Source organism: Salinivibrio sp. MA351, assembly GCF_001996065.1.
Taxonomy (GTDB): Bacteria; Pseudomonadota; Gammaproteobacteria; order Enterobacterales; family Vibrionaceae; genus Salinivibrio; species Salinivibrio costicola.
On sequence record NZ_MUFG01000009.1, the window covers coordinates 1 to 57671 of the forward strand.

General features: G+C 50.0%; 59 protein-coding genes and 2 tRNA genes (1 of these 61 running past the window's edge). 20 read left to right on the forward strand and 41 right to left on the reverse strand.

What is annotated here, in order from left to right; translation table 11 throughout:
* The first annotated feature begins 575 nt into the window (after window positions 1-575).
* The 6 genes from BZG78_RS06620 to BZG78_RS06645 all read left to right on the forward strand — a co-directional run bounded on the left by BZG78_RS06620 (window position 576) and on the right by BZG78_RS06645 (window position 6856).
* Entirely contained in the window at window positions 576-1868 is a 1293-nt protein-coding gene (locus tag BZG78_RS06620; protein WP_021024131.1) for an NCS2 family permease, read from the forward strand.
* 57 nt (window positions 1869-1925) lie between these two features.
* Window positions 1926-2381: a xanthine phosphoribosyltransferase gene (gpt, locus tag BZG78_RS06625; RefSeq protein WP_025744451.1), complete on the forward strand. Its 456-nt coding sequence runs from the start codon at window positions 1926-1928 to the stop codon at window positions 2379-2381.
* A gap of 156 nt (window positions 2382-2537) precedes the next feature.
* Window positions 2538-3791, forward strand: coding sequence for an esterase FrsA (gene frsA / locus BZG78_RS06630; RefSeq protein WP_025744452.1), 1254 nt, complete (start codon window positions 2538-2540; stop codon window positions 3789-3791).
* Window positions 3792-3923: 132 nt separating this feature from the next.
* Window positions 3924-4325: a sigma factor-binding protein Crl gene (gene crl / locus BZG78_RS06635; RefSeq protein ID WP_077461623.1), complete on the forward strand. Its 402-nt coding sequence runs from the start codon at window positions 3924-3926 to the stop codon at window positions 4323-4325.
* An 85-nt stretch (window positions 4326-4410) separates the two neighbouring features.
* Complete coding sequence (gene proB / locus BZG78_RS06640; RefSeq protein WP_077461622.1) at window positions 4411-5565, forward strand: glutamate 5-kinase; 1155 nt, start codon at window positions 4411-4413, stop codon at window positions 5563-5565.
* Between the two features lie 37 nt (window positions 5566-5602).
* Entirely contained in the window at window positions 5603-6856 is a 1254-nt protein-coding gene (locus tag BZG78_RS06645; protein ID WP_077660737.1) for a glutamate-5-semialdehyde dehydrogenase, read from the forward strand.
* Window positions 6857-6971: 115 nt separating this feature from the next.
* Here the strand turns inward: BZG78_RS06645 and lipA are convergent, their stop codons facing one another.
* The 12 genes from lipA to leuS all read right to left on the reverse strand — a co-directional run bounded on the left by lipA (window position 6972) and on the right by leuS (window position 19256).
* Entirely contained in the window at window positions 6972-7937 is a 966-nt protein-coding gene (gene lipA, locus BZG78_RS06650; protein WP_077461620.1) for a lipoyl synthase, read from the reverse strand.
* Complete coding sequence (gene lipB / locus BZG78_RS06655) at window positions 7934-8590, reverse strand: lipoyl(octanoyl) transferase LipB (RefSeq protein ID WP_037367580.1); 657 nt, start codon at window positions 8588-8590, stop codon at window positions 7934-7936. Before lipB ends, lipA begins: the two co-directional genes overlap by 4 nt.
* A 78-nt stretch (window positions 8591-8668) precedes the next feature.
* Window positions 8669-8938, reverse strand: coding sequence for a DUF493 family protein YbeD (gene ybeD, locus BZG78_RS06660; RefSeq protein WP_025744456.1), 270 nt, complete (start codon window positions 8936-8938; stop codon window positions 8669-8671).
* A 130-nt stretch (window positions 8939-9068) separates the two neighbouring features.
* On the reverse strand, window positions 9069-10241 hold the full coding sequence (locus tag BZG78_RS06665; protein WP_077660772.1) for a serine hydrolase: 1173 nt from the start codon (window positions 10239-10241) through the stop codon (window positions 9069-9071).
* 92 nt (window positions 10242-10333) lie between these two features.
* A complete protein-coding gene (locus BZG78_RS06670) occupies window positions 10334-11155 on the reverse strand; it encodes a septal ring lytic transglycosylase RlpA family protein (RefSeq protein WP_077660738.1) in 822 nt (273 codons plus the stop codon).
* A gap of 2 nt (window positions 11156-11157) precedes the next feature.
* Window positions 11158-12276 (reverse strand): rod shape-determining protein RodA, encoded by a 1119-nt coding sequence (gene rodA / locus BZG78_RS06675; protein WP_077660739.1) that lies wholly within the window; start codon window positions 12274-12276, stop codon window positions 11158-11160.
* Entirely contained in the window at window positions 12276-14153 is a 1878-nt protein-coding gene (gene mrdA, locus BZG78_RS06680; RefSeq protein ID WP_077660740.1) for a penicillin-binding protein 2, read from the reverse strand. Before mrdA ends, rodA begins: the two co-directional genes overlap by 1 nt.
* Before the next feature lie 6 nt (window positions 14154-14159).
* Window positions 14160-14630, reverse strand: a complete 471-nt coding sequence (gene rlmH / locus BZG78_RS06685) for a 23S rRNA (pseudouridine(1915)-N(3))-methyltransferase RlmH (protein WP_025744459.1) — start codon at window positions 14628-14630, stop codon at window positions 14160-14162.
* Window positions 14631-14633: 3 nt separating this feature from the next.
* On the reverse strand, window positions 14634-14951 hold the full coding sequence (gene rsfS, locus BZG78_RS06690) for a ribosome silencing factor (RefSeq protein ID WP_077660741.1): 318 nt from the start codon (window positions 14949-14951) through the stop codon (window positions 14634-14636).
* Between the two features lie 68 nt (window positions 14952-15019).
* On the reverse strand, window positions 15020-16042 hold the full coding sequence (gene holA / locus BZG78_RS06695; protein ID WP_077660773.1) for a DNA polymerase III subunit delta: 1023 nt from the start codon (window positions 16040-16042) through the stop codon (window positions 15020-15022).
* A complete protein-coding gene (lptE, locus tag BZG78_RS06700; protein ID WP_077575950.1) occupies window positions 16042-16665 on the reverse strand; it encodes an LPS assembly lipoprotein LptE in 624 nt (207 codons plus the stop codon). Before lptE ends, holA begins: the two co-directional genes overlap by 1 nt.
* A 14-nt stretch (window positions 16666-16679) precedes the next feature.
* Complete coding sequence (gene leuS, locus BZG78_RS06705) at window positions 16680-19256, reverse strand: leucine--tRNA ligase (protein ID WP_077660742.1); 2577 nt, start codon at window positions 19254-19256, stop codon at window positions 16680-16682.
* A gap of 106 nt (window positions 19257-19362) precedes the next feature.
* On the opposite strand from leuS, the gene BZG78_RS06710 reads away from it, so the two are divergent.
* Window positions 19363-19848 carry a zinc ribbon-containing protein gene (locus tag BZG78_RS06710; RefSeq protein WP_077461613.1) on the forward strand — a complete coding sequence of 162 codons (486 nt, stop codon included), beginning with the start codon at window positions 19363-19365 and terminating at the stop codon, window positions 19846-19848.
* 71 nt (window positions 19849-19919) lie between these two features.
* Here BZG78_RS06710 and BZG78_RS06715 read toward each other — a convergent pair whose 3' ends face one another.
* From BZG78_RS06715 to BZG78_RS06730, 4 genes are read right to left on the reverse strand one after another with little or no spacing between them, the layout of a single operon-like run.
* A complete protein-coding gene (locus BZG78_RS06715) occupies window positions 19920-20327 on the reverse strand; it encodes a DUF2069 domain-containing protein (RefSeq protein ID WP_051503281.1) in 408 nt (135 codons plus the stop codon).
* Window positions 20328-20363: 36 nt separating this feature from the next.
* Window positions 20364-20954, reverse strand: a complete 591-nt coding sequence (gene wrbA, locus BZG78_RS06720) for an NAD(P)H:quinone oxidoreductase (RefSeq protein ID WP_077660743.1) — start codon at window positions 20952-20954, stop codon at window positions 20364-20366.
* Window positions 20951-21307, reverse strand: coding sequence for an arsenate reductase (glutaredoxin) (gene arsC, locus BZG78_RS06725; protein WP_077461612.1), 357 nt, complete (start codon window positions 21305-21307; stop codon window positions 20951-20953). Before arsC ends, wrbA begins: the two co-directional genes overlap by 4 nt.
* A 24-nt stretch (window positions 21308-21331) precedes the next feature.
* A complete protein-coding gene (locus tag BZG78_RS06730) occupies window positions 21332-22831 on the reverse strand; it encodes a M48 family metalloprotease (RefSeq protein WP_025744466.1) in 1500 nt (499 codons plus the stop codon).
* A gap of 128 nt (window positions 22832-22959) precedes the next feature.
* On the opposite strand from BZG78_RS06730, the gene BZG78_RS06735 reads away from it, so the two are divergent.
* From BZG78_RS06735 to BZG78_RS06745, 3 genes are all read left to right on the forward strand, one after another.
* On the forward strand, window positions 22960-23178 hold the full coding sequence (locus tag BZG78_RS06735; protein WP_025744467.1) for a sulfurtransferase TusA family protein: 219 nt from the start codon (window positions 22960-22962) through the stop codon (window positions 23176-23178).
* A 10-nt stretch (window positions 23179-23188) separates the two neighbouring features.
* Window positions 23189-24268, forward strand: coding sequence for an AI-2E family transporter (locus BZG78_RS06740; protein ID WP_077660744.1), 1080 nt, complete (start codon window positions 23189-23191; stop codon window positions 24266-24268).
* A gap of 88 nt (window positions 24269-24356) precedes the next feature.
* Window positions 24357-25811 (forward strand): FAD-dependent oxidoreductase, encoded by a 1455-nt coding sequence (locus BZG78_RS06745; protein ID WP_025744468.1) that lies wholly within the window; start codon window positions 24357-24359, stop codon window positions 25809-25811.
* 80 nt (window positions 25812-25891) lie between these two features.
* Here BZG78_RS06745 and bcp read toward each other — a convergent pair whose 3' ends face one another.
* Window positions 25892-26362: a thioredoxin-dependent thiol peroxidase gene (gene bcp, locus BZG78_RS06750; RefSeq protein ID WP_077575946.1), complete on the reverse strand. Its 471-nt coding sequence runs from the start codon at window positions 26360-26362 to the stop codon at window positions 25892-25894.
* 267 nt (window positions 26363-26629) lie between these two features.
* Between bcp and dapA the strand changes: the two genes are divergently transcribed.
* The 3 genes from dapA to purC are packed head-to-tail and all read left to right on the forward strand — an operon-like array spanning window position 26630 to window position 29329.
* Window positions 26630-27508: a 4-hydroxy-tetrahydrodipicolinate synthase gene (gene dapA / locus BZG78_RS06755; protein ID WP_025744469.1), complete on the forward strand. Its 879-nt coding sequence runs from the start codon at window positions 26630-26632 to the stop codon at window positions 27506-27508.
* Window positions 27509-27523: 15 nt separating this feature from the next.
* Entirely contained in the window at window positions 27524-28555 is a 1032-nt protein-coding gene (gene bamC / locus BZG78_RS06760) for an outer membrane protein assembly factor BamC (protein WP_077660745.1), read from the forward strand.
* Window positions 28556-28615: 60 nt separating this feature from the next.
* Window positions 28616-29329 carry a phosphoribosylaminoimidazolesuccinocarboxamide synthase gene (purC, locus tag BZG78_RS06765; protein WP_077660746.1) on the forward strand — a complete coding sequence of 238 codons (714 nt, stop codon included), beginning with the start codon at window positions 28616-28618 and terminating at the stop codon, window positions 29327-29329.
* A gap of 83 nt (window positions 29330-29412) precedes the next feature.
* Here purC and BZG78_RS06770 read toward each other — a convergent pair whose 3' ends face one another.
* Genes BZG78_RS06770 through BZG78_RS06785 form a run of 4 tightly spaced genes read right to left on the reverse strand, consistent with a single transcriptional unit; the run spans window position 29413 to window position 31818 of the window.
* Window positions 29413-29619, reverse strand: coding sequence for a DUF2897 family protein (locus BZG78_RS06770; RefSeq protein WP_025744471.1), 207 nt, complete (start codon window positions 29617-29619; stop codon window positions 29413-29415).
* Window positions 29607-30305: a M15 family metallopeptidase gene (locus tag BZG78_RS06775; RefSeq protein WP_242412994.1), complete on the reverse strand. Its 699-nt coding sequence runs from the start codon at window positions 30303-30305 to the stop codon at window positions 29607-29609. Before BZG78_RS06775 ends, BZG78_RS06770 begins: the two co-directional genes overlap by 13 nt.
* Window positions 30302-31435 (reverse strand): succinyl-diaminopimelate desuccinylase, encoded by a 1134-nt coding sequence (gene dapE, locus BZG78_RS06780; RefSeq protein ID WP_077575942.1) that lies wholly within the window; start codon window positions 31433-31435, stop codon window positions 30302-30304. Before dapE ends, BZG78_RS06775 begins: the two co-directional genes overlap by 4 nt.
* Before the next feature lie 38 nt (window positions 31436-31473).
* Window positions 31474-31818, reverse strand: coding sequence for an ArsC family reductase (locus BZG78_RS06785; protein ID WP_077575941.1), 345 nt, complete (start codon window positions 31816-31818; stop codon window positions 31474-31476).
* Between the two features lie 224 nt (window positions 31819-32042).
* On the opposite strand from BZG78_RS06785, the gene BZG78_RS06790 reads away from it, so the two are divergent.
* The gene (locus BZG78_RS06790; RefSeq protein ID WP_077461603.1) at window positions 32043-32321 is read left to right on the forward strand and encodes a helix-turn-helix domain-containing protein; all 279 of its coding nucleotides are present in this window, start codon (window positions 32043-32045) and stop codon (window positions 32319-32321) included.
* A gap of 8 nt (window positions 32322-32329) precedes the next feature.
* On the opposite strand, the gene BZG78_RS06795 is transcribed toward BZG78_RS06790, so the two are convergent.
* Both BZG78_RS06795 and BZG78_RS06800 read right to left on the reverse strand, forming a co-directional pair.
* Window positions 32330-32698 carry a DUF1499 domain-containing protein gene (locus BZG78_RS06795; RefSeq protein ID WP_158011788.1) on the reverse strand — a complete coding sequence of 123 codons (369 nt, stop codon included), beginning with the start codon at window positions 32696-32698 and terminating at the stop codon, window positions 32330-32332.
* A gap of 65 nt (window positions 32699-32763) precedes the next feature.
* Entirely contained in the window at window positions 32764-33129 is a 366-nt protein-coding gene (locus BZG78_RS06800) for a DUF2956 domain-containing protein (RefSeq protein WP_077660748.1), read from the reverse strand.
* Window positions 33130-33250: 121 nt separating this feature from the next.
* On the opposite strand from BZG78_RS06800, the gene BZG78_RS06805 reads away from it, so the two are divergent.
* Complete coding sequence (locus tag BZG78_RS06805) at window positions 33251-33721, forward strand: DUF2919 family protein (protein WP_077660749.1); 471 nt, start codon at window positions 33251-33253, stop codon at window positions 33719-33721.
* Window positions 33722-33769: 48 nt separating this feature from the next.
* On the opposite strand, the gene crr is transcribed toward BZG78_RS06805, so the two are convergent.
* From crr to cysZ, 5 genes are all read right to left on the reverse strand, one after another.
* Window positions 33770-34279 carry a PTS glucose transporter subunit IIA gene (gene crr, locus BZG78_RS06810; RefSeq protein ID WP_025744475.1) on the reverse strand — a complete coding sequence of 170 codons (510 nt, stop codon included), beginning with the start codon at window positions 34277-34279 and terminating at the stop codon, window positions 33770-33772.
* 39 nt (window positions 34280-34318) lie between these two features.
* The gene (ptsI, locus tag BZG78_RS06815; protein WP_077575939.1) at window positions 34319-36046 is read right to left on the reverse strand and encodes a phosphoenolpyruvate-protein phosphotransferase PtsI; all 1728 of its coding nucleotides are present in this window, start codon (window positions 36044-36046) and stop codon (window positions 34319-34321) included.
* Between the two features lie 50 nt (window positions 36047-36096).
* Entirely contained in the window at window positions 36097-36354 is a 258-nt protein-coding gene (locus BZG78_RS06820) for an HPr family phosphocarrier protein (RefSeq protein WP_025673281.1), read from the reverse strand.
* Between the two features lie 316 nt (window positions 36355-36670).
* Complete coding sequence (gene cysK / locus BZG78_RS06825) at window positions 36671-37639, reverse strand: cysteine synthase A (RefSeq protein WP_077461598.1); 969 nt, start codon at window positions 37637-37639, stop codon at window positions 36671-36673.
* A gap of 116 nt (window positions 37640-37755) precedes the next feature.
* Window positions 37756-38514, reverse strand: coding sequence for a sulfate transporter CysZ (gene cysZ, locus BZG78_RS06830; protein ID WP_025744477.1), 759 nt, complete (start codon window positions 38512-38514; stop codon window positions 37756-37758).
* 278 nt (window positions 38515-38792) lie between these two features.
* On the opposite strand from cysZ, the gene zipA reads away from it, so the two are divergent.
* The 3 genes from zipA (at window position 38793) to gltX (ending at window position 43405) form a co-directional block, all read left to right on the forward strand.
* Window positions 38793-39752 carry a cell division protein ZipA gene (zipA, locus tag BZG78_RS06835; RefSeq protein ID WP_077660750.1) on the forward strand — a complete coding sequence of 320 codons (960 nt, stop codon included), beginning with the start codon at window positions 38793-38795 and terminating at the stop codon, window positions 39750-39752.
* A 112-nt stretch (window positions 39753-39864) separates the two neighbouring features.
* Complete coding sequence (ligA, locus tag BZG78_RS06840) at window positions 39865-41874, forward strand: NAD-dependent DNA ligase LigA (RefSeq protein ID WP_077660751.1); 2010 nt, start codon at window positions 39865-39867, stop codon at window positions 41872-41874.
* Window positions 41875-41980: 106 nt separating this feature from the next.
* Complete coding sequence (gene gltX / locus BZG78_RS06845; protein WP_077575935.1) at window positions 41981-43405, forward strand: glutamate--tRNA ligase; 1425 nt, start codon at window positions 41981-41983, stop codon at window positions 43403-43405.
* Window positions 43406-43500: 95 nt separating this feature from the next.
* Here gltX and BZG78_RS06850 read toward each other — a convergent pair whose 3' ends face one another.
* Complete coding sequence (locus tag BZG78_RS06850; protein WP_077647135.1) at window positions 43501-44751, reverse strand: uracil-xanthine permease family protein; 1251 nt, start codon at window positions 44749-44751, stop codon at window positions 43501-43503.
* Between the two features lie 293 nt (window positions 44752-45044).
* Here BZG78_RS06850 and BZG78_RS06855 point away from each other — a divergent pair, with 293 nt between their 5' ends.
* Entirely contained in the window at window positions 45045-46226 is a 1182-nt protein-coding gene (locus tag BZG78_RS06855; protein WP_077660752.1) for a DUF2066 domain-containing protein, read from the forward strand.
* 46 nt (window positions 46227-46272) lie between these two features.
* Here BZG78_RS06855 and lnt read toward each other — a convergent pair whose 3' ends face one another.
* From lnt to miaB, 5 genes are read right to left on the reverse strand one after another with little or no spacing between them, the layout of a single operon-like run.
* Complete coding sequence (gene lnt, locus BZG78_RS06860; RefSeq protein WP_077660753.1) at window positions 46273-47826, reverse strand: apolipoprotein N-acyltransferase; 1554 nt, start codon at window positions 47824-47826, stop codon at window positions 46273-46275.
* Window positions 47813-48685: a CNNM family magnesium/cobalt transport protein CorC gene (corC, locus tag BZG78_RS06865; protein ID WP_025744481.1), complete on the reverse strand. Its 873-nt coding sequence runs from the start codon at window positions 48683-48685 to the stop codon at window positions 47813-47815. The genes lnt and corC overlap by 14 nt, the downstream gene beginning before the upstream one ends.
* Before the next feature lie 18 nt (window positions 48686-48703).
* Window positions 48704-49174 (reverse strand): rRNA maturation RNase YbeY, encoded by a 471-nt coding sequence (ybeY, locus tag BZG78_RS06870; protein WP_025744482.1) that lies wholly within the window; start codon window positions 49172-49174, stop codon window positions 48704-48706.
* Window positions 49171-50259, reverse strand: a complete 1089-nt coding sequence (locus BZG78_RS06875; protein ID WP_101494535.1) for a PhoH family protein — start codon at window positions 50257-50259, stop codon at window positions 49171-49173. Before BZG78_RS06875 ends, ybeY begins: the two co-directional genes overlap by 4 nt.
* Before the next feature lie 51 nt (window positions 50260-50310).
* A complete protein-coding gene (gene miaB / locus BZG78_RS06880) occupies window positions 50311-51735 on the reverse strand; it encodes a tRNA (N6-isopentenyl adenosine(37)-C2)-methylthiotransferase MiaB (protein ID WP_077461589.1) in 1425 nt (474 codons plus the stop codon).
* Window positions 51736-52017: 282 nt separating this feature from the next.
* Here miaB and BZG78_RS06885 point away from each other — a divergent pair, with 282 nt between their 5' ends.
* Window positions 52018-53178: a 2-octaprenyl-3-methyl-6-methoxy-1,4-benzoquinol hydroxylase gene (locus tag BZG78_RS06885; protein WP_077660754.1), complete on the forward strand. Its 1161-nt coding sequence runs from the start codon at window positions 52018-52020 to the stop codon at window positions 53176-53178.
* Between the two features lie 40 nt (window positions 53179-53218).
* Here BZG78_RS06885 and BZG78_RS06890 read toward each other — a convergent pair.
* The 7 genes from BZG78_RS06890 to lolB all read right to left on the reverse strand — a co-directional run.
* Window positions 53219-53293, reverse strand: a tRNA-Gln gene (locus tag BZG78_RS06890).
* Window positions 53294-53347: 54 nt separating this feature from the next.
* A tRNA-Met gene (locus BZG78_RS06895) sits at window positions 53348-53424 on the reverse strand.
* A 264-nt stretch (window positions 53425-53688) separates the two neighbouring features.
* Complete coding sequence (ychF, locus tag BZG78_RS06900; RefSeq protein ID WP_077660755.1) at window positions 53689-54780, reverse strand: redox-regulated ATPase YchF; 1092 nt, start codon at window positions 54778-54780, stop codon at window positions 53689-53691.
* Window positions 54781-54804: 24 nt separating this feature from the next.
* Window positions 54805-55395 carry an aminoacyl-tRNA hydrolase gene (gene pth / locus BZG78_RS06905; protein WP_077460058.1) on the reverse strand — a complete coding sequence of 197 codons (591 nt, stop codon included), beginning with the start codon at window positions 55393-55395 and terminating at the stop codon, window positions 54805-54807.
* A 174-nt stretch (window positions 55396-55569) separates the two neighbouring features.
* Window positions 55570-56517, reverse strand: a complete 948-nt coding sequence (locus BZG78_RS06910) for a ribose-phosphate pyrophosphokinase (RefSeq protein WP_025673291.1) — start codon at window positions 56515-56517, stop codon at window positions 55570-55572.
* 32 nt (window positions 56518-56549) lie between these two features.
* Window positions 56550-57425, reverse strand: a complete 876-nt coding sequence (gene ispE / locus BZG78_RS06915; RefSeq protein ID WP_077660756.1) for a 4-(cytidine 5'-diphospho)-2-C-methyl-D-erythritol kinase — start codon at window positions 57423-57425, stop codon at window positions 56550-56552.
* A protein-coding gene (lolB, locus tag BZG78_RS06920; RefSeq protein WP_025744489.1) for a lipoprotein insertase outer membrane protein LolB crosses the window boundary here: on the reverse strand, window positions 57418-57671 show its 3' portion. The gene runs 313 nt beyond the window's last position; the window shows 254 of its 567 coding nt (coding positions 314-567); its start codon lies beyond the right edge, outside the window — the gene reads right to left on this strand; the stop codon is at window positions 57418-57420. Before lolB ends, ispE begins: the two co-directional genes overlap by 8 nt.

Sequence of the window (57671 nt, forward strand, 5' to 3'; positions counted from 1 at the left end):
TATATGAACTTTTTGTGACTCCTGTCACCTTAAAGCTTGTAAATAAATTACCTTTGGTATATTATCTAGACATTGGCAACATCGCTTGCCAGTTGTTCATGGAGTGAACCCGAGCATTCGCCTCCAAGGAACCGAGATAAATGTGAACAACATTGGTTTAAACTTGAGAGAGGTAAAAAATGGAAGGCATGGTATCGAGCTACTACTGGAATCAGCAGTCAGTCTACACCAAAGGTTTTACGTATCCGGCTTCGTTCGGCTACCGCAAGTAAGTTTTATGATTCCCCCGCTCTTACAGAGAGATTTCTGATCCAGAAAGCAAAAGCTTTTATTCTGGCGCCACACAATGTGTGGCGTTTTTTTTATAAGTTTTTTGTCTATAAATCGTACTTGTCTAGTTATATCGACTCGCTGCCACAGAATGTTCTCCTCCTCTACCTCCTCGTCACTACTAAATGATTTTAGCGCTGGAAATTTTAGCGATCGATCGGTAAGATTTGCGCCAATTTTAAATACGCAAACGTTTTCCTTTTGGTATCTAGCGATACATCACTTTTTAGTTTGGGACAAAACCGATGTTAGAGCGTTTATTTCAACTTAAAGCCCACGGCACCGATCTTCGTACTGAAGTCATCGCCGGGTTCACCACTTTTTTAACCATGGCGTATATCATTTTCGTCAATCCCTCTATTTTGGCTGAGGCAGGCATGGATAAAGGCGCTGTCTTTGTCGCGACCTGTCTAGCGGCAGCGGTTGGCTGTCTAGTGATGGGGATTGTGGCAAACTATCCAGTCGCACAGGCGCCGGGGATGGGACTGAATGCCTTTTTTACCTACACCGTGGTTTTACAAATGGGACACTCTTGGCAGGTTGCGTTAGCCGCCGTATTTATCTCCGGGTTATGTTTCATTTTGTTAAGTGTCTTGCGCGTGCGTGAATGGATCATTAATTCGATTCCAATGGCACTACGAACCGGTATATCAGCCGGTATCGGACTTTTTTTGGCGCTCATTGCGTTGCAAAACGCTGGGATTGTCGTTGACCACCCAGCAACATTGGTTGCGCTCGGTGATGTGACAGCCTTTGCTCCCGCCATGGCGGCACTTGGTTTCTTTCTGACCATCGGTTTGGTGCACCGAGGAATGAAAGGGGCGGTAATGATTGCCATTTTGGCGGTCACGATCATCGGTGTCATCGCCGGTGATGTGGCATACGGTGGTGTGATGTCCGCGCCGCCGAGTTTAGCGCCGACCTTTATGCAACTCGATTTTTCTGGCGCGTTTGAAGTGGGATTAGTGTCGATTGTGTTCGCATTTTTATTTGTCGATCTTTTTGATACTGCAGGAACCTTAGTGGGTGTGGCACAGCGCGCGGAACTTTTGGATAAAGATGGTAAACTACCGCGCTTAAATCGTGCATTACTGGCAGATAGTACCGCGACATCAGTCGGGGCGCTTTTAGGCACGTCAAACACAACATCTTACATTGAGAGCGTATCAGGGGTTGCCGCTGGCGGTCGCACGGGATTGACCGCTGTGGTTGTTGGTATTCTGTTTTTACTGGCGCTCTTTTTTGCACCGTTAGCAGGTATGGTGCCTGCCTATGCGACTGCTGGCGCCTTATTTTATGTGGCCATCTTGATGATGTCAGGTTTGGTGAGCATTAATTGGCGTGATCTGACTGAGGCTGCGCCTGTTGTGGTGGTGTGTTTGCTGATGCCGCTGACTTATTCAATAGCAAGCGGTATTGGGCTTGGCTTTATTGCGTTTTGTGCCGTAAAAACCTTTGCGGGCAAAGGGCGAGAAGTTCCTGTCAGTATCTGGATTTTGGCGGGGTTGTTCTTACTCAAGTTTGTCTTCTTAGTGTAAAGCAACGTGCCCACATTGACATTAAAATAAGGCGAGAGACGCCACGAGGTTTTCACCATGAGCACTAAGTTTATTATTACCTGGGACAATATGCAGATGTACACCCGGCAATTGGCAGAAAAGTTGCTTCCCGCAGAGCAATGGCAAGGTATTATCGCCGTTACCCGCGGTGGTTTGGTCCCTGCTGCCATTCTTGCCCGTGAGCTGGGTATTCGCCATGTCGACACAGTCTGTATTTCCAGTTATGACCACGACCATCAACGCGATATGCGTGTCGTCAAGCAAGCGCCCGGTGATGGTGACGGTTTTATTGTGGTTGACGATCTCGTTGATACGGGTGGGACGGCTGAAATGGTGCGTCAACTCTACCCCAAAGCACGTTTTGTGACCGTGAGTGCGAAGCCAGCGGGCAAGTCTCTTGTTGATGACTACGTCGTTGATATTCCCCAAGATACTTGGATTGAGCAGCCTTGGGATATGGCGGTCAGCTATGTTGATCCGATTGCAAAATAAATGCCGTTGGCAACGCAAATAGCCTACCGGATTGAGCCAAAACGCCGCGTTTTCACGCGGCGTTTTTTATTCCTGTGATTAAGTGCGGAAAATCATGGTCTTGCTATGTGTATGGTTTAAACTAACATCACGTTACAAAAAAGCCTAGGAGTGGGTGTGTCCAAGAAAGAATCACAAAACCTATCGGTGACGCTTTTTGCTAAACACAAACATGCTACCGAAACATCAACACTATTTGGTGCGGTTCAACAAAGCCAGCAAACCAATTACTCGGCATTTGATGGCGACAGCGAATCGAGTTGGTACCGTATGCGTCGTCGTGGTCAGTGGACTTGGCAGGGGGTCGATCCGGTCGAAATGGAAGCGATCTTTTCTCGTATTGCCTCTTCTGACAATACCCGTTCTGTTGATGCGTTATTGGATACGGTTGAAGGTTACCGAGCGGGTAATTGGAACTATGAGTGGACCGCGGTAGGGATGCAACACCAAAAAAAAGCCAAAGTGTTGGCGGATGAAGGAAAGGCTGAGCAGGCGAGTGAACAGTGGCTTCAGGCGTGTACTTACTTTGGTATCGCGGCTTACCCTCATCTTAAAGGGGACAACCTTGCCTTACAGGCCGAAACCTTGGCATTTAAAGCGTTTGAAAAAGCAATGTCACAACTGCCGTTTACGGTGAAGACTGTCGAAACGCAATTAGACGGTAAGACGTTAAAAGGGTATCTCTATTTACCACGTACAGACGCCACCTTGCCGGTTGTGATCTTGAGTGGCAGCCTTGACAGTTTACAAACCGATCTCTGGCGCTTATTTGTCGATTACTTTGCTCCTGCCGATATCGCGGTACTGACGCTTGATATGCCATCGGTGGGCCACAGCAGCCACTGGCATTTAAACGAAGACACCAGCCGCTTGCATGCGGCGATGCTTGATAAGCTCGCTGATGTGCCATGGGCGGATCACCATCGCGTCGGCACCATGGGTATCCGTTTTGGGGCTAACCCAGCAGTACGGATGGCATTTTTAGAACCTCATCGTATCAAGGCCAGTGCGTCACTGGGGGGGATTGTGCATGCATTACTCACCGATGCGACAAGAATGAAGAAAATGCCACCCATGTACCTAGATACCTTAGGCTCTCGCATAGGACGCCGGCTGCCTATCGATACCTTGAAAACACGCTTACAAGCGTGGTCATTAAAAAATCAAGGTCTGCTCACTGGCCGCCGCACAGACGTACCGATTCTCGCGCTAAGCTTAAAAGATGATCCTGTGTGTCCGGAGTCAGATAACCAGTTAATCGCGCGATACAGTCGCGGAGGGAAAGCCGTTACCCTCCCAAACACGCCATTACACGATGGCTATCATCGTGCACTCACAGAAACCGTCAAATGGTTTACGGACATGCTTTAAACCTATCATAAGAGGTGGTGGCCCGAATCGAAGGTGTGATCTACCGCCGAAAGCGAAGGATTGACATTCACCTGAACGTTAACCGCATGATATACCATGTACAAGGACGTTAAAGTGCCACTGGAGGACACGATGAGCGATAAAACGACGCTTTCACATGGACGATTAAAAACGCGATTTACGGCTTTGGGCCCCTATTTTCGAGAGGGGATATCGGCACCAGAACGTTACTTTTTTGATAGCCTGTCCGTATGTGTGGATGCGGAAAAAGATCCTGATGCGCGAGAATTCTGGGGATGGTGGTTTGAGTTAGCCCCCACCGAAGACGGGTTCAATTATCGCTATGGGTTTGGTCTTTATGACCACAAAGGGGATTGGGTGAATGAGTCAATTCCTCAAGAGGCGAGAGAAGCGGTAGACAAAACGCTAACTAACTTTTATACCAAGCTGTATACCTTGCTAGACCAAGAGCTCGATCTATCCTTGTCACCCAGCGCCGCGCTCACCGAGCCTAAACTGACGGGCGCCAAGTAACCCGTGAATTGCCTGATCCCAGCTCTTGTTAAATGAGCAAGGGATTGATAAAAGAGACACCTAAGCTTTTGTGGATCAGGCAAGCATGACTATTCAAGACGCATTTCAAGATGGTGGCCTAGCAGCCAACATTCCCTCGCAAACTCTCGTGGTTAAATTGGGCACCAGTGTGCTTACGGGTGGCTCGACGCGCCTGGATCAAGCTCATATGGTTGAGTTAGTCCGCCAATGTGCAAGGTTAAGACAACAAGGCCATCAGGTCATTATCGTCTCATCTGCAGCCATTGCAGCAGGGCGAGAGCATCTTGGTTATCCGGTATTAGCCGATACGGTTGCAAATAAGCAAATGCTTGCTGCCGTTGGCCAGTGTCGTTTGATTCAAACGTGGGAACACCTGTTTAGTTTATACGGCTTTCAGGTTGGGCAAATGTTATTAACTCGCGCCGATTTAGAACACCGAGAACGTTTTCTCAATGCCCGTGACATGCTTCATGCGTTGTTAGATAACGGTATCATCCCGATTGTGAACGAAAACGATGCGGTGGCCACCGCTGAAATAAAAGTTGGAGACAATGATAACTTGTCGGCACTGGTCGCGATTTTAGCTGATGCTGACAAGCTTTTGCTCTTAACGGATCAGCCTGGCCTCTTTACCGCCGATCCTCGCGCGAATCCTGACGCTGAATTAATTCGTGAAGTGCACACGATTGATGAAACCTTACGCAAATTAGCCGGAGGCAGTGTCGGTGGCTTGGGCACGGGAGGTATGGCGACCAAACTGCAAGCGGCGGATATTGGTCGTCGAGCCGGTGTCGAAGTCACCATTGCAGCAGGCAGTAAGCCGGAGGTGATCCAAAAAGCTGCCGCCGGTGATAATGCGGGGACTCGCTTTTTACCCTTAGACAGTCCGTTAGAAAGCCGCAAGCGTTGGATTTTGGCGGGTCCTCCTCCAGCAGGCGAGATCGTGGTAGATGCCGGTGCCGCCACAGCAGTGACGCAAAACGGAAGCAGTTTGTTGAGCAAAGGGATTGTCGCTGTGAAAGGCGAGTTTGTCCGTGGCGAAGTGGCACGTATTGAATCGGTTGATGGTAAGTGTCTGGCCCGGGGGATCTGTCGTTATGCCGCACGTGATTTGCGCCGTATTGCCGGCGCACATAGCCAACAGATTGCAGATATTTTAGGCTATGAGTATGGACCGGTTGCGATGCATCGCGACGATCTTGTGGTCATCGACGAATAACATCCAAGCAGAGAAGAATAGAAGAGACGAATAACAGATGAGCTTACAAACGATGGGTAAGTCGGCAAAAGATGCCGCTTACCAACTGGCAATCACATCGACCGCGACGAAAAACCAGGCGTTAGCGATCATTGCCGATGAACTTGATGCACAGCAGGCGGCCATTTTAGCCGCAAACCAAATCGATCTTGCCGCCGCTCGCGAGGCACAGATGGATGCCGCGATGTTGGATAGACTCACACTGACCCCAGAACGTCTCACCAATATGGCAAAAGACGTTAGGCAAGTCATCGCATTAGCCGATCCTGTCGGTCAACAGTTCGATCATAAACTGCTCGAAAATGGCCTGTCATTATCCAAGCGACGTGAGCCTCTGGGTGTGATTGGTGTGATTTATGAAGCGCGTCCAAATGTCACCATCGATATTGCCGCGTTATGCTTGAAAACCGGCAATGCCAGTATTTTACGCGGTGGCAAAGAAACGTTCGCAACCAACCAGGTGCTGGTGAATGTGATCCAAACTGGGTTAGAAAAAGCAGGCCTTCCGCTCGCGTCCGTTCAGTATATTGATAAGCCCGATCGCGCCCTCGTCTCTGAACTGCTGGCCCTTGATGATTACGTCGATATGATTATTCCCCGTGGTGGGGCAGGGCTGCATAAAATGTGCAAGCAAAACAGTACCATTCCTGTCATTATCGGAGGTTTTGGTATTAGTCATCTGTATGTTGATCACAGTGCTGATCTTGATAGAGCGCCAGAGGTGATCCTCAATGCAAAAACAGATCGCCCATCAGCGTGCAATGCATTGGACACCTTGTTAGTGCATAAGGACGTAGCTGCGCAGTTGTTCTCGCGTTTAGTCACGCTGTTTAATCAACATGAGCTGAATGTTGTTGCCGCATCAAGTGCATTACCCTATCTGGATGGTGTTGAGCAGTTACGTGAAGCACAAGCGGGTGACTTTGATACTGAGTGGCTAGGGCCGACACTGGGTGTGGCCGTTGTTGATGACGTGGATCAGGCGCTTGCGCACATGAGGACCCATAACGCGAGTCACTCTGATGCCATACTGACTAATGATTTACAATCGGCTGAAGCCTTTATCAACGGTGCCGGATCGGCGGCTGTGTATGTCAATGCATCAACGCGTTTTACCGATGGTGCGCAGTTTGGTCTTGGCGCTGAAGTGGCGGTATCCACTCAAAAGCTCCATGCCCGCGGTCCGATGGGACTCGAAGAGCTAACGACCTATAAATGGGTTGGTAAGGCTGATTACTTATCGCGCGTATAATGGCGAAAGTTAGTCAGTCCTAACCGACTAGAAAAGCCGCAAGTGCATTCAGCACTTGCGGCTTTTTCTTATTTATCCGTGTACCCACTATTTACCATATACCCACACGATAAGGCTATTTCACTTCAACGCCTTTTGCTTGCAAGTCTGCATGATAAGAGGAGCGAACAAACGGGCCACAGGCTGCATGCGTAAAGCCAAGATCTAGCGCGATTTCTTTTAATTCATCGAATTCTTCTGGCGGCACATAGCGCTCAACCGGCAAGTGGTGACGGCTTGGGGCGAGGTACTGTCCTAGCGTTAGCATTGTGACACCATGCGCACGTAAGTCTTTGAGCACCTCGATAATTTCTTCTTTGGTCTCACCGAGACCCATCATCAATCCTGACTTGGTTGGTACGTCTGGATGCATTTCGCCAAACTTTTGCAACAGATCCAGTGACCACTGATAATTAGCGCCGGGGCGCGCTTTTCGGTACAAACGCGGTGCCGTTTCAAGGTTGTGGTTGAACACATCGGGTGGATTGTCACGCAAGATATCGAGGGCTTTATCCATACGACCACGGAAGTCAGGGACCAGTGTCTCTATTTGAATATCAGGGTTAAGCGCACGGATCTCACGGGTGCAATCGACAAAATGCTGAGCGCCGCCGTCGCGGAGATCGTCACGATCCACCGAGGTGATCACCACATAACGTAGCTTCATGTCCTTGATAGTTTGTGCCAAATGCTTTGGCTCTTCACTGTCAGGGGCCACAGGGCGGCCATGGGCCACATCACAGAAAGGGCAACGACGTGTACAGATGGCACCCAGAATCATAAAGGTTGCCGTACCGTGGCTAAAGCACTCAGCCAAGTTAGGACACGACGCTTCCTCACACACCGAGTGGAGGTTATTTTTACGCATCGCGTCTTTAATTTCTTTTATACGCGCAGTTTCAGCCGGGAGCTTGATTTTCATCCAATCAGGCTTGCGCAGCACTTCTTTTTGCTCGGTCTGCATATTTTTGACCGGGATAAGCGCCATTTTATCGGCGTCGCGGTATTTAACGCCGCGTTCCATCTGAATCGGTTTGCTCATAAATCGCTGCTTTCCGTTGTAAACTCAACCTGAGAGTAACCTAACTGTTGAGTTAAAGTGTCTACCAGCACAGGTTGGACGTCAGCGAGTGTGACGTGATCAACCTGATCGCTCAGTTGCGTCATGGCCATACCGGCATACCCACATGGGTTGATGCGCTGGAATGGTGATAAATCCATATTGATGTTTAGTGCCAATCCGTGGAATGAGCATCCGCGACGGATGCGGAGCCCAAGAGAACATATTTTTGCATCGTTAACGTAAACGCCAGGTGCATCGGGTCGCGCGTAAGCGTCGACATGGAAGTGTGCCAGCGTGTCAACGACTAGATTTTCAATATGACTAACCAGTGCCCGCACACCGACTTTTTTTCTTTTAAGATTAATCAGGAAATAGGCAATCAGCTGACCGGGACCATGATAGGTAACTTGCCCTCCACGGTCTGATTGTACGACTGGAATGTCTCCCGGGACCAAAATATGTTCCGTTTTTCCCGCTTGCCCTTGGGTAAAAACGGGGTCATGTTCAACCAACCAGACCTCATCTTGGGTCTGTTCATCACGTGTGTCGGTGAAGTCACGCATCTGTTCCCAAACACGTGAATACGGTTGACGGCCGAGGTGTCTCACAACGAGTTGGTGCTGCAAACCCATTTCCCATATTGTTGTCAGTGGCGATATTATAGAGCCTGGCGGCGTGATTAAAAGCCGCCAGTCGTGTGGGTATTTGAATTAAAGGACCATACGGACGATATCAATATCGCTGAGTTCTTTATAAAGCGTCTCAACTTGCTCAATGGAGGTCGCTTTAATGGTAATAGACACAGAGTGATAGTTGCCTTTTGCACTCGGTTTGACGGCGGGGCTATAGTCTCCCGGCGCATGGCGTTGAATAACGCTTAACACTTGATCCGGTAGCTCGGGTTTCGCTTGGCCCACGACCTTGTAGGTAAATTGGCAAGGAAACTCCAGCAGGTCTTTTAATTTTGGTTGCTCTTGCATGTAAACTCCTAACAGTATGTCTGTTAAGACACACGTTTGTGCGATTGATCACGATTAACGCGAAATACTAATCGGCTAAGAGTCAGAAAACAAGCCGCCCACGAGGTTGGAGGGCGGCGTAAAGTGGGAGTTATCCGAGTAAGTTTTTGAACATCATCACGATGTAGTCAATGAAACGGCTAAAGATACCGCCTTTTTCGACATCGTTGAGGGCAACCAGTGGATATTCAGCGATGTCTTCATCATCAACTTGATAGAACAACTTACCGACCACGTCGCCCTGACTGATAGGCGCTTCGAGGGTTTGTTCTAAAACAAAGCTCGCTTTCAAATCGCGTGCTTTACCGCGAGGAAGAGTGACAAAGGTATCTTCGGTGACGCCTAGCGCGACTTCGTCTGTATCACCCATCCATACTTTCTCAGTGACAAAGGTTTCATTGGCCTTATGCGGTGCAACTGTTTCAAAGAAACGGAAACCATAGTTCAGCAGCTTTTTACTCTCAGCCTTACGGGCATTTGCACTCTTCGTCCCCATGACAACTGAAATAAGACGCATGTCGCCCTCAGTCGCTGACGTGACGAGGTTGTAACCGGCCCCATCAGTGTGGCCCGTTTTAATGCCATCGACATTCAGGCTTTTATCCCAGAGCAAGCCATTACGGTTGTATTGAGTAATGCCGTTGTAGGTAAAGGCTTTTTCTTTGTATATCCGATACTCTTCTGGCACATCACGAATCAGCGCTTGGCCGAGTAACGCCATATCATAGGGGGTGGTATACAAATTTTGAGAGTCTAAACCATGCACATTAGAAAAATGCGAGCTGTTCATGCCCAAGCTTTCGCCCCAGCGGTTCATCAAATCGACAAAGGCGTCTTCAGAGCCCGCAACATGTTCTGCCATTGCCACACAGGCATCATTACCGGATTGGATGATGATACCGCGGTTTAGATCGGCCGCTTTGACCGTGGTGCCGACCTCGATAAACATTTTTGACGATTCAGGGTAATTTTTTGCCCAAGCGTTTTCGCTAATGACAACATCATCATCCATTGAAATGTTACCACGCTCGACTTCTTGGCCGATGACGTAGCTGGTCATCATTTTGGTTAAGCTGGCTGGATTGAGGCGCTCATGAGCATTATATTCTGCCAACACTTTGCCCGAATGGTAATCCATGAGCACATATCCTTTCGCCGCAATTTGCGGTGCATCAGGGATGACAGCGGGCGCGGCTTGGACAGTCGCTGTGGTGAGCACAGCCGCTGAAAGCAGCGCGCGTATGCGAAAAACGGTTTTATTCATCATTGTTAGTACTTTTGTCGGTTATCGATGTCGATACTGTATTTGTCACTATACCAAATTGCGTAGAGAGCGACAGGCTCGATTTCTTTAACTTATTGATTATCTGTTTTGGCACTTGTTACCGTTGAGTCAGTATTCACAAGTGCCTCGGTGACGATAAAGGCGCCTGGCAATTGGTGTTGTTTTGCTGTGCGCATCGCTTGTTGTGCTTGGCCACGGTCGTAAAACGGACCAAAACGTACGCGATAAACTTGGTCATGGCGCGCGATATGAGTAGGTAGACCATGGTTTTTTGCTAATTGTTCCGCGGTTTGATTGGCTTTTAAACCATCTGAAAGCGCCGCCAGTTGAACATAATAGGCATGATGCCGGGCGGAGTGCCATTCATCTTCCTTGGGTTTTTCAGGGGAGATAAGCCGCAGTGAGACAGGCGCAGTGCCGGTTTTTAACACGTCCAACTTTTTCGCTGCAGCATAGCTAAGATCAATCACGCGTTGGTTGTGAAAAGGACCGCGGTCATTGACACGCACAACTGCTTTTTTGCCATTGTTTTGGTTAGTGACTTCGACATAGCTCGGCAAGGGCAAGGTTTTGTGCGCCGCAGACATGGAGTACATATCGTAGACCTCACCATTGGAGGTGCGATGGCCGTGAAACTTCTCTCCATACCAGGAGGCAATTCCTGCTTGTTGATACCCCTTAGGCTTACGTAAAATCTGGTATGACTGCCCGTTTAACGTGTAATCCTTATTACCCGCGAGGCTGTAAGGCTCATATTTAGGGTGTGCGTCCTCAACATGAATGGTTTGTGGAACCCGCTCTGGGGCTTTGTCATTATGCATATCGTAGCGCCCTTGCTGGTTGCTACAGGCGCTGAATAAAAGGGAAGTAATAACAACAAGAATAGCTCGCATGTTTATGCCCTGGATAACATTTTACGGTGAGTATGAATGGACATGAGAATACCAAAACCCGCCATGAGCGTGACCATTGAGGTGCCACCATAGCTGATTAAAGGTAAGGGTACCCCAACCACAGGTAAAATACCGCTGACCATGCCAATGTTGACAAAAACATAAACAAAAAAGCTCAACACAATACTGCCGGCCATCATACGGCCAAAGGCGGTTTGTGCTCGGCTTGCCAACATTAACCCTCGCCCAATCAAAAACACATATAAAGCCAGTAGCACGCAAACACCCACTAACCCCCATTCTTCGGCGATGACGGCAAAAATAAAATCAGTATGGCGCTCAGGGAGAAACTCGAGCTGCGATTGTGTTCCATGGAGCCAGCCTTTACCGGTTAAACCGCCCGAGCCTATCGCGATCTTAGATTGGATAATGTGATAGCCGGCACCGAGCGGATCCGATTCAGGATTGAACAAGGTAAGCACCCGTGTTCGTTGGTAATCGTGCATCAGGAAAAACCAAAGTACTGGTATAAAGCTGGCAAGCGCGACGACAGCAGCGGTGATGATTTTCCAACTAATACCGGCTAGGAACAACACGAATATGCCGGATGCGGCGATCAATATAGAGGTCCCTAAATCGGGTTGTTTGGCAATCATGAGTGTAGGGACCAACAACAAGAATAGTGCGATCAGCAAAGTGGGTATTTTCGGGGGGAGGGGATCTTTACCAATAAAGCGAGCCAGCATTAAAGGCACCGCCAATTTAATGATTTCTGAAGGCTGGAAGGTAACAAAACCCAGATCAAGCCAGCGTTGTGCCCCTTTGGCGGTTTCTCCGACGAATAATACCGCTGCTAATAACACCACGCCTACGGCGTATAAATAAGGTGACCAAAACTCATAGTGGCGAGGAGGAACTTGGGCGAGTGCAAACATGACGGCAAGTGCCAGCGCCATGCGAATGGCTTGGCGTTCCATCATCGCCAGGCTTTGTCCGCTTGCGCTATACATGACCACTAGCCCAAAGCCCATTAGCAACAAAACACCAATCAGCATGGGCAAATCGAGATGTAAGCGCTCAAACAAAGAGCGTTTTGTGCTGGCTTGAGCTAACGAACTCATTATTTTTCCTCTTCAGTCTCTTTGTCTTCCACGAGAATATGATCGAAGATACGGCGCGCGATCGGCGCACCATTGCTTGACCCGCCACCGGCATTTTCTAATACCATAGATACCGCGACTTCGGGATTTTCAAAAGGCGCGAACCCAATAAATAGCGCATGATCGCGCAGATGTTCGGCGATTTCATCGGCGTTATACTCTTCGTTTTTGCCTAGGCCAAAGACCTGAGCGGTGCCCGATTTTCCTCCCGATAGATACTCCGCGGAGCGGAAAGCACGACGCGCTGTCCCTTTACGCCCATGATTAACCAATTGCATGCCTTTTAGTCCCACATCCCAATATTTGTCCTCTACCCCTTTTATCGGTGGAAATGGCTCAGCCTTCGGTTTGTGTTCACCCGTTTCATCGCGGGTTTTCATTAATAGTTTTGGGGCTTTCACTTCGCCACGGTTAAGCAACACCGTAAGTGCTTTAACAATCTGCATGGGTGTCGCCGTCCAGTAGCCTTGTCCAATACCAACCGGAATGGTGTCACCCTTGTACCAAGGTTGCCGATAGCGGCTCATTTTCCATTCTCGGTTAGGCATATTGGCACTGCTCTCTTCATGAATATCAATGCCAGTGTAATGACCAAACCCGAATCGACCCATCCATGATGATAATTTATCAATCCCCATGTCGTAGGCGATTTGATAGAAAAACGTATCAACCGATTCTTCAATCGCTTGAACAATATTAACGCGGCCATGGCCCCAGGGACGCCAGTCACGGAATGGGCGGGTGTCTGAATTAGGGATACGCCAATAACCAGGATCATTGCGGGTGGTCTGGGTCGTGATCACGCCTTCTTCCAACGCAGAGACAGCGATAAAAGGCTTCACCGTTGAGGCGGGGGGATAAATGCCTAGGGTCGCCCGATTCACCAGTGGACGATCTTTATTATTGAGTAATTGCTGATACTGTTTACTCGAAATGCCGTGGACGAATAAGTTCGGATCATAGCTTGGGGTCGATACCATGGCCAATATCCCGGAGGTGTCAGGATCAACCACCACCACTGCACCACGGCGATCGCCAAGAATACCGCGCACGTACAGCTGCAAATCAATATCGAGGTTGAGGATTAAGTCTTTACCGGGCTCAGGGGGAACGTACTTAAGTGTCCGGATCACACGACCTCGGCTATTCACTTCGACTTCCTGATAGCCGGCTTTTCCGTGTAACTCGGACTCGTAATATTTTTCTATCCCGATTTTGCCAATGTCACGCGTCGCTCGGTAGTTATTGAGCACGTCTTTTTGTCGCAACTTGGCAATATCGCGATCATTAATTCTTGCGACATAACCCAGCACGTGCGTCAACGCATCGCCATATGGGTAATGACGTTTTAGATAGGCTTTGATTTCAACCCCGGTAAATTGATGCTGGTGGGCGGAAAAAATCGCGACCTCTTTGTCAGTCAGTTGTGTTTTGAGTGCCACGGCATTAAAACGGCGAGAGCGGCGACGTTCTTGTTGAAAACGTGCAATATCTTTGTCATCCAGCGACAACAAGCGCTTAAGCTTGGCCAAGGTTGCCGACATATCATCGACTTGCTCGGGGGTCACTTCTAAATGATAAACCGGGCGGTTTTCAGCCAGCAGTTTTCCATGGCGGTCATAAATGAGGCCACGGTTAGGCGCGACAGGGACCACTTTAATACGATTATCATTCGAGCGAGTTTGGTAGTCTTGATGCTCGGTTACTTGAATATGATAAAGGTTGGTGAGCAACGCTCCAACAAGCGCCATAATGCCGACAAAAGAGACAATAGCGCGGCGCACAAATAACGCAGCCTCGGTACTGTGGTCTCGGATTTCAACTCGTTGGCGCTTCATCTGTCGTTATTCTCGATGATAAGGATGGTTGGTGGTGAGACTCCAAGCGCGATACAGGCTCTCCGCCATGATGACGCGAACCAGTGGGTGTGGCAGGGTCAGAGGCGAAAGTGACCAGCTTTGCTCAGCGGCTGCTTTACAGTCGGGGGCCAACCCTTCTGGGCCACCAATTAAAATGGCGACATCGCGCCCGTCCAGTTTCCACTTTTCGAGTTGACTGGCTAATTGCGGCGTATTCCAAGGCTTGCCGGGAATATCTAAGGTAACGATACGACTACCTCGATTCACCGCAGCGAGCATGGCTTCGCCTTCTTTTTGTAAAATGCGGGCAATGTCTGCATTTTTACCGCGTTTACCGGCAGGCACTTCAACCAGCTCAAGTGGCATGTCTTTTGGAAAGCGGCGCTGATACTCATCAAAGCCTTGTTGTACCCACTTGGGCATTTTATTGCCGACTGCAATCAACTGGATTTTCATGGATTAATTCCAGAGTTTTTCCAGTTGATAAAGTTGGCGTTGTTCTTCTTGCATGACGTGAACCATGACGTCGCCTAAATCGACAACGACCCACTCACTGTCATCTTTGCCTTCTGTTCCCATGGCGCCAATATCAGCCGCTTGGGCTTGCTCACAAACGTGATCGGCAATTGAAGCCACATGGCGACGTGAATTGCCTGTACAAAGCACTAAAAAGTCAGTAATGCAGGATTTATCTCGCACGTCTAGCGTCACGATATCGCTGGCTTTTAACTCATCGACTTTGTCGGCGACAAACTGTTTTAATTCGGTAGCTTGCAAAGAGAACCTCGATGTATGTGCTGATTGTATTCAGTGGCAGTATATCACTTGGCAGCCCTTTGGACACGCTAGGGCGCCAGAGGTTCGGCGGGTTGGCACATAAGTGCACAAAAATAGTGCAGATTAGGCCAAGGGTCACTGCCAAAATCGGTTTTTAACTGTATCTCTAACTCAGCGAGCTGGTGCAGTAATGAGGCGAGACGCACTTTGTTTAGCCGATTGAGTGCTGCGGTGATCATGGGTCTGCGCGCTTGCCAAACACGCAACTGATCGAATAGCACGTTGAGTGGTCGCCCTTGTTGCCCTTGCTCTTGGATTGTATAGAGTTGTTTGAGTTCTTTTTGGATCAAACGTAGTAACAAGGTGAGCTCTTCGCCTTCGGCATGCAGTTGTTCGATAATACGCTGCGCGCGATTAGCCTTACCGGCAAGTAGCGCATCGGTCAGTTGGAAAGGGGTGAAGTGATGATGCCGCGACAACGCACTCTCAATCCGAGGTAAGGTAAGGGCACCATCGGGATAAAGTAAGTGGAGGATTTGTAAACTTTGCACCAGCGCGAGTAAGTTGCCTTCATGCCATTGGGCAAGCAACTGCAGCGCGGGTTGATCGGGTTGTAGCCCGAGATGGCGGCAGCGCTGTTCAATAAAACGGGGCAAGTGACGTGCATCTGGAGTTTGGCAAACCACATACAAGGCTTGCTTTGCCAACGTGGTAAACCACTTGGCACTTTCTTGCTTTTTATTGAGCCGCTCGCCTTGAACGAGCAAGAGAATATCAGGATGGAGATAGCTGGCAAGCTCGGTCAGTTGCTTGGCTTGGGCGCTGCTCAGGCCATTTTCAGGACAGGTCAATTCAATAATCTGCCGAGAGGAAAACAAACTGAGGGCTTGGCAGCAGTCAAACACTTCTTGCCAATCTAATTGGCCATCAATCATAAACTTATGATGCTCTTCAAAGCCTTGTGAGCGTGCCGCGTGGCAAATGGCATCACGAGACTCGAGCTTTAACAAAGGATCGGTGCCAAAGACTAAGTAAGTTTGACGCAGTGGCTGATTAAGCTGCTGCGCCAATTGTTCTGGATAGGCTCTCATCATTGCGCGGGCTGTGTTTCAGTTTGACGCGTTTCGATGATCACATTGGGTTCAGTGGGCGCCTCTCCCTGTTCGAGTTGCTCTAATGCCGCTTGTTCCGCTTGCTGACGCTCAAATGCGGCGATATCCCCTTTCAGTTGAGACAGTTGACGCATTATTTGACGGGTCGCCTCGGTACGCATTTCTGCGACTAACTTATTTTGCTCGACTGACTTGGCCAACGCGGTCAGTGGGTTATCGAGAAAGTTACGGCTCAAGGTCGTATTGTAGGTGTAGCTACCTTTCCCCGGCACAGTGACACGATAACGTGCAACATAGCGAAACTCTTTCTCTGCTACTCGGCTGTTTTGATAGAGCGACAAAGTTTGTGCACTATCACTTTCGCTAAGCAACTCGATATTCGCCACGTCGTCAGAGGGTGACACCATCTGAACGTTATGTTGACGCAAAGCGTTGCGCATTTGGCGAGTCAGCTCCCCATAGGGGTCAAAACTCGTCAATGACACTTTGTCTACCTCATCGGGCAAATTATAGCTGCCACGCAAGGCAAACCCGCAAGACGCGATGGTCAGTGAGACCATCGCGACGAGCAGGGAGCGAAGCACAGTGTTAAACAGATCCACTCCATCGCTCCTTGTTAGTTAGCAACAATATTAACCAGTTTCCCTGGTACATAAATGACTTTGCGAACCGTTTTACCGTCGGTAAATTTGACCACGTTTTCGTCTGACATGGCTTGTGCTTCAACGGCTTCTTTCTCGGCGTCGGCGGCCACGGTGATCTTGGCACGTAGCTTACCGTTCACTTGCACAATGATTAGCTTTTCCTCCTCGACCAAGGCCGCTTTATCGGCTTGCGGCCAATCGGCACTGTCGATATCGGTTTCGCCCAGGGCCTGCCAAAGCGTAAAGCAGATGTGCGGGGTGATGGGATATAGCATCAATACCACGGCTTTTAGTGCTTCGTCTAACACAGCACGGTCTTGTTCATTGTCCTGTGGCGCTTTAACTAAGCGATTCATCAGCTCCATGATCGCGGCAATGGCGGTGTTGAACGTCTGACGACGGCCCATGTCATCACTGACTTTGGCGATGGCTTTGTGCACATCACGGCGCAAGGCTTTTTGATCATTATTGAGCGTATCGACTGCCAGCGCAGTAACGTCGCCTTTGTGGGTATGCTCATAGACCAGTTTCCAAACACGGCGTAAGAAACGGTGTGAACCTTCCACGCCAGACTCTTGCCATTCCAACGTCATGTCCGCCGGTGCGGCAAACATCATAAAGAGACGCATGGTATCGGCACCGTATTTTTCCACCATTAATTGGGGATCAATGCCGTTGTTCTTCGACTTTGACATCTTAGTCATGCCAGCGTGGGTGACGGCGTTCCCTTGGCTATCGACCGCATGAATAATTTGCCCTTTGGTGTCCCGTTCAACGGTCACATCAGTCGGCGAGACCCAAACACGTACCCCTTTTTCGTCGGTGTAATAAAATGCATCGGCGAGCACCATACCCTGACAGAGTAACTGCTTGAATGGCTCGTCGCTATCGACCATATTTTCATCGCGCAATAGTTTATGGAAAAAGCGCGAATACAACAGGTGCATACAAGCGTGCTCAATGCCACCGATATACTGATCGACCGGTAGCCAATAATTGGCGGCGCTTGGGTCGAGCATTTGATCCGCTTGCGGTGAGCAATAACGTGCGTAGTACCACGACGACTCCATAAAGGTATCGAAAGTGTCGGTTTCACGCAGCGCTGGCTTACCTTGATATTGCGTTTGTGCCCATTGCTTGTCAGCTTTGATAGGGCTTTGTACACCATCCATCACCACATCTTCTGGCAGGATGACGGGCAGCTGCTCAGTTGGGACAGGAACAACCTCACCGTCTTCGGTATTCAGCATCGGAATTGGCGCACCCCAATAACGCTGACGAGAGACGCCCCAATCACGTAAACGGAAATTAACCGTTTTCTTGCCTTTACCTAGCGATTCAAGCTTGCTCGCAATCGCATCGAAGGCCGCGTTAAAATCTAACCCGTCAAACTCACCCGAGTTAAACAGCTTACCTTTTTCGGTATACGCTTGTTCTGACAAATCGGGCGCATGGCCGTTTTCATCGAGGATCACCGGCTCGATATCCAGCGCGTACTTATGAGCAAATTCGAAGTCGCGTTGGTCGTGAGCAGGCACCGCCATCACGGCGCCAGTGCCGTAATCCATCAATACAAAGTTAGCGACAAAGATAGGGACACGACGCCCGTTCAATGGGTGCGTGGCATACAAACCGGTCGCCATGCCTTTTTTCTCCATGGTCGCCAGCTCGGCTTCGGCAACTTTGGTGTTACGGCACTCTTGTACGAATTCAGCGAGGGCAGGGTTGTCTTTGGCCGCCGCCTCCGCGAGGGGGTGACCGGCGGCAATCCCCACGTAAGTGACGCCCATCAGCGTATCTGGACGCGTGGTGTAGACGTCGAGTGCGGGGTGATCGCCTTCAACATCAAACGTCAGCTCAACACCTTCTGAGCGACCAATCCAGTTACGCTGCATGGTTTTTACCATGTCTGGCCAGCCGTCCAGTTTGTCGATGTCTTGCAGCAGCTCTTCTGCGTAATCGGTGATTTTAATAAACCACTGCGGGATTTCTTTTTGCTCAACCGGCGTATCGCAGCGCCAGCAGCAACCTTCGTGAACTTGCTCATTGGCGAGCACGGTCTGATCGTTGGGACACCAGTTCACTGATGAGGTCTTTTTATAAACCAGCCCCTTGTTGTAGAGCGTGGTAAAGAAGCCTTGCTCCCAGCGGTAGTAATCGGGACTACAGGTGGCGACTTCACGGCTCCAGTCGTAGCCAAAGCCCAGCATTTTTAGCTGGCCTTTCATGTAATCAATGTTTTCGTAAGTCCAAGGCGCGGGCGCGGTTTTGTTTTTGATCGCAGCGCCTTCGGCAGGAAGGCCAAACGCATCCCAACCAATCGGCTGCATGACATTCTTGCCTTGCAGTCGCTGATAACGGGAAATGACATCACCGATGGTGTAGTTACGGACATGCCCCATGTGCAGTCGGCCACTTGGGTAAGGAAACATAGAAAGACAGTAGAATTTTTCTTTGTTAGGGTCTTCATGAACCACAAAGGTTTTATTGTCATCCCAATGGGCTTGAACTTTTTGTTCAATATCTTGCGGGCTATATTGTTCTTGCATCGATGGCTTCCGAGATTCTGTGAGAAAGGTAAAACCTGAAAGAGAAATATCAGCATAGAATAACGAAAGGCAGAGACCGCAACAACACTTGAATCAGGACAGGACCATGAATAAAGAGAAAGAACCCCAACAAAGTATCATCGAGCGGGTAAAAGAGGCGTTAGAAAACAGCCCCGAGGCACTGTCTCATTGGGTGACCTTGTCTGATCAATACCTCAAAGCCGCGGCCGATCTGACCAAAGATGAATGGGCCTTGATCGAGGCATACTTTAAACGTGATGTGAAAGCGTTCGGTGAACAGTACGATAAATCTCAAACCGAAGAGATTGATAGTCAGGTGTTTAACGATCTGATTGCTAACTCGATTTGGGAGCAATTGGCAGAGATCACCGACCGTACGCAGCTAGAGTGGCGTGAAGTGTTCGATGATCTTCAGCATCATGGCGTTTATGAAGCGGGTGAAATTGTCGGACTGGGCGTGTTGCAATGTGAACAGTGCCATCATCAAACGCGGCACAGTCGGGTCGATGTGATTGCACCGTGTACGCAATGTGGTCATCGCTACTTTTCTCGCCGCCCTTACCCGGTGTAAGCCAAGTTTTAGAGCTTGGCTTTTGCGTTTGGTTTTAAAGCGCGGGTCGGTCTATCCGTGGCCAAAGGTGCCTAAGAGGCGTCGTCGCGACCTTCAAAGCGCTGGCGTTCTTCTTTTTCGACTTGAGAAAGCCGTGGCAGCTTTAGGCCTTGTGATTGCCCCATCCAACGGGCAAAGACAATATTACAAGCAAATGCCGCGGTGACGAAGACGAGCTCTGCAGCAGCCATCCACCGTTCGCCTTCATCGACATAGAGAATGGTAAGGGCGTGTAAAAAATAGAACATCAAAATAAAGTTGGCCCATGCATGGGTAAACGCTTTGCCTTTGATGATCCCAGGTAAAGGGAGCAGTAAAGGGATTGTCCAGCCGATGGTCACCGCCCATGCATTCAAGTGGGGATGGGGCGATAAGTAAGCATGCCACGCGACCACCCAAGCAATGAGGCCAAGGTTACTCAGCAAAGACAATTTGCGCATGAAGGCGAGCCGAGGATCTGTCACGATTCTGTCCTTTTATCTTAGGTGGTGGTAAAAAGTGTGGGCAAAACGCGCCAAGCGTTGGCCTAATGTTTTTGCGATTTGCTTTTCGTCGGCCATTAAAGGGTGATGTGGCTCCGCAACACTGGATGCACCGTAAGGGGAACCGCCGCCTTCCGTTGTATGAAGCGCACGCTCGCTATGTGGAACACCGACTAACATCATACCATGATGAAGTAAGGGGATGGTCATCGTGAGCAGCGTGGTTTCTTGGCCACCATGAAGCATTGATCCGGCGCCAAAGACCGCGGCGGGTTTATCAATTAAGGCACCCGATAACCATTCGCCACTGGTACTATCGATAAATTGCTTCAATGGCGCGGCCATATTGCCAAAACGTACCGGACTGCCGAGCGCGAGGCCATGGCAATCTAATAGATCCTGACGGCTGACAAAGGGATCGTTTGGCGAGACGTCCGGTATTTTGCCATCGGCATAAGCAGGCAGCTCGGGCACAGTTCGTAACACCGCCTCAACGCCTTGCGCTTCAATACCGCGTGCGACTTGTTGAGCAAGCTTACGTGTATTACCTGAACGGCTGTAATAAAGCACGAGAACTTGTGTCATTGAACGAATACCAATACATTTTCGGGTGGACGGCCGATGACCGCTTTGTCGCCTTGAACGGCAATGGGACGTTCAATCAGTTTTGGGTGATTAACCATTGCCTCCAACAATTGCGCTTCTTCCACCGAAGCGTCGCCCAAATTGGCCGCCTTGTAGTCCGCTTCTTTGGTGCGCATCATGTCGCGAAATGATGCCATGCCCAGCTGTCGCTTTAACTCACGGAGCGTATCGGCAGATAATGGCGTCTCTAAATATTTAACGATTGTCGGCGTGACGCCCTTTGACTCAAGCAGCTTGAGGGTTTCTCGACTTTTTGAGCAACGTGGATTGTGGTACAGAGTAATGGGGCTCACAACATCTATCCTTTTTAAGTTGAGTTAACGATCACTGAGCGCTTTAAAGCGTGCCTGCTGATGGCGTAATTGATCGATACGCGCATCATAACGTGCTTGTGCCAAGCTGCCTAACTCAGCCAGTTGAGCGGCTTGGGTGTAGTTACGAATGGCTTTGCTCCATTGACCGCGCAGCGCGTAACGCTCTCCTTGAGCAGCTAATTCGCCGTCACGGTGTGTGCCAGTGCTTTCGTACGCTTGTTGTAACAAAAACCATCCGTTGCTGTCATCGGCATGCTGGTGAGTGTAGCGCTCTAATGCCTTGATCGCTTCACCGCCACGCTTGGCTTTTACCAAGGTGTAAGCGTGATTAAGCAACAATACGCGATTGTTAGGCTGCTGGTTCAAGGCTTGATTCAGGCGGGATAAGGCGCTGTCATACTGCTTTTCGCCAATCTCTAAGTCGGTCATCGCGTCAATATAAAAACGATTATTGGGTTGAGCTTTAATGAGGGGCGCCAGCTTCTCACGCGCTTGTTGATAGCGCCTTGCATCAATATCCAACAGCGCCATGCCGTAATCAAGGCTATGTTTTTCCGCTGGCGATGCTGCTTTATGACGCCGTTCAAACCAGTCCATGGCGGAGCGATCAGCGATACCGCTATATCGTGCAACGATACGCGCTCGTGCGAGTTGGTAATCGGGAGAGTCGGGCACGCTTTTTTGAGGATACTGACGCGCCCGCGCGCGTGAATCTGTGATCCGAGACGCGGGTAATGGGTGAGTGCTGAAATACTCCGGCATTTGACTGGCGTAGCGGTACTCATCGGCTAACCGAGAGAAAAAGCGTGGCATCGCCTCAACATCGAAATCCGCGCGAGCGAGGGTTTCAATTCCGACGCGGTCGGCCTCTTCTTCGTTACGGCGGGTAAAGTTTATTTGGCTTTGCATACTCCCCGCCGTTGCTGCATGAGCTGCGGCAATCCCTGCTTCAGGCGCTGCAATCGCGAGCATTAAAGAGCCGACTAAAGCGGCAACCGTTAGCGGCGAGGTTTGTGCCTGCGCTTCCATGCTGCGCGCAAGGTGGCGTTGGGTCACGTGCGCAATTTCGTGCGCCATCACAGATGCCAGTTCGCTTTCTGTCTTGGCATGCAGGAAAAGCCCAGAATGCATGGCTACATACCCGCCAAAAAAGGCAAACGCATTGATCGCTTGATTATCAATCAAAATAAATTGGAAGGGCGTGCGGACATCGTTGGCGTTCGCCACCAACCGATGCCCGAGGGCGTTAACATATTCACTGAGTAAAGGATCATCAATAATGGGTTTGCTGGCTCGTAGCATTCGCATATAAGCATCACCAAACTCTTTTTCTTTTGCCACCGACAGCGTACTCGCGGCAGCGGTGCCAATGTTAGGCAAGTCACTTTGATATGACTCGACGTTTGCTGACACAGGCGCACTGACCAGTGTCCCTGCAAGCGCATAGGCGACGAGGCGGCGAGCCGTTTTTCCTTTCCAAGAGCAAGATGCACGTGGCGGCATAAGTGTCATTACCTTTTAAAATACGCAAGTGTACTTAAGTACAGACCGATAAAACCTGTCTGGGTTTCGTTGGCGTTCTATCTAATGTCCATTACAATACCAACGATAATACCGACCGGTGAGACAGAATGGAATGTCAAACTCTTGATTTACGAGCACATGTTTGCCCAATGGCCCTGCTACTCGCCAAGCGTGCAGCAGCGTCGTTGCGTGCCGGCGAGCAGTTAGTGATTTTACTGGGCGATCAAGGCGCGAAAAACGATATTCCAACCTACTTTACTCGTGAAGGATTTACCATTGCTTGGTTAGATACGCCAGCCTCGCGTTTACACGTCACAAAACAATAACGAGCCTGATATGTTTGAATTGTTACATCGCTGGTATCGGCGACGCTTTTCCGACCCACATGCGGTCAGCCTAGTGCTGATTCTTTTGGTCGGTTTTGTCACCATCTATTTTTTCGGCAACTTATTGGCGCCTTTACTCGTGGCCATTGTCATGGCGTATTTACTCGATTGGCCAGTCAATCGTCTTAGTCGACTGGGGCTGCCTCGCACGTTATCGGTTTTGGTGGTGATCGCCTTATTTGCCAGCTTCACATTCATGGCGTTGTTTGGCTTGGTACCGACGATTTGGAATCAAGGGGTAAGCCTGGTGGCCGATGTGCCGAACATGTTTAATAACATGCAGATACTGATGATGAGCTTACCCGAGCGCTATCCAGGATTAATTAATCCGCATATGGTGAACACACTTGTCGATGCCTTGCAGTTTAAAGTCCTCAACATCGGGGAAACCTTGGTGAGGGGATCGTTATCATCGCTGGTGAATATCGTGGCGCTAGCGGTCTATTTGATTTTGGTCCCGCTCTTGGTTTTCTTTTTACTGAAAGATAAAACGCAAATGTTGGCGATGTTTAAAGGATTATTGCCGCGTAACCGCCGCCTTGCCTCTCGGGTTGGTCATGAGATGAACCAACAGATATCGAATTACATTCGCGGGAAAGTGACCGAGATTATTATTGTTGGTATCACCAGCTATCTGACTTTCATGTTACTTGATCTCCGCTATGCCGTGTTGCTAAGTGTCGCCACCGGCTTTTCTGTCCTTGTCCCCTATATCGGGGCGGCCATTGTTACGGTGCCGATAGCGATCGTGGCCCTTTTCCAATGGGGACTTGAGCCCGGGTTTTGGTATGTGATGATTGCTTACGGCGTGATTCAAACCCTTGACGGTAACGTCCTTGTGCCGGTGCTTTTCTCGGAAGCGGTCAATTTACACCCGGTGGCACTCATCATAGCCGTACTGGTTTTCGGTGGACTCTGGGGCTTTTGGGGGGTATTTTTTGCCATTCCATTGGCGACGTTAGTGAAAGCGGTATGGCAAGCATTGCCTGAAATTGAGCTCGATGATGATCCAAAAAAAGACGTAGAGTGATCCATCTTGTTTTCAGGCTCCTAAATAAAGGAGCTGAGCGGCACGAGCACAGGCTTTACCGTGATCAGTTTGGCCCACAGAAGTAGTAATGAAAAACAGGGTTGGCATGGTACAAAACAGGCAAGAACATACGCATTTAGAGGGGTTCCGCGTCGCTGTGATCGGTGGCGGCGTGGCGGGCACGACAGCGGCCATGCGACTGGCTGAACGTGGTATTGATACCCAAGTGTTTGAAGCGGGAACCGGGCTAGTCAGTGGCCCACCTATCTGTCATCTTCATGCGGGCGGCAATTTGTATCGAGAAATCTCGCTCGATCAGTGCTTAACCTTACTGGACCAGTCCGTTGCGACCGTACGCATGTATCCGCACTCTGTGAATCGCCGCCCAACGGTGTTGGCGGTGCCAGAGCAAGACCCAGGATCGTTAGACAGTGTGATTGCACGATTAGAAACCTTGCGCGAGCGTTATGCGCAATTGGTCGAGCTTGATAGCGCCAACAAAGTGATGGGCGAACCTGCTGATTATTTCCGCCTGTATCAGCAATCAGACCTTGAAGCGCTGAAAGCAAAAGATTATCGCAGTATAACCGATTCGGCTGATCAGTGGATGTGGCCGGTTGCGCAGTCGCTGGATCTCAGTGCGATGAAGTATCCGTTGGTATTGGTGCAAGAATACGGGCTGAGTGTATTTCGCCTCGCCGCTGAAGCGCAATTAACGCTTGCCGACGTGCCGCATTGCCAACTCAACTTTAATCATAAGGTCGTGGATACACAGCAGACAGCGTCGGGTTGGCAAGTGACGTATCAAGATAAGGCAGGCCAATCGCACACCACTGAGGTTGACTATCTGATTAATGCGGCGGGATTTCGCACCGGGACCATTGACGATATGGCGGGCTTCGGGCGTCAGCGTCTGGTTGAGTACAAGGCAGCATACGTCGCCCACTGGACGTCGACGGCGTACCAATGGCCAGAAATTATTGTTCATGGCCAGCGTGGCACGCCACAAGGTATGGCACAACTGACGCCTTATCCTGATGGTTTCTTTCAACTGCACGGCATGACGCAAGACGTGACCCTCTTTGAGCGTGGCTTGGTGAAAAGCTCAGTGCAATCGGCGCAACCGAATGTCGACGCGCGCTATGTTAAAAACATCGATCAAGGTTGGGACTGGGATCAAGTGTGCCAGCGCACGGACCGGGCCATCGAACATTTTGCTCAATGGCTGCCTGAGTTTAAGCAGGCCGAAGTCGGAGGAAAACCCTTGTGTGGCGCGCAACAAATTCCCGGTGAGGACCCGTCGCTGCGGGCGTCGGATGTATCTTTCGATGGTGAGCGCTACGCGCGGATGGAAATCGTGAAAGCCTCCTCGGCGCTGACGGCGATAAACAAAGTCCTGACGCAATTTGAAGATGCCGGCTGGATTTCGCCAACCTCTCATTACGTCATGACGCGCCCGTCGACCGCTAAGATTGTCAGCGCTGCGTGTGAATTTGCGGTACAGCGTGGTTATCCAGAAGCATTGGCAAAGCCTGTGGGCTGAGTGAACCCATGGTCATCGTTTGAAAAAAGCGCACGATTCATCGTGCGCTTTTTTGTTAACAGGCAGGATAAGGCGCCGTCCTAGGCTTGGTTCAGGAAGTCCAATACCACTTGGTGATGATCTTTGGTCTTAAACTTATTGAACACATGTTCAATTTTGCCATCTTTGCCGACCAAAAAGCTGAGGCGATGAATGCCGTCATATTCTTTCCCCATGAACTTCTTGGGTCCCCAGACGCCAAATGCATCCGCAACCGCATGATCTTCGTCGCTCAGTAGGGTGAAATTGAGTTCATCGCGCGCGACAAAGCGGGCGATCTTTTTGACGGGATCCGGGCTGATACCTAACACCACGGTATCCAGCGCGTCGAGCTCGGCCTTAGTATCACGCAAAGAGCAGGCTTGTGTGGTGCAGCCTGGTGTCATTGCTTTGGGGTAAAAATACACGAGGACGCGTTTTTCGCCTTGAAACTGGCTAAGCGTGACGGTGTCGCCATTTTGATCTTGCAATGAAAAATCGGGCGCTAGAGCGCCTTCCGTTAATGTTTGCATGCGCTGCGTTTCCTTTTTTGTCGGTAAACCGAATTGACGATGATAGAGGGTGTTCGAGATTACGCAAGTTTTTGATATTACGATCACGCTCTTGACAGTGTTTGACCTTTTATTGACGCTAACGAGACGCTGATTCAATGATAAAATCGCAAACTTGAATGTAGCGGTAAGAAATGTCGAATAAGACACGCCAGCGCGCAGGGTTATTCTTGTGTTTACCCAGCGCCAAAAGTAACATTGCAAGCATCACCAATAAGGGAGACGAACATGGTTTCTGGAAGCATAGTGGCGCTCGTCACACCAATGGATGCACATGGCGAGGTGGATTACGTTAGCCTGAAAAAACTGGTCGAGTTTCATATCCAAGCGGGCACAGATGCGATTGTCGCAGTGGGCACAACGGGTGAGTCGTCGACAGTAACCGTGGATGAGCACATTAAAGTGGTCCTAAAGACCTTGGAATTTGCGGATGGACGGATTCCCGTTATTGCAGGTACGGGGGCAAATGCCACCCACGAAGCGATCACCTTCAGTAAAATGTTTGCCGGGTCGGGCGTAGCCGCTTGTTTGAGTGTGACCCCTTATTACAACAAGCCGACGCAAGAAGGCTTATTCCAGCATTATAAAGCCATTGCCGAAGCGACCGACTTACCTCAGATTCTCTATAATGTTCCCGGTCGTACCGCCGTAGATATTCAGCCTGAAACGGTGGCGCGCCTAGCGACCTTTGACAATATTATCGGCCTAAAAGATGCCACTGCCGATGTCAGTCGTGTCGCCATTCATCGGGAACTTTGTGGCGATGACTTCCTCTTATTTAGTGGTGATGATTTAACAGGGCTAGATTTTGTCCTTGCTGGTGGACATGGTGTGATTTCGGTCACTAACAATGTTGCCGCTGCGGCAATGGCCAAAATGATTCAATTGGCGCGCGCCGGTGAAGCAGACCAAGCGCATGCAATCAACGAGACGCTGATCCCTTTACATCGTCACCTTTTTGACGAAGCCAATCCGATCCCTGTGAAGTGGGCAGTCCGAGAAATGGGATTGATTGCGGATGGCCATCTTCGTCTGCCATTAACCGAATTAAGCGAGCATTTGCGTCCCGATGTCCGAGAGGCCATGCAGGTTGCGGGTGTTGTTTAAGCCGTTGGAGTGTCAATGAAACCAGTATTTAAGCTCGGCCTTTGTGCCATCATGGTCACTGGGCTGGTAGCCTGTAGTGGTGGCGCCGAGCAACGCCGTCAAGCCAAAGATGATTTTAGCTACTTGCAAACGACCCCGCTGTCGCAGTGGCAAACCTTGCCGGATCAAGCGCCTTACTTTTCCACCAATTATCAGATCCCTGAGCAAGACTTTAAGGGCGAAATCGGCAAAAATGTCGATATTCGTCCGCCGCGTCAAGTGCTTGATTTAGTGCCAGGGGCGCGTATTGAGCGTGACAGTCGTGGAATAACCGTCGCGGTTGCCAATGAGCAGCAGCTTACCCAATTATGGGAAACCGTTGAACGTCTGGCGAACGATAAGACCATTCCTGTTGAGACACAAGCCGCAGATCAAATTGACACCGGCTGGATCGCTTGGGAAAAAGAAGACAGTGCTCATCAGGCTCGGTTCCGCCTATCACGACTCGAACAAGGGCGGCGATTTGCACTGGGCGTCAATATGATTGATTCACGCGCCAAGGCCAGTGATGAACCTTTGACGCCGGCAGAGCAGGAACGCTATAACACCTTAATGACCAATCTGATTACGGTGAGCCATGATGCAGCACTACGTGCAGAGGCGCGCCGTTTAGCTGCGCAACGTCAGTCAGATATTCCGATGAGTTTTGGTACTGATCGAAGTGGCTTGCCAGTGATTATTGCGCGTGCTCCGTATGATGTCGTATGGGAAAAACTTCCTGAGATGATTAAACCGCTCGGATTTACGGTAGAAAGCCGCAACCAATCGCAAGGTACGGTGAAAACGCGTCACGTTGCGCCGAATGATGAGCGTTGGCAAGCCCTTGGGGTTGAACCTATCTCGCTGCCGGACAATAGCTACACACTATTGTTAGGGGATTTAGGCAACCGCACCTCAATCAATGTGACCGACAGTGATGGAAAGCCGGTTAAAAAAGCAACGTTAGAAGCGCTTAGCCCAGCGCTGAAAGCGGCCATTGCGCAGCTTAGCCAGGCCACATCGCAGTAATCTTATAGGGACGCCAGACAGCGTCCCTTATTTTTTAGCGCCTAATGGAGAGAATAGGTAATGGAAAAACGTGCTGAGTTGTATCGCGGTAAGGCAAAATCTGTTTATACAACCGATGATGAAAACCGCTTTGTTCTGCACTTTCGCAATGACACCTCTGCGTTTGATGGTGAGCGTGTTGAGCAACTTGAGCGAAAAGGTGAAGTGAATAACAAGTTTAATCACTTCATCATGCAAAAGCTTGAGCAGGCAGGTATTCCCACCCAAATGGACCAACTGTTGTCCGATACCGAGTGCGTGGTGAAAAAGCTCGATATGATCCCGGTTGAGTGTGTGGTAAGAAACATTGCCGCGGGCTCACTTTGTCGCCGACTGGGCGTAGAAGAGGGCACAGCACTCACTCCACCCACTTTTGAGTTGTTTTTAAAAAACGATGCGCTGCATGATCCTATGGTCAATGAATCACTGTGTGAGTCCTTAGGGTTCGCGAGCCAAGCCCAATTAGCGACCATGAAGTCGCTGACGTATCAGGTTAACGATGTGCTTAAGGCGCTGTTTGCTGAGGGTGACTTATTGCTGGTGGACTACAAGCTGGAGTTTGGCGTTGACGTCAACGGTAATATTGTCCTTGGCGATGAGTTTAGCCCAGATGGCTGTCGTTTGTGGGATGCCAACACGCGAGAAAAATTGGATAAAGATCGCTTCCGCCAAGGTCTAGGTGGTGTGGTAGAAGCTTATATCGAAGTAGCAAAGCGTATCGGCTTAGACCTATAATTTTTTGGCTTAAAAAGCAAACGATTGCGTCGCGTGTGAAGACAATAGCACCGTGTAAATAAAATAGCGCCATGGATATGGCGCTATTTTTTATCGTCGCTCTTATCAGTAGGGAGGTCGGTATTATCGTTTGCGTCATCGTCAGACGCTGAACGTTGATGCTTATCAGGCTTGTCTTTGTATTTGAGCCCAAACTTGGCGTTGGCGGTGTATTTGAGCGCCATGATGTTACTCACGACCACGGCGACCACAATGGTAATAATCACATAAGGATTGGTTAGCCATTCCATCTTTCCACCTCGCATAAGTTGGTGACGTAAGTTGAATATATCCAATCTAATTGGCCGAGGATAGCGTCTTTCCCACAAATCGGCGCATGGGTGATCGCAGCCGCGAGCATATCCTGAGAGAAAGCGGATAACATTGACGCACTGGTGGCAATATGGCTGATATGCCATGGCTCTCTGGCAACCCCGCCTTGGTATCTCGCATAAGGAAGAAAGAAACCAAATGCTGATACATTGGCATGTAGCCAAGAAGAAAAGGCCGCTTGCGGGCCGCTGTCGTATTCGGGGGGCGTTAAAGCCAGCGGCTGATCAGGGATAAGAGACTGCTTATCGTACACATCCATGTCTGTTCCCCAATGATGTCGACTGGCGCCGGGTAACGCCGACCAGCGCAAGATCGCGTGCACCCGCTCGTTGTCTGATAAGCGGGTCATATCCATCGGTTGGCTGTGAGCATCAAGGACAGGCAGATCGCCGTTAAATTTACCATTCCAGATCGCCAACTGGCGTTCAAAAGCGCGATAACCACTGGCGACTCTCAACGCGAACCCAGCACGACTCGCCGCCTGTTGTAAGGCGGCGACGTCAGATAACACATCCTGATGCAAACAGGGCGCCCCAGGTTGCGCGTTCATTGGTTGGAGGGCTGAAGAGTCTTGCCCAATCAACTGTGCTGCGCGTAGGCTCACGGTAGCGCCTTTTCCAACACTTTTTGGTACATGTCGGTCAGCTTTTCCAAGTCAGGAATACTCACACACTCATTGACCTTATGAATCGTGGCATTGACCGGACCCAGCTCAATCACTTGAGCGCCCATCTGGGCGATAAAACGACCATCGGAGGTGCCACCGGTTGTCAGTAATTGCGGCGTTTGATGATTCACCTCTTCAACCGCGGCCACAACTGCATCAAGCAAGGTACCTTCATCGGTCAAAAACGGGTCACCACTGTGGGTCCATTCTAAGGTGTAGTCGAGCCCGTGCGCGTCCAGAATAGAATAAACTCGCTGTTTGATGGTTTCACTATCTAGCTCGGTACTAAAGCGGAAGTTAAATTGCGCATGACACTCACCCGGGACCACATTGGCTGCGCCGGTACCTGCCTCTATATTTGGGATTTGAAAGCTTGTCGGTGGGAAAAAAGCATTGCCATTATCCCACACTGTTTGCACTAACTCTGTTAGCGCTGGCATGGCCTGATGGACAGGATTACTTGCAAGGTGCGGATAGGCGACATGGCCTTGTACACCTTTAACGTACAAATCGCCAGTGATGGATCCGCGACGACCGTTTTTGACCACATCACCGACGTGATTCGTACTTGAGGGTTCACCGACAATACACATGTCGATTTTCTCATTTCGAGCCATCAGCGTATCGACGACGCGGGTGGTGCCATTAATAAAGGGTCCTTCTTCATCCGACGTGATCAGAAACGCGAGTGAACCCGAGTGGTCTGGATGCTCGGCAATAAAGCGCTCAACAGCCACAACCATGGCGGCGAGTGAGCCCTTCATGTCCGCGGCGCCACGTCCATGAAGGTGATCGTCAATGACAGTGGCTTCAAATGGCGGCGTATGCCATTGATCGCGCGGGCCAGCGGGGACGACATCGGTGTGGCCCGCAAACGTGAAGAGCGGCCCATCAGTGCCCCGTCGCGCCCAAAGGTTGGTGGTATCGTCAAACACCATGGTTTCAATCGTAAAGCCCAGGGCTTCTAATCGAGCAATCATTTGAGCTTGGCAACCCGCATCTTCCGGTGTTACCGACTCACGATTGATCAAGTCTTTTGCCAAAGCCAGCGTAGCAGTATCAGTCATTGGAGTTTCCTTACAGCAACAGTAAATAAGTGCTTACATTACGCGAAAATCTCAGCGTATTGGCTCTCTTTAAAGCCAAGATAGTACTTCCCTTCGTGTACGAGTAAAGGGCGTTTAATGATCGCTGGATTGTCTAACATGATCGCAATCGCACGGGGTTGGTCTAAGCTGGCTTTTTGTTCGTCACTTAGCTGGCGATAAGTGGTGCCACGCTTGTTAATCAAAGGCTCCCACCCTAATTCGGCAACAAAGGTCTGTAACATCTCGGCATCTAACCCCGTCTTGCGGTAATCGTGATACTGATAGTTAATGCCTTGGTTATCCAACCATTTAAGGGCTTTTTTTAGGGTGTCGCAGTTTTTAATGCCAAATACAGTTGTCATGGTCGTTATCATCATTATTTACGGACAATTAAGAGTGACATCGCTCAACATTGAACGCAATAGTGGGGAAGGGGCCGTTTGGCGATGCGATAAGGGATGAAGCGTGTGAAATGTGCCACTAAATGAGTCTGCAGCACGTCGATTTGATGGCCTTTTGATCAAACGCAAAGCCTCTTCGCAGGCGGCATGAATAATGGGAACATTCGTAACTGTTGGAGGTTCATATGGAACTAAACCCGGTATTCGCCCGGCGTCTCTATCTTGCCGTGTTGGTAGAAGAAATGGAACGCCCAAATGTGCCACGCCTTATCGAGGCGACAGGCTGGCCCCGTCGTACGATCCAAGATGTATTGAAATCACTGTCTGGGCTCGGTATTGATATGACTTTTATCCAAGATGGAAAGCGTCATAACGATGGTTACTACCAGCTTAAAGACTGGGGACCGTTCCGCCGTGATTGGGTCGAAGATAAAAAGCGCGATATTCGCTCTTATATCAACTAGCTGCTCGCTTAAGGCGTGATAAGCTCAGCGTCGGTTAAACGTTGGCGAATGACCTCGGCACGTTGACGGTTGGCGCCAAAGTCATAGTAGCCAATCCGAGATGCGGAGCGAAGGGCGATCTGGTTGCCCTCAAGCGAGACTTCAACATCATCCACAAAGCGCAGCACCTTAGTGGTGAAGCGTAAGTGTGCGTAATTATCTTGCGAGGTGGCGACCTCAGCACGAGGCATGGCGGCGATATGCGCGACAATGGCTGAAAACACCACATTGTCGTTGGCGATATAAAGCGGTGCCAGCTGGAATTTTTCTCGGGTATCTGCCGTGGACACACAGTTGGGACTATCGCCACAGGCCGTCACTGGCGGATGTTTAGCCATCGTTTCTCCTTTGCTGCAGCCAACCAAAGTGATGATCCCTATAACCGTTATCAGTCGCTTCCACATTACGCCCTCACCAATATATAGCCAATGAACCCTATCCAGCTTACCACAAGTAAAAGCCATGGGAGACTGCTGTAGCTTTTATCCAACCCTGGTTCAGCGGGGCTGGAGTCATCGACTGGGGCTTGAGACGCTTTCACAGGCGCGGCGCTTGATGGTTTATTTTGTTGTTTTTTTCGTGCTTTATCCTGCTCGCGTGCTTTTGCTTTTTGTTCCTTTTTATATTGGGCAATCCCTTTTTCAATCCCTTGTGCAATCAGTTTGGTCTGCGCTTTTGTTTGTCCCGGTTTTTGCGTGGCTTTCGCAACGCGCATGGCGTCTTGTTGCGTTTCTGGCGAAATCGTCGCGTTGGCTTTGGCTTTGGCCATAAGGGCTCCATGTAACGCTTAATAAATAACTCCAGCCAAGGATAACAAATTTTACTTTTAGGCTTGCAGTTTTTATTGCATGTCGCCATGGTAAATATGTGACTTCTCAATCAATAAGCTTATGGATACATTTCATCACTTTGACGACAAAGGGTATATCAAGGCACCGCAGATTGCCGTGTTGTGTTTACTGTTATTAAGCCGCGCGTGGTGGCTATTGGCAATGGCTGGCGTGAGTCGAGAGCAGGGTAGTGAGTTGCTCGCGCTGGTCTATCCTGAGTTATCGGCGTTTTATATAAGCTTGGCAATTGGCGTGGTGCCGCTCGGGTTGTTGTTATTAGTCGGTAACTGCGACAGAGCGCCTGAATGGCTAAGACAACACTGGCACATTGGCTATTGGTGGGTTTGGCTATTATGGCTATGGGAAGCTTATCAAGTCTGGCAAACGTTCATCGTCACTAGGGGGCAGTTTGATTGGCTGCTTGCTTTACACGGCCTTTGGCTAGCTTGGGCAAGCCTTTATTGGGCAAGAAGCCGACGCGTCAAACGCTTCTTTTTTCAGTTTACGAGTGATGGCCGAGCGATGGCTTAAAAAAAACGCAGCCAATTGGCTGCGTTTGTCTAAACCAGAGACGGTTTATTACTTGGTGACGCGTAATACTGGGGTTTCACCCACAGTGACGGCACCTGATAGTTTGGTCAACTCTTTGATCTCATCCATATTCGAGATCACAACAGGTGTCAGTGTTGATTTCGCTTTCTCTTCGAGTGTCGCTAAATCAAATTCAATCACGGTATCACCGGCTTTAACCGTTTGACCTTCTTCGGCAATGCGCTTGAAGCCTTCGCCTTTCAGCTCGACGGTGTCGATACCAAAGTGAACAAAAAGCTCGACGCCATCGTCTGACTCAATTGAGAAAGCGTGGTTGGTTTCGAAAATCTTACCGATAGTGCCGTTTACTGGCGCTACCATTTTGTCACCAGATGGCTTAATCGCAACACCATCACCGACGATTTTCTCAGCAAACACAACGTCAGGCACGTCTTCGATGTTGACGATCTCACCCGACAATGGGGCGATAATTTCAATAGCACTAGCGTCGTTGCTGTCTTCAGACACCAACTTCTTCAGTTTGTCGAACAGACCCATAGTGTTGCTCCTAAGCAGTAATTCTTTGCTGATTGTATATTAGCAAGCGGTTTTTTCCGCAATAAATTTTTCGACATAGGCCTCGATTTCTGCCGCAGTTGGCAAAGTGAGCGCTGTGTCGGCCATCGCTTTCACATCAGCAAAGTTRGCATTACGGATAATCTTCTTGATGCGAGGGATAGAAATGGCACTCATGCTGAACTCATCCAAACCCATTCCCATCAATAGTAACGTTGCTTTCTCATCACCTGCAAGCTCTCCGCACATCCCCGTCCATTTTCCTTCAGCATGTGAGGCATCAATCACTTGCTTGATAACCGTTAGTACTGCAGGAGACAGTGGATTGTACAGGTGCGAAATAAGCTCATTACCACGATCGACCGCTAAGGTGTATTGGGTCAAATCGTTAGTGCCGATGCTGAAAAATTCCACTTCTTTCGCGAGGTGGTGAGCGATTGCAGCCGCGGCCGGTGTCTCAACCATTACGCCGATTTCAAGATCAGCATCAAAGTCTAGGCCTTCTTGGCGTAGCTCTGCTTTGTAGGTTTCAATCGCTTCTTTTAGCTCGCGGATTTCTTCGACAGAAATAATCATCGGGAACATGACACGAATTTTACCGTGTGCCGATGCACGTAGAATCGCACGTAGCTGATCGCGGAGAATTTCGCGACGGTCAAGACTGATACGGACGGCTCGCCAGCCCAAGAATGGGTTCATTTCTTCAGGCAGGTCCATATAAGGCAGATCTTTGTCACCGCCAATGTCCATGGTGCGAATGATCACTGGGTGACCATCAATCGCTTTTGCGACCGCCTTATACGCTTGATATTGCTCTTCTTCAGTAGGGAGCGAGTCACGGTCCATGAACAAGAACTCAGTGCGATAAAGACCCACACCTTCACCACCGTTACGGTTTACACCGTCACAGTCTTTTACTGTGCCCACGTTGCCGCACACTTCGACTTGGTGGCCGTCTAATGTGATAGCAGGCAAGTCTTTGAGCTTCGCGAGCTCGGCTTTTTCCGCGATGTGTTGATCACGAATCGCTTTAAACTTGTTGAGCTCGTCGTCAGAAGGATTAACGACAATTTGGTTGTTAATCGCATCAAGCACCAACATGTCACCGTTTTTAACATTGGCGGTGGCGTTGTTAGTGCCCACAATCGCTGGAAGCTCTAACGAGCGTGCCATGATCGACGAGTGCGAGGTGCGACCACCGATATCGGTGATAAAACCGAGCACATAATTCAGGTCAACCTGTGCTGTTTCTGAAGGCGTCAGATCATTCGCAACCAGGATCACTTCTTCGTTGATCGCGCTCAGAGACACCATGTTGATGCCGAGTGCGTTTTTAACAAAACGAGAACCAATATCACGGATGTCTGCCGCACGCTCTTTCAGATAATCATCATCCAGAGATTCAAGCGTCACCGCCTGCTCTTCAATCACAGCGTAAATCGCATGATCTGCAGTGGCATGGTTAGATTTGATGAAGCTGACAATCTCGTCTTCCAGCTCTTCATCTTCTAGCAGCATGATGTGACCTTCGAAGATCGCTTCTTTCTCTTCGCCGAAGGTTTCCCTTGCTTTGTCTTTGATCGCTTCGAGTTGCGTCTTAGACTGTTCGCGAGCATCCAATACGCGCTGAATTTCTTTTTCAATTCGAGACGCATCAATCTTATCTTTATTGATGACAACGTCTTCTTCTTGCAACAGCAGTGCTTTACCAAAAGCAATACCAGGTGATGCCAGGATGCCTGAAATCATAGCTTTACCTTACGTTTATCCAACTTAAAACCGATAGAAAAAGAGCCGGATTACTCCAGCTCGTCCATCAGTTTTACCAGGTGATCAACGGCTTGTTGTGCTTGCGCACCTTCAGCAGAGATAGTCACCTTGGTGCCTTTGGTCAAGCCAAGGGTTTGCAGTTTAAATAGGCTTTTCGCGCTCGCGCTCTTACCGTTTGACTCAACAGTGATGTCAGCGTCATAGCTTTTTGCTTCTTTGACGAACTGCGCCGCTGGACGAGTGTGTAGGCCGTTTTCTGCACTAATTTCAACTTGCTTCTGATACATGATTCACCCCGTTTCTGTATTTTTTTAAATCTATGTATTAAATATAAGATTAGCTTAACCGCTAACGGGCGATTTCGCTATCCGTTGACGCTAACCTAACCAAGAAATCGACCAGATAGCTTAATCCATGTCAATTTCATGTCATCTTTCTCTCATTTTTGACCTTCCACTCACTCGCCTCAAGGGCTTTTATTTTGATGCGGAAAATAAAAATGTTGCTGTGTTTTACTAAAGCTTAATATAAAAATCAAACAAAAAAGGCCCAATTTGGGCCTTTGTTGTGGGAAGAAACCAGTTGAAGATTGCTAACCTGCTGTTACTGCTCTGTTTCCAGCTCAGTGAACATGCCAGCAAATAGTGGCGAACTGAGATAACGCTCGGCGGCACTTGGTAAAATTGTGACAATCGTCTTATTCGCAAACTCGGGGAGCTCGGCAATTTTGTTCGCGGCGACAACGGCTGCGCCTGATGAGATCCCACCTAGGATACCTTCTTCTTCCATCAAGCGGCGTGCCATGGCAATCGCTTCATCTGAGCTCACAGAAACGACCTGATCAACTAACTTAATATCCAAGTTTTTTGGGACAAAGCCGGCGCCGATGCCCTGAATTTTATGAGGGGCCGGTTGTACGTCTTGGCCAGCAATAGTTTGAGCAATCACGGGTGACTCCGCAGGCTCCACCGCGACGGTGGTAATGGCTTTCCCTTGCGTGTTTTTGATATAGCGGCTCACACCGGTCAGTGTCCCCCCGGTGCCGACACCGGCAACAAACACATCGATTTCACCGTCAGTATCTTCCCAGATCTCAGGGCCTGTGGTCTTTTCGTGAATTTCTGGGTTGGCTGGGTTGTCGAACTGCTGGAGCATAAGATATTTACCAGGCGCTTGCGCCATGATTTCCTCTGCTTTCGCAATTGCGCCTTTCATCCCTTTAGGCGCTTCGGTGAGCACCAATGTCGCGCCCATCGCTTTAAGTAGCTTACGACGCTCAAGGCTCATCGACTCTGGCATGGTAAGCGTCAATTTATACCCGCGTGCTGCGGCAACATAAGCCAGCGCAACCCCGGTATTACCACTCGTAGGTTCAATCAGCTCAATGCCTGGTTTCAGGGTGCCTTTTTTTTCCGCATCCCAGATCATGTTGGCACCGATGCGGCACTTCACACTAAAGCTTGGGTTACGTGCTTCTACTTTTGCTAACACATTCGGCTTAGCAACACGGTTTAGGCGTACCAGTGGGGTATGGCCAATTGTTTGCGTATTGTCTTCGTAAATCTTGCCCATTGTATCGTTCCTTCATGACACCGATTTAAATTACTGCTCCAAGCATATCGCTAATGCCTGTTTTTGAAAGGATCGGTTGGTTATATCTTATTGTGAGTGTGAAAGCGTAAGGGGCGCTAATTACGCCCCAACTGCTCTTTATGGCGATCGACCCACATGGCGGTTGCACCACATACTGCGGCAGGCATGACGATGAGATTCAGTAAAGGTGTCATAGTAAACAACATGACGACTGCGCCAAAGCTCAACGAGGTGCCTCGCTGTTGTTTGAGAGTATCGCGCATGGTTGGGAAAGCGACCTTATGGTTATCGAACGGGTAGTCGCAATACTGAATGGCCATCATCCAAGCGCTAAATAAAAACCAAAGCACAGGGCCTAAGGTTTGGCCAATGGCGGGGATCCAAAGCAATAACAATAATCCGAGTGCTTTGGGTATGTAATAGGTTAGCTTTTGCCACTCGCGCTTCATAACACGCGGTACATCCTTGATAAGTCCCGTGATCCCATCGTCGGGCGCGGGGGCACCGGTGAGTTTCGCTTCCAGATGCTCAGACAATAAGCCGTTGAATGGCGCCGCAATCCAGTTAGCGAGAGTACTGAATGCGTAGGAGAACACCACTAAAATCGCAATCACGACCAAAGGCCAAATCACAAACGAGAGCCAGGATAACCACTCAGGTAGCATAGCCATCCAGTGATCGAGCCATTCACTAAATTGTGAGAGTAAATAGATAAACGCCCCGCCAAGTAGCAGCACATTTACGAGGATCGGAATGATCACAAAGCGGCGTAATCCGGGTGTCATCATTAATGAAAACCCCTGAAAAAGGTAGCCCGCGCCGCTTTGAGGACGAGGGCGTGTCGCGTTGTTCATTGTTTCTCCTTGATGGTTTACGGTATCGACTGACGGTTTGCGGTTATAGTATGGGGGAGCCATGGCGATGACAATGACCCCATAATGGGAAAGTTTACGGATTTGTGTGTCTCGATTCGTTAAATTCTTCCCAACTTTTGATACAGTTAACTAAGTTGACCATGAACGCATTGCGTCAGCCATCGGGCCCCGCTTATGATTCCACTAACGTTTGCAAAGCTGTCGGCGTTGTGACATAAGCTAATCAAAACGCTGAACATAGATAGATTTGAGAATCAATGATGCAGGAATTGCGCCTTGTACTGATTGTTTTGGGAGCATTAGCAATTGCAGCTTTGCTGTTGCATGGTCTCTGGACAAACAAGAAAGAAAAGACGACCAAGTTCGGCGAAAAGCCGTTGGGAAAACTGGAAGACGATAACGACGCGCAAAAGTTTGACCAAGACGGTATTGGTGCGGTGAGAGTGGTCAGTAATACTAAGCATGGCAATGAAAAGCCCGCGCGTCAGGAGCCTGCTGTCAGCTTCGGCGACAAGCCTGATGTTGATCCTCTATTTGCCGGTGACACTCAGGTGGCGTCTGACTCAGAACAAACGCTTTACCCGTCAATGTCGGCAACCGATGATGATCCTAGCTTTGCCTCTGCGTCGGTTGCCTCCAATGATGGCGACGAGACAGGAGAGACAGAAGCTGCCAATATCGCCTCCGCGCAACCAGAAGCGGAAACAATGCATACCGACGGGGCGACTCAAGCTGAGGTTGATGAGCATGAAAGCCACGAGCGTGCGTCAGAAAAAACGGCAACCCAAGCCGATGAGCCCGACGATACCGAAGTATTAGTCTTACACGTGCATGCCAATAATAATGCGGTATTTAGTGGTTTGGACTTAATTCCGACCCTTGAGCAATATGGACTGCGCTTTGGTGACATGGGGATTTATCATCGTCATTCAGACTTATCTGGCAGTGGTAAGGTTCTATTCAGCGTCGCGAATATGGTCAAGCCCGGCACCTTTGATGTGAGTCACTCAGAGAGCTTTGAAACGCCTGGGATCAGCTTTTTTATGACGCTACCTTGCTACGGTGAGCCAGAGCAAAACTTTAAATTGATGCTGCAAACGGCACAACAAATTGCGGATGAGTTGGGTGGATTGGTATTAGATGATGCCCGCTCAATGATGACACCATCACGCCTTGACGAATACCGTGAGCGAGTGAAAGCCTTCAACGCCTCGTAACGCGCTTAACACCGATTGATGATTGCTTAGACGGACAGCGGGACATGGCTCCCGCTGTTGGCGATTTATCGATATACTTGCCTGCAACTCTGCTGATACGACGAACCAAACCATGGCTTACAGTAAACAACAACTTGATGACATTAAGCATCAGCTCAACTATCACGCCTACCGTTATTACGTTGAAGACAGTCCTGAGCTGCCCGATGCCGAATACGATCGTTTGATGCAAACGTTGCTGGCCATTGAAGCTGAGCATCCTGAATGGGTGACGTCAGATTCGCCTAGCCAGCGTGTAGGCGGCGCGCCACTGAGCGCTTTTGAAACCGTTACCCATGAGCTGGCGATGTTGTCGCTTGGTAACGCGTTCAGTGATGATGATCTCGTCGATTTTGAGCGCCGAGTCAAAGACAGACTCGGTAACACTGAACCCGTCACCTATACCTGTGAACCAAAGCTTGATGGCTTGGCTGTCAGCCTGATTTATGAAAACGGTGTATTGGTGCAGGCCGCGACGCGAGGCGATGGGACCACGGGCGAGAATATTACGCACAATGTAAAAACGATTCGCAATGTCCCATTGACCTTGCAAGCAGGGGATTGGCCTGAGCGTTTAGAAGTGCGTGGCGAAGTGTTTATGCCGAAAGCAGGCTTTGAAGCGCTTAATGAGGCAGCGTTAAAGCGTGGCGATAAAACCTTCGCTAACCCACGGAACGCTGCGGCGGGTAGCCTGCGTCAACTTGACTCGAAAGTCGCCGCCAATCGACCGCTGAGCTTTTATGCCTATGCGGTGGGCGTGATGTCGACACCGTTCGGAGAAGGGCAGAGCGAGCGCTTAAATAGGCTTAAAAAATGGGGGCTTGCCCTGAGCCCAGAAGTAAAACAAGTGTCGGGACTTGAGGGCGTTAAAGCCTACTACCAAGATATTTTGGCCCGCCGTGATGATCTGCCCTATGAAATTGATGGGGTGGTGATCAAAGTGGACAAGATAGCCAGCCAAGAAACGCTCGGATTTGTTGCACGGGCACCACGCTGGGCGATTGCCTATAAATTTCCGGCACAAGAAGAAATCACCCGCCTCAACGATGTTGAATTTCAAGTTGGCCGCACGGGCGCTATCACCCCAGTGGCGAAGCTTGAACCTGTTTTTGTCGGGGGCGTGACGGTGAGCAACGCGACCTTACATAACGGTGATGAAATAGAACGTTTAGGCGTGCACATTGGCGATACTGTGGTCATTCGCCGTGCGGGTGATGTGATCCCACAAGTGGTTGGCGTCGTGGAAAGCCGGCGTCCGGCGCAGGCGAAACCGATTGTGTTTCCCGACGCCTGTCCGGTCTGTGAGTCGGCCGTGATCCGCATTGAGGGTGAAGCGGTCGCACGCTGCACCGGCGGGCTTATTTGTCTGGCTCAGCGTAAAGAAGCGATTAAACACTTTGCCTCACGCAAGGCCATGGATATTGACGGCCTAGGCGATAAAATTGTCGAGCAGTTAATTGAAAAAGAGCTGATTGAAACGCCTGCCGATCTCTTCACCTTAACCCCAGGGCGTGTGACGCAGCTCGATCGAATGGGGCCGAAATCGGCGCAAAATTTGGTTGATGCGTTGGATAAAGCCAAAGCGACGACGTTATCACGCTTTATCTATGCGCTTGGGATCCGAGAAGTCGGTGAAGCTACCGCGCAAAATCTTGCCCTGCATTTTAAAACCTTAGGCGCTCTGCGTGCAGCGGATGAAGAAGCACTGATTGCGGTACCTGATGTGGGCGCCATTGTCGCGGGCCATATCGTTCGCTTTTTTGCTGAGCCACATAACCAAGCGGTTTTAGATGCGCTGCTCAACACCGGCATTCACTGGCCAGCGGTGAGTGCGCCATTAGACGAACAGGCACAACCGCTGGCGGGGAAAACCATTGTGCTGACCGGTACGCTATCGCAAATGTCACGCACCGATGCCAAAACGGCGTTACAGGCACTGGGCGCGAAAGTGACCGGCAGTGTCTCGGCAAAAACCGATATGTTGATCGCCGGTGAAGCGGCTGGCTCTAAACTGACGAAAGCACAAGATCTTGGCGTAACAGTCCTCGACGAAGACGCGATGATCGCCTTAATCAACCAGTAGTTTACATGGCCATGTGCAGCCTCTGCGCATGGCCTGATTGTGGAATTTACCTGGACTGGTAAACTAACCGTTACTCATCATTCTCAGCACTGGGATAGGGATCCTAATGACTATCAAAACCCGCTTTGCCCCCAGCCCAACCGGCTTTTTGCACGTGGGCGGTGCACGTACCGCACTGTATTCTTGGTTAGCAGCACGCAGCCAAGGCGGTCAATTTGTCTTGCGAATTGAAGATACTGATATCGAACGTTCAACCCAAGAAGCGGTTGATGCTATTTTAACCGGCATGGAATGGTTAGGTCTTGATTGGGATGAAGGGCCGTACTACCAAACCAAGCGCTTTGATCGTTATAACGAATTAGTCGATCAGTTGCTGGCCGAAGACAAAGCCTACAAGTGTTATGCGCCCAAAGATCTTTTGGACACCATTCGTGAAGAGCAAAAAGCGAATGGCTTAAAGGCACGTTACGATGCTAATCACCCCAAAGTGGTTGAAGCAAACAGCCAAGCCAAGGCGGATGACCCGCATGTGATCCGTTTCCGCAACCCGAAAGAGGGTAAGGTTGTTTTTGACGATAAAATTCGTGGTCGTATTGAGATTGCCAACAGCGAGCTTGACGATCTGATTATTCGTCGAACGGATGGCAGCCCAACTTACAACTTCTGCGTCGTCGTGGATGATTGGGACATGGGGATCACCCAAGTTGTCCGCGGCGAAGATCACATTAACAACACGCCGCGCCAGATTAATATCTACGAGGCACTGGGCGCGCCCGTTCCTGAGTTTGCTCATTGCTCGATGATTCTAGGCGACGATGGCGCCAAATTGTCTAAACGCCACGGTGCGGTCAGCGTCATGCAGTACCGTGATCAAGGCTTCTTGCCGCAAGCGTTGCGTAACTACCTTGTGCGTCTTGGTTGGTCGCACGGTGACCAAGAGATATTTTCAATGGAAGAAATGATTGAATTTTTCTCATTAGGAGCGATCAGCAAGTCGGCGTCAGCGTTCAATACGGAGAAACTGCATTGGTTGAACAACCATTACATTAAGCATGGTGATCCGGACGAGGTCGCTAAGCACTTGCAGTGGCATCTTGATCAACAACAGATTGACGCTAGCCAAGGCCCTGCCTTGACGGACGTCATTGGATTGGTTGGCGAGCGCTGCAACACCCTGGTGGAATTAGCCGCACAAAGCCGTTACTTCTACCAAGACTTTGATGAAATAGACGCGACCGCCGCGAAAAAACATCTGCGTCCCGTCGCTTTAGAGCCGTTGCAAGTGGCAAAAGGCAAGATTGAAGCGCTGGATGATTGGACGGTTGATGCCCTGAAAGCGGTGATTGCCGATACATGTGCAGAGCTAGACGTTGGTATGGGTAAAGTCGGCATGCCATTGCGTGTTGCAGTCACGGGTGGCGGTCAATCCCCATCTGTTGATGCGGTGATGCACCTGATTGGTAAAGATCGGGTAGTTGCCCGCATCGACCAAGCGATCAAGCTGGTTGAAGCGCGCGCAGCACAAAGCTAAATCCGGTTATCTTGAAGACTAGGTACGTTAGTCTGATGACAAAAGATAAGGGCGCTGAATGTCAGCGCCCTTTTTAATGGATGAAGGTTGGGGGATTAGTGCTTTTCTTCTTCCATTTGCGCACTGTCAACAATATGGTTTTCGCCCATTTGGCGCGGGAGTACTAAGTTGAGCACAATCGCTACCACACCACATAGGCTAATACCTTGCAGGCTAAAATCGCCAATGCCAAACGCCATGCCGCCGATACCAAATACCAAGGTGACGCCAACAATGGCAAGGTTACGCGAATCATGTAGGTCGACTTGATTACGAATTAACGTATTGAGCCCGACGGTCGCAATAGAGCCAAACAGCAAGATCATAATCCCGCCCATCACTGGTAAAGGAATGGTAAGCAGCATTGCCCCGAGCTTACCCACAAAGGCGAGTACGATGGCAGTGACCGCCGCATAGGTCATGATTTTGGGGTTAAACGCTTTGGTCAGCATTACCGCGCCCGTCACTTCACTATACGTGGTATTGGGTGGCGCGCCGAACAGTGAAGCGGCAATGGTTGCGGCACCATCACCGGCCATCGTGCGGTGTAGGCCTGGCTTTTTCAGGTAGTCTTTACGGGTGACATTAGAAATGGCCAGCATATCGCCTACGTGCTCAACGGCAGGCGCGATGGCGACAGGGATCATAAATAAGATGGCATTGATGTTAAACTCTGGGAGCGTAAAAGCAGGCATCATCAACCAGCTCGCATTCGCAACTTGAGTAAAGTCAACAATACCAACGACGAGGCTGGCAACATAGCCCACCACAATCCCTGCCATAATCGGGACTAATTTGAAAAAGCCTTTCGCAAACACACTCACTGCAATGGTCGTGAGCAATGACAGCAAAGAGATCCAGATAGCCATGTCCCCCGCAATTAACTGCTCACTCCCATCGCCAGTTTTACCGAGTGCCATATTCACGGCGGTGGGAGCCAACCCAAGGCCGATAACCATAATCACAGGGCCAACTACAACCGGTGGCAGGAGCTTGTGAATAATATCCACGCCTTTAATCCGAATGATGGCGCCCATCAATAAATAGATCACACCGGCTGCCATGAGGCCACCCATGGTGGCGGGAATACCAAAATTGTTGACGCCGTACAGAATGGGAGCAATAAAAGCAAAGGAAGAGGCAAGGAAGATAGGGACGGAGCGGCGGGTGATGACTTGGAATATCAGGGTACCGATCCCGGCCCCAAAGAGTGCGACGTTCGGGTCGAGCCCGGTTAACAGTGGCACTAACACCAAGGCACCAAATGCGACGAACAGCATTTGTGCCCCTTGTAAAACTTGCAACATAATCTCACCTCCAAAAAAAATCGCGCAATGCTAGCACAAAGCGTTTATGTGATTCCCATCATGTTTTTAAATGTGAGATCGGTAGCAAATAAATGATGTAACGGATTTCATTTTAATCCATATGCAAACATAGTCAGCCTCATGATCGCTTGCTCGCCTTGATGGCATCGAATCAAGGCTGTTTGCTGGTGGTGCGATCCCCTTTGTCCTCTCTTTTTTACAATTGAGGATTGCTGAACCTAGCGCTATCCGCTTATGATCGCTGGACGCCCATTTATCTATGTGGAAAAACTATGAATCGATTTTTGTTGGCCCTTATTGCCTGTGTTTGGTTGCCAAGTGCGATGGCAAGCCCCCTTTATCATGCCAGTATCCCGCTGGATAATGGCGCGCAAACCTCACAACAAGCGGCAAAAAAACAAGCGCTGATCGCGGTACTGACTAAAGTCTCGGGACAACGCGAGGTGTCGGATAATCCTGCGGTCGAGCAAGCGCAGCAAGACGTTGATGGTTTCATCTCTCAGCTCGGATATGGAGAAAGCAAGGATCAATCTGATGGTACCGCACAGCGAACACTCGAAGTCGGGTTTGATAGTCAAAAAATTCGCGCCGTGCTGCGCCAGGCAGGGTTGCCCTTATGGGGGAGTCCTCGCCCAGCAGTATTAGTGTGGCTTGTCGATGACCGTGATGGCGACCGGCAAATTATTTGGGAGCAAAGTGGGCGTCCTGTGATTGACCAACTACGTGATGCAGCGGCCATACGCGGCCTGCCGGTGTTAATTCCGGTGGGTGACTTTGATGATTTGATGGCGATCTCTAGCAGTGATCTGTGGGGCGGCTTTATTGATCCTGTTGAGCAAGCCAGTCAGCGCTACCAGCCCGATGGCATTGTGATCGGAAAGTTGACTGAGCAAGGGATCCGTTGGCAATTCTTCCCCGATACCAGTGACATGCAATTAGATCAAACTCGCGGGCAAGCCAATAATGCCCAAGCCATGATTGATACTATTGCTGATTACTATGCCGAGCAAACTGGTGTGGTACTCGATAACGATGATGAGCGTGCATCGCTTCAAATTGCCATTGCAGGCATGGATAACGGCGATGACTATGTCGATCTTGAGCGCACATTAGCGGGGTTAAATGCGCTACAACAGGTGCACTTAGCAGAATTAAACGATGATACCCTGATTTTCGATGTACGTTTAGCGGCCTCTCAACAAGCACTAATCAACGAGCTCACCGCCAATCGACATATTCGCTTGATGACGCCTCAAGAGCGTGAGGCACGTACGATGGCACCCGCTGAAGAGCAAGACAGCACGATGTCAGAGGACAAGAGTGAGACTGCTGTATCCGATACTGATAGTGACAAGCAGACAACCGAGTTGTTGTTTGCTACCCCAGCACTGACGGATAGCCGCGATGCCGATTCAACCGACAATCAACGCCTGTGGTTTGTGTGGACGTCTTAATCTGACCTGAAAAGCAATAGTCAAACATAAAGGCTAGCGACGACCGCTAGCCCTTTTGTGAATAAATAGTACGACGCCAAGCAATCAGACTCACCAGGCCACTGATAACAATCCACATCCAAAGCGGTCCGTTTCCCCATTGACGATAGGGTGTCAGCCCCTGTGTTTGAGTAATTTGTGTGGTTAAAACTTGCGTCTCAAATTGTGGCAATGAGGCGTCAATCTGACCGCGTTCATCGACTAAAGCCGTCACCCCGTTATTGGTGGCTCGGATCACGGGTAAGCCGAACTCGAGCGCGCGCATACGCGCAATTTCTAGATGTTGCCAAGGCCCAATAGAGCGCCCAAACCAGGCGTCATTCGAGAGGGTAATAATGGCGTCGCTACTGGCGGTGAGGTTTTCACGGATTTGCGCGGGAAACGCAATTTCATAACACAGGGCGGTAATGTATTCCCAGCCGTTCGCAGGCAAAGCCGGTTGAATCGCTTCGCCTGGGGAAAATGACGACATGGGCAGATTAAAAATCGGCGCCAAAGGACGAAGCAGTGACTCAAACGGCACAAACTCGCCAAAGGGGAGTAAGTGATGTTTGCTGTACTGGGCGGGTGCTGGATACTGATAGCGCGGCGTTTTTGCACCGAGCGCGAGCACATTATTAAAATAGGTGCCATCCTCACGCTGATCGAGCGCCCCCGTGATCACCGTGGTTTGATTGTGCTTGCCCGCTTGGTCCAGCTGCGAAAAAAAGCGGGGGAGATCTCGCTCTAATGCGGGAATGGCGGCTTCTGGCCAAATCACCACGTCACTGTCCCAATGTTGACGGGTTAAATCCAGATACTTCATCAAGGTTGGCCAGCGTTGGTCGGCGCGCCACTTGAGTGCTTGAGGGACGTTGCCTTGGATCAGTGAGACCGTTTGCTGCTGATCGGTTTTGGTTGTCCACTTGACCGACCCGAGCCCTTCACTGACGGCAAAAAGCCCTATGATAGCGATCATACCGAAGAGGCGAACACGCCCCTGCCATTGTCCCCAATGGGGGGTCACCAAGGCGGCTAAGCCCGCAAGCGACACCAAGACGAGCGTGATCCCTTGTACACCCAGTACCGGGGCGATACCCGCAAACGGGCTGTCTATTTGGCTATAACCTGGCCATAACCAGGGAAAACCGGTAAATACCCAGCCTCTTAGCCAATCAACCACTAACCACAAGGCAGGTGCCAGCATCGTCCATTTTATGCCCGCTTGCTTGATGGGTGATTTATGTATCAGCCAGCCGAATAGCGCGGGGTAAAGCGATAAATAGACGATAAGCAGTGCCATCAAAAACAGGCCTGCGATCACAGGCATCCCGCCAAAATGGTCAATACTGACATACACCCAGCTTACCCCAGTTGTAAACTGGCCGAGCCCCCAGCTAAAACCTATCCAAGCCGCGCGTTTGGGCGAGGAAGCAACTTGCAGAAGAAGCAACAAGCCCCAGAGTGCGACCAACATAAAGGGCCAATAGGAAAAAGGGGAAAAGGCGAGGGTGGCGAGCGCACCAAAAAGGGCAGCCAATAATGGCTGCCCCAATGGGCGTAAACGGTTAGGCGTTTTCACTGTTCGATTCGCTACTGTCTGGAATGGTGACTTGTAGCTGAATGATACGACGACTATCAGCGGCCGTCACTTTAAAATGGTAGTCACCAATGTCGACTTCTTCACCACGATCAGGAAGATGACCAAAACTGGTCATAACCAACCCACCGATAGTGTCTACCACGTCATCTTGGAACTGGGCGCCAAAATGCTCGTTAAAGTCTTCTAAGGTGGTCAGTGCTTTCATCGAGAAGGTATGGCGACTGAGTTGGCGAATCTCTTGCTCTTCCTCATCGTCATACTCGTCTTCGATCTCGCCTACAATTTCTTCGAGAATATCTTCAATGGTGACAACGCCCGATACCCCGCCGAATTCATCGATGACGATCGCCATGTGGTAGCGTTCTTCTTGGAACTCTTTAAGTAGACGGTCAACCCGCTTACTCTCTGGTACCACCACAACAGGGCGTAAGACCTTTTCGATGTCGAAATCTTCAGCATCGGGGCGCAGATAGCGCAACAAATCTTTCGCAAGCAAGATGCCTTCAACATGGTCTTTGTCATCACTGATCACAGGATAACGTGAGTGTTGGGCATCAATAATAATATTAATGATCGCTTCCAATGACTGCGATCGTTCAACGATTACCATCTGCGAACGGGGTATCATGATATCTCTCACACGCATGTCAGAGATTTGCATCACACCTTCCAGCATATCCCGGGTGTCCTGATCGATCAGGGCGTTTTGCTCTGAGTCGCGAAATACGTCCACCAGTTCTTGTCTGTCTTTTGGATCAGCTTGGAAAAACTGACCCAGCCGTTCGAAGAAGGTCTTCCTACTCGGACCGTCTGCGTTTTGCGAATTATCGTCGTTCATTCAATTTCATTCAGTTAGTTAACGCTCAATGAAGTCATTCGCATAAGGGTCACTGACCCCCATGGTTGCCAGGATCTTTCGTTCCAAGGCTTCCATTTGCTCGGCTTCATCATCCTCAATATGGTCGTAGCCCAATAAGTGTAAGCTACCATGGACGACCATGTGTGCCCAGTGATCCATCAGCGTTTTGCCTTGCTGCTGTGCCTCTTGCTCAACAACTTGGCGACATACCACCAGATCACCGAGTAAATCTATGTCTACCCCAGGAGGTGCTTCAAAGGGGAAAGATAACACATTCGTCGGTTTATCTTTGCCACGATAGTCGCGATTTAAGCTCTGGCTCTCACCTTCATCCACAATCCGGATCGTCACTTCCGCTTGAGGCTTGGCTTCGCGTATTGCATGTTCAAACCAAGCTTGAAGCTGGTCATCACTGGGCAGCCCCTGTTCGTCATCACAGGCGACCTGGACATCGACGTAATAGCTCATGATGGGTCCTGTGGTGGGATAGAGGTTGGTTGCACCGCGACTTGCTGTGCTTCACGCGCTTCTCGGCGACGTGCTTCAGCCTCTTTGCGTGCCTTCGCATCTTCTGCTTCCCACTTATCATAGGCCTGAACAATACGGGTAACCACTTGGTGGCGCACCACATCGTCGGCTTGGAAGAAGTGAAAGCTAATTTCATTCACGTCAGACAGCACTTCAATCGCATGGCGTAGCCCTGAGCGGGCATTGCGCGGTAAATCGACTTGGGTAACGTCACCGGTGATGACGGCCCGTGAATTAAAACCAATCCGAGTCAGGAACATTTTCATCTGCTCGACCGTGGTGTTTTGGCTTTCATCTAGGATGATAAAAGCATCATTCAAGGTTCGGCCACGCATATAAGCCAGCGGTGCTACCTCGATCACATTACGATCAATCAGTTTTTCGACCCGCTCAAAGCCAAGCATTTCAAACAAGGCATCGTACAAAGGGCGCAGATAAGGATCGACTTTTTGGCTGAGATCGCCGGGCAAAAAGCCCAGTTTTTCACCGGCCTCTACCGCAGGACGTGTCAGCAAAATACGGCGAATTTCTTGGCGTTCCAGCGCGTCTACCGCGGCTGCGACGGCGAGGTAGGTTTTACCTGTGCCCGCCGGACCAATGCCAAAAGTAATGTCATGATTGACCATATTGGCGATGTATTGCGCCTGATTTGGCGTGCGCGGTTTAATCACCCCTTTTTTGGTCTTGATGTTAATCTCTTTACCGTAAGGGATGCTCGATTCGGTGTTCTGTTCTAACACGCCAGACTCTTTGATCGCCAAATGAATGGCTTCGGGCTCAATGTCGGGCGAACTGCCACGCACGGGGGCCGTATCCACATACAGCCGCTTTAAGATGTCGACGGCGGCGTTGGCGGTGTGGGGTTTGCCCATCACCGTAAAGGCATTATGGCGGTGGCTAATTTCAACACCCAAGCGGCGCTCTAGTTGTTTGATATTATCGTCAAACGGGCCACATAAGTTGGCAAGACGGGTGTTGTCGGCAGGTTCTAATGTAAGGTCAAGAGAGATGATTTTAGACAAGATTATCCTCGCTTTCGGCGCCGGTCACCCGACGCCGTTGAATTGATGAACGCGTTATGGCGTGTATACACCAACACCAAGCTCGTTTTCGTTGCGCGTCTTCGCCATGATTTCGGTTGGCGAGACGGCGACACGCAAGTCCATATCTTTTTCGGTACGAACCAGCTCACCGCGGAGCGAGTTTGGCATCACTTCAGTAATTTTTACGTCAACAAATTGGCCAATCAAATCGACAGAGCCTTCAAAGTTGACCACTCGGTTATTCTCAGTACGGCCGCGCAGCTCCATAAGATTCTTACGCGATGGCCCTTCGACTAAGATACGTTGTTCGGTTTCTAGCATCATACGTGAATAGCGCATCGCTTGGCTGTTCACTTGCTGCTGCAAACGGTACAGGCGTTCTTTTTTCACTTGCTCTGGTGTGTCGTCAGGCATATCTGCCGCTGGCGTCCCTGGGCGAGGTGAATACACAAAGCTGAAGCTCATATCAAAGTCGATATCGGTAATCAGCTTCATGGTCGCTTCAAAGTCTTGCTCAGTTTCTCCCGGGAAGCCGACGATAAAGTCTGAGCTGATGGTGATATCGGGACGTGCCTGACGCAACTTACGGATCTTGGATTTGTACTCAATCGCCGTGTGCGGGCGTTTCATCATGGTCAAGATTCGATCAGAGCCACTTTGTACCGGCAAGTGCAAAAAGCTCACCACTTCTGGCGTATCACGATACACCTCAATGATATCATCGGTAAACTCAACCGGATGACTGGTGGTGTAGCGAATGCGATCAATACCATCGATAGCGGCGACATAGCGCAGTAAGTCAGCAAAGGTACAGATGTCGCCATCATGAGTCTCACCGCGATAGGCATTCACATTCTGGCCTAGCAGGTTTACCTCACGCACACCTTGCTCGGCAAGCTGGGCAATTTCGAACAGCACATCGTCGAGCGGACGGCTCACTTCTTCGCCGCGCGTATACGGCACAACACAGAACGTACAGTATTTCGAGCAGCCTTCCATAATGGAGACAAACGCTGTCGCGCCATCGGCACGCGGCTCAGGCAGACTGTCAAACTTCTCAATTTCTGGGAAGGTAATGTCCATCACTGTGCCACTGTCGCCACGTGATTGTTTTATCATTTCAGGTAGACGATGTAGCGTTTGGGGGCCAAAAATGACGTCCACATAAGGCGCACGCTCGCGGATGTGATCGCCTTCTTGGGTTGCCACACAACCACCAACGCCGATCACCAGCTCTGGATTCTTGTCTTTGAGTGTTTTCCAACGCCCCAGTTGGTGGAATACCTTTTCTTGTGCTTTTTCACGAATTGAACAGGTATTGAGGAGGAGAACATCTGCGTCTTCTGGTTGTTCGGTCAGCTCATAGCCACCGGCAGAATTTAGCAGATCTGCCATCTTGGATGAGTCATACTCATTCATTTGGCAACCCCAGGTTTTGATCAGCAGTTTCTTAGCCATGTAACTTCACGCTCATTATTAATCTTATGGTCGACATTACCCTTTCAAGCTGTATGGTTTTTAATCAGTCAATCAGCTTGGCAAGCCGCGTATTGTACTGCTTTCCTATATCGCTGACCAGATCACAGGCTGGGAGAAATGGTGTCAATCTGGATAAGTGATTGAGCCGACGCCGCAAAACGAGATCGGAAAAGCGAATTTGCCCCCACTTTGATCGGATTGATATCGAATTCTCGTTTACCTTCAGTAGAATGCTGGCATTAACGGGACAAAGAGACAGTCATGAATCAATTTGAAATTATTATTGTCGGCGGTGGCATGGTCGGTGCCGCTGCCGCATTAGGACTTGCCCGCCAAGGTCGGCAGGTGGCATTGATAGAACGCCAAGAACCGGATCCTTTCCATGCGTCACAACCGATGGATTTACGGGTGTCTGCGATATCTCATGCGTCTGTCAGTTTGCTTCAAGACTTAGGCGCATGGGCCGACATTGAAGCCATGCGAGTCTGTCCCTATCGACGATTAGAAACCTGGGAAGCAGAAGACAGCCGTGTGTGTTTCAGTGCCGACCAACTCGAATTACCACAGTTAGGATATATGGTCGAGAACCGCTTGATTCAACTCGGCTTGTGGCAACAGTTTGCTCGTTTTGACAATTTGCACCTTGTCTCACCGGCCTCGATCACGGGTATGGCGCAGGCGGGCCGTCTGCATCAACTCCAATTAGACAGTGGCGAAACACTAGAAGCGCCCTGGTTGATTGGTGCCGACGGTGCCCACTCCAAAGTGCGAGATTACGCGCAAATCGGTCTTACCAGCTGGGATTATCGTCAGCATTGCATGTTAATTCATGTCGAAACGGCCGCGCCCCAACAAGATATTACCTGGCAGCAATTCTTTCCCTCAGGGCCGCGGTCATTACTGCCATTGTGCGGCAACAATGCCTCATTAGTGTGGTATGACAGCCCGGCGCGAGTTCAACAGTTGTGTCAGCTCAATGCTGAGCAGCTTAAAGCCGAGATAGGGCGCCATTTCCCACCACAAGTGGGTGATGTCACCCCCATCAACTGGGGCGCATTTCCGCTAACGCGTCGTCATGCCCAGCAATACCATCGTAACGGCGTAGTAGTCATGGGAGATGCCGCCCACACCATTAACCCGCTCGCGGGGCAAGGGGTGAACTTAGGCTTCAAAGACGTGAGCGCGTTGCTGGATGCCTGTGCCGATGCAGGCGCACAATGGCAAGCAGAGTCAACGTTAGCGGCGTACGAAAAAGCACGCCGTACGGATAACATGATGATGCAAACCGGGATGGATGTGTTTTATGCCGCGTTTAGTAACCGAATCACGCCTTTAAAACTGGCACGTAATGCGGTGTTTAAACTGGCTGAACACAGCGGCCCGGTGAAAAAACATGTATTGAAGTATGCGTTAGGCTTGTAGATAAACGCAAAAAAGCCCACATGGTGTGGGCTTTTTAATATGGCTGGGGTACCAGGATTCGAACCTGGGAATGACGAGATCAAAACCCGTTGCCTTACCGCTTGGCGATACCCCAGTAGGTGTTACCTAACCCGGCCATTTAAACATCATGCCGAATTACAAAAATAAATGGTGGCTACGACGGGATTCGAACCTGTGACCCCATCATTATGAGTGATGTGCTCTAACCAACTGAGCTACGTAGCCACTCTGTCAGGCATAGTGCCTTAAGACGCTGCGAATTATGCGGATCTGGGCGAAAGTCGTCAAGGTCTGGTTATTGTTTTTTTTGCGATTTTGCATTCATTGGCTGCAATAATCGCCATTTTGAACAATTTAACGGCAAAGCCTACCGAGTAGGTGGCGGAGAACGTTGAATGATGGGAATAAAAAAACCAGCCCGGAGGCTGGTCTAAATATCAATAGGATGGGGTCTCGACAACGCACCCTAAAGCATAACGTATGTGCGTATTAAACGTTGAAAMGGAAGTGAATCACATCGCCATCTTTAACGATATATTCTTTCCCTTCCAAGCGCCATTTACCGGCATCTTTGGCGCCGTTTTCACCATTGTTAGCGATATAATCATCATAGCCAACCACTTCGGCGCGGATAAAGCCTTTTTCAAAGTCGGTATGGATTTTACCCGCCGCCTGTGGCGCGGTTGAGCCAATCGGCACTGTCCAAGCACGTACTTCTTTTACACCTGCAGTGAAATAGGTATGCAAGGTAAGCAGCTCGTAACCGGCGCGAATCACGCGGTTTAGGCCTGGCTCTTCTAGCCCCATTTCATCCAAGAAAGCCGCCGCTTCTTCGGCATCTAGCTCGGCAATCTCGCCTTCGATTTCCGCACACACGGCCACCACGGTTGCGTCTTCTTGGGCGGCAATTTCACGCACTTTGTCGAGGTACGGGTTGTTTTCAAAACCATCATCATTGACGTTGGCAATGTACATGGTCGGCTTAAGCGTCAAAAAGTTAAGATATTGTACTGCTGCGGCTTCTTCTTTGCTCAGTTCGACCGAGCGCAACATCTTGCCTTCTTCTAGGACAGGGAGCAGTTTTTCAAGCACGGTTAGCTCAAATTTGGCATCTTTATCGCCACCTTTGGCTTTTTTGGCGTTGCGCTGCATCGCACGCTCACAGCTTTCAAGATCAGCCAGCGCAAGCTCGGTGTTAATCACGTCGATATCATCAGCCGGATCCACTTTACCTGCCACGTGAACGATATTGTCATTCTCAAAGCAACGTACCACATGACCAATCGCATCGGTTTCACGGATGTTCGCTAGGAACTTGTTCCCTAAACCTTCACCGCGCGATGCGCCGGCAACTAAGCCGGCGATGTCAACGAACTCCATCGTGGTGGGGAGCACTTTCTGTGGATTGACAATTTTCGCCAGCGCATCCAAGCGTAGATCAGGAACAGGGACCACGCCCGTATTGGGTTCAATCGTACAAAATGGAAAGTTAGCCGCATCAATGCCGGCCTTGGTCAGTGCATTAAACAGAGTGGATTTGCCTACGTTTGGTAGACCCACGATGCCACATTTAAAACCCATGAGATGGTAACCCTTTAATCAAAATTACTGTGCTTTGAAGGTATGTAGACGATTTTGCGCCTTGGCGAGATCATCTTTGAGCAGGATCTCGAGGCTGCGTACTGCCTCATCAGTGGCCTGCTCTAGCAGGCTCTGCTCATTAGCGGGGGCTTTGGTAAGCACGTATCCCGCTACCTTATCCTTGTGACCCGGATGACCGATGCCTATCCGAAGCCGATAAAACGATTTGTCATTTGCAAGTTTGCTAATGGTATCACGCAGGCCATTATGGCCACCGTGTCCACCACCTTGCTTAAACTTGGCCACACCGGGTGGTAAGTCTAGCTCGTCATGCGCCACCATGATGGCGTCGACGGGAATATTGTAAAAGTTGGCCATGGCTTGCACCGCTTTACCCGACAAGTTCATGTACGTGGTCGGGATCAACACACGGAGATCGTGTCCATGTACATTGATACGGCCGGTTAAGCCGAAGAACTTTTTCTCTTCTTTTAGCGGCACGTTGTGAATACGTGCTAGCTCCTGAACGACCCAAGCACCGGCATTATGGCGCGTTTGGCTGTATTCAGGGCCTGGATTGGCCAATCCCACTAGTAAGCGGATTTGATTACTCACGACGTTTCTCGCTATCTATCTACTTATCGTAGCCGGTGAGCATCGAGCCCACGCAAAAAGGCGCCATATCCTACCATTGATATGGCTAAAGGATCGAGTCAGCCATTCAAAATGGGCAATAAAAAAACACCCTGCACAAGGGCAGGGTGTTTCTTGTCGGTCTATGACAATGCGTTAAGAATTAAACATTGCAGAGATCGACTCTTCATTACTGATACGGCGAATCGCTTCTGCCAGCATGCCCGACAGTGTTAATTGAGACACACGCCCGGTTGCTTGAATTTCGGCGCTCAATGGTGTGGAGTCAGTGACCACAATTTCATCAATGACGGACTCAGCGATATTCTTCGCTGCATCCCCCGAGAATACCGGATGCGTTGCATAGGCGAATACACGCTTAGCGCCACGGTTCTTCAGGGCTTCGGCGGCTTTACACAGGGTGCCACCGGTATCAATCATGTCATCAACAATGATGCAGTCACGGCCTTCAACGTCGCCAATCAAGTGCATGACTTGCGACACGTTAGCACGCGGACGGCGCTTATCAATGATGGCAATGTCAGTGTCATCCAATAGTTTGGCCGTCGCACGCGCTCGCACAACCCCGCCAATATCAGGAGAAACGACCACTGGGTCTTCTAAATTTTTCGCCAGCATGTCTTCAAGCAGCACAGGGGTACCGAAGATATTATCAACAGGGACGTCGAAAAAGCCTTGGATTTGTTCTGCGTGGAGGTCCACAGTGAGTACGCGGTCAACGCCAACGTTAGAAAGGAAATCTGCAATAACTTTTGCGGTGATAGGAACACGGGAGGAGCGTACGCGGCGGTCTTGACGGGCATAACCAAAGTAGGGGATAACTGCGGTTATGCGGCCAGCCGATGCACGTCGGAACGCATCTATCATCACGACCAATTCCATTAAGTTGTCATTGGTCGGTGCACAGGTAGATTGGATGACGAACACGTCACTACCGCGCACGTTCTCGTTAATCTGAACACACACTTCACCGTCAGAAAAACGGCCAACAGTGGCGTCACCCAGTGACATGTAAAGACGGTTTGCGATACGTTGGGCGAGAACGGGTGTCGCGTTACCAGCGAACAGCTTCATATCAGGCACGGTGGAAACCTCGGGTTGCATCCATTTAATAGTCACTGGCTCACAGTGTGTTGCTGTCGTGCATCGAGTTGCTGTAGCGCATCGAGTAGGGGCGATCGGTTCAACCCTCGTGCAACAAACCCTGTCAGCCAGTTAGGCATAGTGTCGAGTGTGTTCTGGGCATCATGTGCGGTGTCAAACTCGGCAAACACGCACGCGCCTGTCCCAGTCATCCTAGACGGCGCATATTCTAGCAGCCACGAAACAGCCTTATCAACCTCGGGGAATTGTTTACGGGCTATCTTTTCGCAATCGTTTTCGTGTTTTTGTGTCATTAGCTCAGAAACTGTGCGCTTTGGCGTACTTCTTTGCAAGTCTGGATGAGTAAAAATGGCAGCGGTGGAAATAGACACGTCAGGCTTAACCACCAAGTAATATTTCTCATCAGGGCATACAGACGTCAATTTTTCGCCAACGCCTTCCGCCAACGCCGCATGACCGTGAATGAAAATAGGCACGTCAGCCCCCAAGCCTAGGCCAATGTCCGCTAGTTTAGTCTGGCTCACCTGGGTTTGCCATAAATGATTCAACGCCACCAAGGTCGTGGCTGCATCTGATGAGCCTCCGCCCAGCCCGCCGCCCATGGGCAAATGTTTTTCCAGATGAATATCTGCGCCTTGTGGGCATCCGGTATGGTTTTGCAGCGCCTTGGCGGCTTTGATAATCAGATTGTCTTCCTCATCGACGCCGTCAATGGCGGGGCTAAGGTTGATCGTGCCGCTGTGATTAGGCGTAATAGCCAAGGTGTCGCCGTGATCTAAAAACTGAAACAAGGTTTGCAGTTCGTGGTAACCATTGGCTTGGCGTCCATTGATATAAAGAAATAAGTTAAGTTTCGCTGGCGCGGGCCAGTAGGTTGTTTCAGTCATTATCGAGTGTCCAAGTAGAAATCATCAGTTTGATCGTTTGCTGGTCGTTACTGAGCGTGATTCGAGTTGGAAGCGCAGGCTGGGTCTCGGCGCTGTAGCCTTGATAATCGATATCCCAACCTTGTGTGTCGTCGAGGGCGGCCAAGCGGTTATCGGGGCCGAGTGAAAAGCGGTCTTGTGCGCGTGGTAGGCCAATCAACCAAGGGGCAAGCGCGTCAACGGGTAAATGGGCGCCGGTCAAATAGG

Excerpts from the sequence above, each read along its gene's own strand:
- BZG78_RS06620 (WP_021024131.1), top strand. The coding sequence starts at position 576 with ATGTTAGAGCGTTTATTTCAACTTAAAGCCCACGGCACCGATCTTCGT.
- gpt (WP_025744451.1), top strand. The coding sequence starts at position 1,926 with ATGAGCACTAAGTTTATTATTACCTGGGACAATATGCAGATGTACACC.
- crl (WP_077461623.1), top strand. The coding sequence starts at position 3,924 with ATGAGCGATAAAACGACGCTTTCACATGGACGATTAAAAACGCGATTT.
- proB (WP_077461622.1), top strand. The coding sequence starts at position 4,411 with ATGACTATTCAAGACGCATTTCAAGATGGTGGCCTAGCAGCCAACATT.
- BZG78_RS06645 (WP_077660737.1), top strand. The coding sequence starts at position 5,603 with ATGAGCTTACAAACGATGGGTAAGTCGGCAAAAGATGCCGCTTACCAA.
- lipA (WP_077461620.1), bottom strand. The coding sequence starts at position 7,937 with ATGAGCAAACCGATTCAGATGGAACGCGGCGTTAAATACCGCGACGCC.
- lipB (WP_037367580.1), bottom strand. The coding sequence starts at position 8,590 with ATGGGTTTGCAGCACCAACTCGTTGTGAGACACCTCGGCCGTCAACCG.
- ybeD (WP_025744456.1), bottom strand. The coding sequence starts at position 8,938 with ATGCAAGAGCAACCAAAATTAAAAGACCTGCTGGAGTTTCCTTGCCAA.
- BZG78_RS06665 (WP_077660772.1), bottom strand. The coding sequence starts at position 10,241 with ATGAATAAAACCGTTTTTCGCATACGCGCGCTGCTTTCAGCGGCTGTG.
- BZG78_RS06670 (WP_077660738.1), bottom strand. The coding sequence starts at position 11,155 with ATGCGAGCTATTCTTGTTGTTATTACTTCCCTTTTATTCAGCGCCTGT.
- rodA (WP_077660739.1), bottom strand. The coding sequence starts at position 12,276 with ATGAGTTCGTTAGCTCAAGCCAGCACAAAACGCTCTTTGTTTGAGCGC.
- mrdA (WP_077660740.1), bottom strand. The coding sequence starts at position 14,153 with ATGAAGCGCCAACGAGTTGAAATCCGAGACCACAGTACCGAGGCTGCG.
- rlmH (WP_025744459.1), bottom strand. The coding sequence starts at position 14,630 with ATGAAAATCCAGTTGATTGCAGTCGGCAATAAAATGCCCAAGTGGGTA.
- holA (WP_077660773.1), bottom strand. The coding sequence starts at position 16,042 with ATGAGAGCCTATCCAGAACAATTGGCGCAGCAGCTTAATCAGCCACTG.
- leuS (WP_077660742.1), bottom strand. The coding sequence starts at position 19,256 with ATGCAAGAACAATATAGCCCGCAAGATATTGAACAAAAAGTTCAAGCC.
- BZG78_RS06710 (WP_077461613.1), top strand. The coding sequence starts at position 19,363 with ATGAATAAAGAGAAAGAACCCCAACAAAGTATCATCGAGCGGGTAAAA.
- BZG78_RS06715 (WP_051503281.1), bottom strand. The coding sequence starts at position 20,327 with ATGCGCAAATTGTCTTTGCTGAGTAACCTTGGCCTCATTGCTTGGGTG.
- wrbA (WP_077660743.1), bottom strand. The coding sequence starts at position 20,954 with ATGACACAAGTTCTCGTGCTTTATTACAGCCGTTCAGGTAATACACGT.
- BZG78_RS06730 (WP_025744466.1), bottom strand. The coding sequence starts at position 22,831 with ATGCCGCCACGTGCATCTTGCTCTTGGAAAGGAAAAACGGCTCGCCGC.
- BZG78_RS06735 (WP_025744467.1), top strand. The coding sequence starts at position 22,960 with ATGGAATGTCAAACTCTTGATTTACGAGCACATGTTTGCCCAATGGCC.
- BZG78_RS06740 (WP_077660744.1), top strand. The coding sequence starts at position 23,189 with ATGTTTGAATTGTTACATCGCTGGTATCGGCGACGCTTTTCCGACCCA.
- BZG78_RS06745 (WP_025744468.1), top strand. The coding sequence starts at position 24,357 with ATGAAAAACAGGGTTGGCATGGTACAAAACAGGCAAGAACATACGCAT.
- bcp (WP_077575946.1), bottom strand. The coding sequence starts at position 26,362 with ATGCAAACATTAACGGAAGGCGCTCTAGCGCCCGATTTTTCATTGCAA.
- dapA (WP_025744469.1), top strand. The coding sequence starts at position 26,630 with ATGGTTTCTGGAAGCATAGTGGCGCTCGTCACACCAATGGATGCACAT.
- bamC (WP_077660745.1), top strand. The coding sequence starts at position 27,524 with ATGAAACCAGTATTTAAGCTCGGCCTTTGTGCCATCATGGTCACTGGG.
- purC (WP_077660746.1), top strand. The coding sequence starts at position 28,616 with ATGGAAAAACGTGCTGAGTTGTATCGCGGTAAGGCAAAATCTGTTTAT.
- BZG78_RS06770 (WP_025744471.1), bottom strand. The coding sequence starts at position 29,619 with ATGGAATGGCTAACCAATCCTTATGTGATTATTACCATTGTGGTCGCC.
- dapE (WP_077575942.1), bottom strand. The coding sequence starts at position 31,435 with ATGACTGATACTGCTACGCTGGCTTTGGCAAAAGACTTGATCAATCGT.
- BZG78_RS06785 (WP_077575941.1), bottom strand. The coding sequence starts at position 31,818 with ATGACAACTGTATTTGGCATTAAAAACTGCGACACCCTAAAAAAAGCC.
- BZG78_RS06790 (WP_077461603.1), top strand. The coding sequence starts at position 32,043 with ATGGAACTAAACCCGGTATTCGCCCGGCGTCTCTATCTTGCCGTGTTG.
- BZG78_RS06795 (WP_158011788.1), bottom strand. The coding sequence starts at position 32,698 with ATGGCTAAACATCCGCCAGTGACGGCCTGTGGCGATAGTCCCAACTGT.
- BZG78_RS06800 (WP_077660748.1), bottom strand. The coding sequence starts at position 33,129 with ATGGCCAAAGCCAAAGCCAACGCGACGATTTCGCCAGAAACGCAACAA.
- BZG78_RS06805 (WP_077660749.1), top strand. The coding sequence starts at position 33,251 with ATGGATACATTTCATCACTTTGACGACAAAGGGTATATCAAGGCACCG.
- crr (WP_025744475.1), bottom strand. The coding sequence starts at position 34,279 with ATGGGTCTGTTCGACAAACTGAAGAAGTTGGTGTCTGAAGACAGCAAC.
- BZG78_RS06820 (WP_025673281.1), bottom strand. The coding sequence starts at position 36,354 with ATGTATCAGAAGCAAGTTGAAATTAGTGCAGAAAACGGCCTACACACT.
- cysK (WP_077461598.1), bottom strand. The coding sequence starts at position 37,639 with ATGGGCAAGATTTACGAAGACAATACGCAAACAATTGGCCATACCCCA.
- cysZ (WP_025744477.1), bottom strand. The coding sequence starts at position 38,514 with ATGAACAACGCGACACGCCCTCGTCCTCAAAGCGGCGCGGGCTACCTT.
- zipA (WP_077660750.1), top strand. The coding sequence starts at position 38,793 with ATGATGCAGGAATTGCGCCTTGTACTGATTGTTTTGGGAGCATTAGCA.
- ligA (WP_077660751.1), top strand. The coding sequence starts at position 39,865 with ATGGCTTACAGTAAACAACAACTTGATGACATTAAGCATCAGCTCAAC.
- gltX (WP_077575935.1), top strand. The coding sequence starts at position 41,981 with ATGACTATCAAAACCCGCTTTGCCCCCAGCCCAACCGGCTTTTTGCAC.
- BZG78_RS06850 (WP_077647135.1), bottom strand. The coding sequence starts at position 44,751 with ATGTTGCAAGTTTTACAAGGGGCACAAATGCTGTTCGTCGCATTTGGT.
- BZG78_RS06855 (WP_077660752.1), top strand. The coding sequence starts at position 45,045 with ATGAATCGATTTTTGTTGGCCCTTATTGCCTGTGTTTGGTTGCCAAGT.
- corC (WP_025744481.1), bottom strand. The coding sequence starts at position 48,685 with ATGAACGACGATAATTCGCAAAACGCAGACGGTCCGAGTAGGAAGACC.
- ybeY (WP_025744482.1), bottom strand. The coding sequence starts at position 49,174 with ATGAGCTATTACGTCGATGTCCAGGTCGCCTGTGATGACGAACAGGGG.
- miaB (WP_077461589.1), bottom strand. The coding sequence starts at position 51,735 with ATGGCTAAGAAACTGCTGATCAAAACCTGGGGTTGCCAAATGAATGAG.
- BZG78_RS06885 (WP_077660754.1), top strand. The coding sequence starts at position 52,018 with ATGAATCAATTTGAAATTATTATTGTCGGCGGTGGCATGGTCGGTGCC.
- ispE (WP_077660756.1), bottom strand. The coding sequence starts at position 57,425 with ATGACTGAAACAACCTACTGGCCCGCGCCAGCGAAACTTAACTTATTT.